The organism is Olleya marilimosa CAM030 (assembly GCF_000518485.1).
GTDB lineage: Bacteria > Bacteroidota > Bacteroidia > Flavobacteriales > Flavobacteriaceae > Olleya > Olleya marilimosa.
The window spans coordinates 1-57,671 of record NZ_JADR01000006.1; the positions used below are offsets into that span (position 1 = coordinate 1).

Consider the following 57,671-nt stretch of genomic DNA (forward strand, 5'->3'; position numbering starts at 1 on the left):
ACGCCTGTTTTTTATAAAGTTCAATATAAAATTTTCATGAATCATTTTTTCAATATGTTATTATATACGGTAAAGTAGTTAATACTACATACACCGAAAGATTTAAGGTGATTATAGCGATGGGGCTCACCTCTTACCATTCCGAACAGAGAAGTTAAGCCCATTTGCGCCGATGGTACTGCATTGTGGGAGAGTAGGTCGTCGCCTTTTTAGAGAACCCTTCATATTTATTTATGAAGGGTTTTTTTGTGCCTTAAAATGAAATTGATAGAAATTAGAAGGGTAGAGTCTAGAAGATAAAAAACAAAATTAATAGGCTGCCTTAACAGAAATTATAATGTAAGGTATTTGAAAGAGAAAAAGGGGAGTTATAACTATACTCAAGTAATTAAAAAGTTGTAGCTATAATGTAATTTATTATTCTGTTAGTTTAAGCTTTTGATTGTTCTGGTAGATATACTTATACTATTTAGTTTTATTGCTTTTGAAAAAACTATCTAAGATTGTATTTATACCTTTAAACGCAATAAATACTGCTAATGCACATATTAATATTGCAATTATTAATAGTGGAATGTAGAAATCTTTTTCTTTATTAGTTAATACCAGATATAGTAGTGTAGGACCAATAAACATTAGTAACATTGCTGCAGCCATTTGTTTTATTCCTTTTACAAGAACTTCTTTGTCTGTTGATTTAGTTTCCATAGTTATAATGATTTAAAGCTTTTCTAACGCCTTTATGTTTTTTTAGTAATCTTTCTGCTTCAATATAAGTAATGCTTAATTCTGACATTAACATTTTTATACCTCGATCAACTAACTTATCATTACTTAGTTGCATATCGACCATTTTGTTACCTTTTACTTTACCCAGTTTTATCATCATTGTGGTAGATATCATGTTTAAGACAAGTTTTTGCGCAGTTCCTGCTTTCATGCGTGAACTACCTGTAACAAATTCTGGCCCTACTATAACTTCTACTGGAAACTGTGCTACTTGACTTAATGGGCTATTGCTATTAGACGTAATACACCCTGTTAATATTCCTTCTGAATTACATTTTTTTAATGCTGCTATGACATATGGAGTTGTACCTGATGCAGCTATACCAATTACTACGTCTTTTTCTGTTATGTTATGTTGTGTTAAGTCAGTCCAACCTTGAGTTGTTGAATCCTCTGCAAATTCGACTGCTTCTCTAATTGCTTTATCACCTCCAGCTATGAGCCCTATTACACGGTTATATGATACACCAAAGGTTGGTGGGCACTCTGATGCATCTACAACACCTAAACGACCACTAGTACCTGCTCCCATATAAAAAAGTCTTCCACCTTGTTCCATTTTAATTACAATTTGCTGGACTAATGCTTCAATTTGAGGTATTGCTTTTTGTACCGCTTTTGGTACAGTGTTGTCTTCTATATTAATATTTTTAAGCAAGTCTGTTATTGACATTTTTTCTAAATTATTGTAATTTGAATCTTGCTCTGTTGTTTTTGTAAACTCCATAGTTTATAACTAGTACTGTTTTGCGTTAGTGATTGAGGCATTTGTTGAAGCTCCTCGGAGAGAGCGACTGCCGAAAGCGCGACCCTTGTGGTAACGCCTAATAATTATTCTACAATATAAGTAAATTGATAGGCTTGTGAAACTCTGAAATAACCTAAAGGGAAATTCTCTGGATTGGTTATATTAATACAGTTACCTCTAACGGTTGCTGGTTGTGTTTGAAATGGTCCACCTCCACCATCTGACGTTTGTTGTAGTAATAAATCCATAAATTGATAAAATTGTTGCGAAATTCCATAATTATTTATGGTAACTAAATTTCCTGCTTCTAAATCTTCTTCCGAGTAAAATGCGAAGATTTGATTGCCATCAGTAAATTCGTCATCATAAACTTCTAGTACTGGTATTTGAGGAATGTCCGAAATAAACTCGAAAAAATAGTAATTGTCTATGTTTGCAGGATCTGTGTAAAAGGCTTTTAGTTCTATATCTTCACCAGAAAAACCACCTTCGTTATTTTGCTCGATGTAATCAATTGGTGTTACCGTAGTTAGTACTTCAGTCCCGATATATGTTTGTTCTTGATAAATTATTGTTAGCGTATACTTTTGGTTTATTTGTGGTATAAAGGTGTTTGTTTTATATATCCCTGTGTTTTCTTCTTCTACAAATTCGAAAATATTATTGTTTGTATCTTCTACTAGGACTGTCGCATTGTTTGCAGGAGGAACTTCTTGGTCAAAGAAAGGAGCTGATAAAGTTAATTTTATTTGTTGCTCTGACCCATCTGTTCCTTCAAACCAATTTAAAGATGCTTCGATTACTAATTTTGGGTTTGATGTTGGTACTTTTAAATCTATAACATCTTCACAATTAAAAAGTATAAATGCAATTACTATATATAGTGCTTTTTTCATTTTATTAAAATTTAAAATTTAAAATTATAAGAAATAGAAGGAATAATTCCAAAAATAGACAGTCTTGTTGCTTCATTAGTTCCTGTCATTCTGTTTTCTCCAAAAGTAATTGATGCAGCGTTACGACGATTATAAACATTGTAAAGTCCAAATACCCAATAGCTTTGCCATTTTGATGTTTTATCTGCTTTTGGTGTGTAATTAGCTGATAAATCTAAACGATGGTAGGCAGGTAATCTGTCTTCATTTCTGTTACTATAACTAGGTATGTTTATTCCATTGTAGGTATATTGTCCGTTAGGATATGTAGTTGGTTGTCCTGTTTGAAATAGAAAATTTGCATTAAATTTCCATTTTTTATTCCAGTCATAGCTGGTAGTTAGGGATATATCATGTGTTTTATCATAAGCGGTATTATACCAATTACCATTGTTTATACCTGTTTCATTAGCTGTACGACCAGGTGTTTTTTGCTCCGACTTAGATAGTGTATAAGCTAACCAACCTTTAAAACGTCCTTCATTTTTTCTTAAAAGAATTTCTAGTCCATATGCTCTGGCTTCTCCATTTAAAATAACTTGTTCTATTGCATCATTTGCGATTAGGTCTGCACCATCTATATAATCTATTCTGTTTTGAATTTTTTTATAATATGTTTCGACCTCTAAACTATAATTATCGTCATTAAAACTTCTAAAGTATCCTAAAGCAACTTGATCTAATAGTTGTGGTTTTACATATTTACCACTTGGTGTCCATATATCTAAAGGTGTTGGTGATGATGTATTAGATAATAAATGTAAGTATTGAGTCATACGATTATAACTTGCTTTCACAGAAGAATTATCGTTTAGTTGGTAAGCCAAGGATGCTCTAGGCTCTAGGTTAGCAAAACTTTTAATTACATCTCTTTTGTTAAATGATTCTGAGCCTGTAGGATTTGCTTTTTGATAAATTTGAAAATCATTATTAAATACAACTGCTTGATCATCTTGGTAAGTATTTAATTGATTTTGTCCTAATCTTAAAAAAGAACTAATGCGTAGTCCATAACTTAAATTTAGTTTATCTGATAGTTTATGTTCGGCGTCAATATAAACTGCATTTTCAAAAGCGTATTTATCTGTTAATTTAAATGGGTTTATTCCAGAAGTTGGTGTGGATGGTTTTATATCTCCTGGATTAAATTTGTAGTAAATACTATTTAAACCATATTGAAGTTTGAAGCCATCTGTAACGTAATGTTTAAAATCGTATTTAAAATTAAAGTTTTGAATTCCTGAATTCCAATCAAATTCTACAAAATTAAGTTTTAAACCATAGTAATAATCTGAATAGATGACAGACATGTTAGAAAATAATTTGTCAGAGAATAAATGATTCCATCTAAAATTAACCACTGTATTACCATAAGTATTTTCAAAACTATCCGTAATACTAAAAACATCACGACCAAAATATCCAGAAAGATAAATACTATTATTATCGTTTATATCATAACTTAATTTTGTGTTTAAATCATAGAAATAAGCTTTATTATCTATATCAAAAAGCGGTAAAAATAAATGCGCATAACTACTACGACCTCCAAATAGAAAAGACCCTTTGTCTTTTTTTATTGGTCCCTCTGCAAGAATTCTGCTAGACACAATACCAATTCCACCATTCATATGAAACTCTTTACTGTTTCCTTCTTTTTGATAAATATCTAAAACCGAAGAGACACGTCCACCATAACGTGCAGGAATACCACCTTTATATAATTTAATATCTTTAATAGCATCTGGATTAAATACTGAAAAGAAACCAAATAAGTGCGATGAATTAAATACTGTAGCTTCGTCTAACAAAATAAGATTTTGATCCGCTGCTCCACCACGTACATTAAAACCAGAAGAACCTTCTCCTGCATTAGTAACACCTGGTAAAAGTGTTATTGCTTTTATGACATCTGCTTCGCCAAAAACAACTGGTATGTCTTTTATCGTTGCAGAACTTAGCGCATTAACACTCATTTGAGGTTTTTTAATGTTTAGCTTCTCTACATTTTCAGTAATAATAACTTCGTCTAAATTTTCAAAAGATTCTTCTAAGCTAAAATTTTTGGTAATATTACTGTCTAAAGTTATAGTTTCTGTAATGTCAGAAAATCCTAAATAGGAAACTACAATTTTATAAGTTCCTTTTGGAAGAGTGATAGAGTAGAAGCCATACTCATTAGTGACTGCTCCAGTATTTAATTCTGGAACAATTACATTTACACTTATTAAAGTTTCGTTACTAGCACTTTCAACTATTTTACCACTTAAAGTAAATTTATCTTGTGCAAAAATTAGTGTAGTACTAATTAAAAACAAGATTAAAAAACTGTTTTTTATATTATTCATTGGTTGATTTTGATTAGTAAAAATAACGAAAAGCAACTTTAGATATTCTGTTACATTGTGTTAAACTTTAACTAAATATGGTATTTACTTTTTTAGTACATGTTATACTGTATAAAAATTTAATGTTAATTCTCTAAAACTAAAAAAGCTCCCAAAAGGGAGCTTTTTATATAATTTAAATAATTATTTAGATACTTTTTAATAAGTCATTAAATAATTGAATTGGTCGCATAGCTTTAGCAGTTAACTCTTCATTTGGAGCGTAATAACCTTCAATATCTACAGCAACACCTTGTATATCACTTAATGCAGATACAATCACTTTTTCTTCGGCTTTAAAAGCTAAAGCAACTGGAGCAAATTGTGCTTTTAAAGCAGCATCTTTATCTTGGTTTGCTAATGCTTCTGCCCAATACATTGCTAAGTAAAAGTGGCTTCCTCTGTTATCAATCTCACCAGATTTTCTAGAAGGTCCTTTTTTATTTTCTAATAATTTTTCTGTAGCATCATCCAACGTATCACCTAAAACTTTAGCTTTAGGATTATTATTTACTTGGCTAAAATGCTCTAAAGATACTGCAAGAGCTAAAAATTCTCCTAAACTATCCCAACGTAAATGATTTTCTTCAACAAATTGTTGTACGTGTTTTGGAGCAGATCCACCTGCACCAGTTTCAAATAAACCTCCACCATTCATTAATGGTACAATAGATAACATTTTTGCAGATGTACCTAATTCTAAAATTGGGAATAAATCTGTTAAGTAATCACGTAAAACGTTTCCAGAAACAGAGATTGTATCTTCTCCAGCTTTTACGCGTTTTAAAGTAAACTGTGTTGCTTTAATTGGAGATAAGATATGAAGTTCTAAACCTTCAGTATCATGATCTTTTAAGTATGTATTTACTTTTTTGATTAATTCTGCATCATGCGCTCTGTTTTCGTCTAACCAGAAAACAGCAGGAGTTTGAGAGGCTCTAGCACGAGTAACTGCTAATTTAACCCAGTCTTGGATTGGTGCATCTTTAACTTGACACATTCTCCAGATATCTCCAGCTTCAACATTGTGAGATATTAATACATTTCCATCAGCATCAATAACGTCTACTTTACCGTCCGCATCAATTTCAAACGTTTTGTCATGAGATCCGTATTCTTCAGCTTTTTGAGCCATTAACCCTACGTTAGGAACTGTTCCCATTGTTGTTGGGTCAAACGCTCCGTGTTCTTTACAAAAATCTATAGTTGCGGTATATATTCCTGCATAACTACTATCAGGAATTACGGCTTTAGTATCTTGAGATTTACCATCTGCATTCCACATTTGACCAGAATTTCTGATCATTGCTGGCATTGAGGCATCAATAATTACATCACTTGGTACGTGTAAGTTTGTAATACCTTTATCACTATCCACCATTGCTAAAGCTGGATTAGCTTTGTAAGCAGCATCAATATCTGCAAGAATAGTATTACGTTCAGTTTCTGATAATTCGTTTAGATTGCTTAATAAGTTTCCAAAGCCATTATTAACATCAACACCAATTTTTTCAAAAGTAGCACTGTGTTTAGCAAATACGTCTTTAAAAAATACACGAACAGCGTGACCAAAAATAATAGGGTCAGAGACCTTCATCATGGTAGCTTTCATGTGTAAAGAGAACAGTACACCTTGGTCCTTAGCATCTTTAATTTGAGCTTCTAAAAATTTAAGTAAAGCTTTTTTACTTAATACTGTTCCATCAATAATTTCACCTTTTAATAACCCTAAGTTATCTTTTAAAATGGTTTCATTACCAGACTTATCTGTGTGTACTATTTTTACAGTTGTAGCATCATTTAATGTTACAGATTTCTCGTTATGTGCAAAATCACCTTCAGTCATAGTTGCGACATGTGATTTTGAATCTTTTGACCAAGCTCCCATTGAGTGTGGGTTTTTCTTAGCATAATTTTTTACAGCTTTTGGCGCACGTCTGTCAGAGTTACCTTCACGCAATACTGGATTTACTGCACTACCTTTAATTTTGTCGTAACGTTGTTTGGCATCTTTTTCTTTATCATTTGTTACTTCTTCTGGATAATCAGGTATAGCGTAACCTTTTGCTTGTAACTCTTTAATGGCTGCCTTAAGTTGTGGTACAGAAGCACTAATGTTTGGTAATTTAATAATATTTGCTTCTGGAGTTTTAGCTAACTCTCCTAAGTAAGCTAAATCATCAGATACACGTTGATCTTCTGTTAAAAAATCAGGAAATACTGCTAAAATACGTGCTGCTAATGATATGTCTTTAGTTTCTAATCCTATTCCAGAAGAAGCAGTAAATGCTTTAACGATTGGTAAAAATGAACGCGTTGCTAAAGCTGGAGCTTCATCTGTAATGGTATATATAATTTTTGGTGAATTTGACATAAATGTAAATGTGTATTAGTTTAATTTTAAGCGTCACGAAGATACAAAAAATAGGAGGTTTTTTAAAGCGAAAACGTTTACTTAACAACCCATTTAGTTGTAAAGTAAATTGAAGGTGAGTTTATTGCGGATTTAATAATATATGGATAAAATTTTAAGAAATATGAATTTTATAAGCATCTAATAACCCATGAATTTGGTCTTTTGAAAATTTTGCTCCTTTTATTTTGTTATTTCCAGGGTGAATCGTGTAGTTATAAGAGGTTAAAAAGTTTGCTTGCTCTAGGTTAGTATTAAAAAATACAGCATGACTAAAGTCACAATTGTCAAAAATGCATTTTGTTAAATTCGCTTCTGTAAATTCTGTTTTATCAAACTGGCAATTTGTAAATGTGGTACTAATTAATTTAACTTGATAAAAAGAAGCAAAATTAAGTTGACATTTATCAAAGGTTATTGACATTAATAATTGGTTACAATCATTAAATAAAACCCCTAATAGTTTACAGTTTTTAAAGATTACATCTTTATAAGTGGTGTCTGATGTTTTACTGTTACTTAGGTCACAATCTATAAATTGACAATCTAAAAAGGTTATACTGGATAAATAACAGGCATTAAAATTACAATTTATAAACGTGCAATTGTCGTATTCTGCTTTTTGCAAGTCAGTGACTGTATAATCTTGATTTTTGTATGTTTTATCTGCGATGTATGATGGGTTCATTTTTACTATTTGTAGTAAATATACTTTAAATGACAGTAAAACAAAAGCCATAACATAATAGACTTAACTATTGTTGCTATGGCTTTTTTGAGATAATATTTTGCCGACTTATCTAACTTTCACTAGATCAATCCAAAACTTTCGTTTTACATTTTTTCAGTTCAAGCTAATATTAAATCAATAGTACATTATAAGAGTAACTTTCAAAATGTATTGACCTGTTACTAAATGTACTTAGTAATTGTTTTTCTTGATGTTTACCTTTTAATTAGTTATTTAAAAACTAACTATGATTAATAAACATTGTTTTGTTCAAGTAGTTTTACTTTCGCTGTATTACTTTACTTAAAACTTTCAACTTTACTTTTTAAATCCTGTCAAACAAAACTTATAGGCTAAAGTATCATGATTTTTTAGTTGCACGACTACACCTGCAATTTTCAAAACCTCAAAAAACAAATAAAACTAAATCAAATTCAACATTTAATTGAAACCAATATTACTATTGTTATTAATTGTTTTACTAAATTAAATAATATCTATGGTTATAACAAGTAAATAAGGTATTAGATATCAACTAGTTATGAACCGTAGTTATTAACAAAAGTTAATAACAACAAAAGCCTAACTTAAATAAGTTAGGCTTTTTAATATAACTAAGGTTGAAGAAATTATTTTCTTCTTGCTTCTTTAATTCTAGCTTTCTTACCAGTAAGACCTCTAAAGTAAAAGATTCTAGCACGACGTACTTTACCTTTTTTATTGATTTCAATTTTTTGTAATGCAGGTAAGTTGATTGGGAAGATACGCTCTACACCAATAGTTCCTGACATTTTTCTAATTGTAAACGTCTCAGAAGATCCGCTACCTCTTTTTTGAATTACTACTCCTCTAAAAAACTGAGTACGTACTTTTTCTCCTTCTCTAATTTCATAGTACACAGTAATTGTGTCTCCAGCTGAAAATTCAGGAAAGTCCTTTGTTGTTACAAACTCGTCTTGAACAAATTTTATTAAAGATTCCATCTTTATTTAATTTTAAAATGATTGATTCAGAGCAACATTCACGTTTCTCGCCAGAGGTTAATCCGAAATTGGGTGCAAATATAGTTAAAAAGTAAAAAACAGAAAGTAAAAATGTAAAAAGTTTGTCTATTTTTTTGGATACTTAAAAAACACGTCGTCTATTTATCTAATAAATCTGGTCGTCTGTCTTTAGTACGTTGGTAGGCTTGGTCTTCTCTCCATCTTTCAATATTAGCAGCATGACCACTTAATAAAACTTCGGGTACTTCTAAACCTTTATAAATTCTTGGTTTAGTATAAATTGGTGGCGCTAATAAATTATCCTGAAAACTGTCTGTCAATGCCGAGGTTTCATTACCTAAAACACCAGGAATTAATCTTATTACTGCATCACATAAAACTGCTGCACCTAATTCTCCTCCAGATAGTACATAATCTCCTATAGATATTTCTTTAGTGATAAATAAATCTCTTACACGTTGGTCAACACCTTTATAATGTCCGCAAAGTATAATTATGTTTTCTTTTAAAGAAACTTGGTTAGCTATGCTTTGGTTTAAGGTTTCGCCATCAGGCGTCATATATATAACCTCGTCATAATTACGCGTTTCTTTTAATTTAGAAATGCATTTGTCTATAGGTTCAACCATCATGACCATACCAGCTCCACCACCAAATTGGGTGTCATCAATGGACTTGTAATTATCTGTGGTGTAGTCTCTTAAATTATGAAAATGTACTTCAACCAAATTAGCCTCAATCGCACGCTTTAAAATAGAAGCTTCAAATGGACTTTTAAGTAATTCTGGTAAGACAGTTATAATATCAATTCTCATGGTTTTGCTTTATTGAATGCAAAGATAGATGAAATTCTTTAACTTAAATCTTACTTGATTAACATGAATAAGGTGTTTTGTTATGGTTGTAGTTTTAGTAATTAAGCAATTCCTAACAAAAAACTATGATTATTAATTACAGACTAAGCCCTTTTTATATCAGGTGTTTTAAATAAAGATTGAATAATAAAGGCAATGACCATAACTATAGCACAACCAACAAAGTTTAACCATAAAAAAGGTAGATTAATTATTTCATATTCATTTAAAAAGAATAAACCAATCACTAAAACTTGTGTAATTAAAGCAGCTACAAAAACAGCATTAGCTTTAATTTGCTTAAAGAAAAACGCTAATAAAAATATACCAAGGACATTACCATAAAATATGGAGCCAATAATATTAACTAATTGTATTAGGTTTTCTGCTAGATTGGCGACGCAAGCGACACCAATTGCCATGATTCCCCAAAGTAGTGTAAAACCTCTTGAGGCCTTAACCATTTCTTGGTCAGTCTTAGGTCCAACTCTGTGTTTATATAAATCAATAGTTGTTGTGCTAGCTAGCGCATTAAGCTCTGATGCTGTACTAGACATGGCTGCACTTAAAATAACAGCTAACAATAATCCAATTAAGCCTTTTGGTAAATTATTAAGTATAAAATGTATAAAAACATAATCCTTGTCATTACTTTCAACTTTTAAACCTTCGGCTTCTCCAGCTTTTTTAATTAAATCTCTAGCATGCGCTCTTATGGTATCACTTTTAGCGTTATAACTTGCGATAAGGTCCTGATTAACTTTTCCATCGGTATTTGCTAACTCAGTAATTGTTGCTTTTTTTAGATCAAAAATTTCTTTCTGCTCTAATTGCAACTCAGCATATTGATCTGCAAATTTTGAATTTAATACAACTTCTGTTGCAGTAGGATTAAAATTTATAGGAGCGTCGTTAAATTGGTAAAACACAAATACCATTACACCTACCAACAATATAAAAAATTGCATTGGTACCTTTAGTAATCCGTTAAATATTAATCCTAAACGCATTTCTTTTACAGATTTACCAGACAAATAACGCTGCACTTGACTTTGGTCTGTACCAAAATACGATAGCATTAAAAACGTACCACCAATTAATCCACTCCAGACCGTATATCTATTATTTAAATCGAAAGAAAAATCTAACACCTCCATTTTACCGCTTGCTCCAGCAATATCTAGAGCTTTTTTAAAAGTGATATCATCAGGTAATTGGTTTAATATTAAAATGAAAGCAATAACCATTCCTGTAAAAATCACCACCATTTGGTGTTTTTGAGTCACATTAACTGCTTTTGTACCTCCAGAAACCGTGTAGATTATAACTAATACTCCTATAATAATATTTAGTAAAAGTAGATTCCATCCTAACACTGCAGATAAGATAATAGCAGGAGCAAAAATGGTTATTCCTGCTGCTAGACCACGTTGTATTAAAAATAATACAGCTGTAAGCGTACGTGTTTTACGGTCAAAACGGTTTTCTAAAAACTCGTAAGCAGTGTACACTTTTAGTCTGTGATATAAAGGTATAAAGACCATGCAGATTACAATCATGGCTATTGGTAATCCAAAATAAAACTGCACAAATCCCATTCCAGAGTGAAATGCTTGTCCAGGCGTACTTAAAAAGGTTATAGCACTAGCCTGTGTAGCCATAACAGATAATCCTATGGTCCACCATTTACTGGTACTACCACCTTTTAAATAATCCTGTACGTTTTTACTACCTCTGGTTTGATACGTTCCGTAAATAACAATGGTTAACAGTGTCCCAATTAAGACAATCCAATCTAAAGTTTGCATAATTTAAAACAGTTTAGTTATTAAGTAAAATGCAATAATGTATAGCGCATTTGCAACTAAAAGAATTGTATATAACGGTTTCCATTGGTATTTAGGTTGGTCTTGCATGATTTAGTTTTTTATTCCATTATCATTAGTAATATCTTGTTTACCTATACTTAGCATGTTTGCAAATAATCTGTAAGCACCAGAAACACCAACAGGAAATTCTCTAAAAAAGCTTAATCCAGTATAGATATAGTATCCTTTTCCATGTTTTGCGACTAAAAGACTTCCTGTTTTAGCAGTTTCGTCTTTATCATGCATGGATAGGATAGGAGTGAAGTCTGATGACCATTGGTCAGGAAAATACAATCCACGTTCTTGCGTCCAACCTTCAAAATCTTTAGTAGTTATTTTGTTAGGAAAATTAAGCACCTCGTGATTTGGAGCTAATAAGGTTACTTCTGCATTTTCATCTGTAACTCTATCTCGTGATAATTGTAAATCAAAAGGCGCAATATTATCTACTTTAATACCACGATTGGTATTGTATTGCACAACCATGTTTCCTCCTTTGTCTACAAAATCAAATAAGATCTCTTGTTTAAATTTAAGTGCTTCAACAATATTATAAGCTCTAATACCAACCACTACTGCATCAAAAGCACTTAGAAGTTCTGGTGTGATGTCTTCAGGTTTTAAAATCATAACGTTGTAGCCAATTTGTTGTAAGCTTTCTGGTACTACGTCTCCAGCTCCTTCAATATATGCTATATTTTCGCCACGTTTTTTAATATCTAATCGTACTATTTTACTTTCACTAGGAAGTAATACCGTTTGAAACGGAATATGCTCGTAGTTTATTTCAATTAATTCTTTGGTGTAAGTCTTGTCGCCAATGGTAACTATTGGACTAATTAAACCTTCGCTTTGGTTTTTAGGCGGAATGATTGTAAAAATAAAAGTTTGTTCTTGTCCTTTATTAGCTATAGTTATTTTTTGCTTTTCAGGAAAAACAGACCAACCATTAGGATGCGCAATGGTAATATAACCTTCTAAATTATCTTTTCCAGCTTGAACTGTTACGGGAATTTCTTTTTGTTGGTCATTTTCAAAAATGATAACCTTTTGATTGATTTTTGCCGAAGCTTCTGGAATAATTTCAAATGGTCTATACAATTCACCTTTATCAGGTTTTGAGTAACGATATACTAAATCTTTAGTGACCGTAAACGGAAATCCATTGATATTAAGATGAAAATCTATAGTAATAGCGCGTGGTGTTTCCGGTTTACCAATTAGATTTTTGTCTTCAACTTTATACATGCCTAAGCTACCTTTTTGGTTTAACCAATAAGGCGCAGTTGGTTGTAATGAGTTAGCAATTGTAATTTTTTCTTTTAGTACTTGTTTATCGTTTGCTTTTAATAATTTACCATAATTACTATTAATAGAATTGTTTGATATGGTGTAACTATCTAATTTAATAGTGGCATTGCTTCGGTTTAAGGCTTCAATATCTATATCAATAATTTGACCTGTTGATGCAGTTGGTGTGTTGGCTGAAGCTTCTAAATATAAACCAGCACAAGCTTCTATAATTTTATTAATTTCTTTAATTTTTTGATCTTTCCATTGTGGACTATCAATCGCTAAAATTAATTGTCTAGCTTGTAATAATTGATCTAAATGGGCTGCAGGATTTTCAAAATTAAAATTAGTTTCTACATTTTTTAGAATAGTTTCAATCTGTTCTCCACCTTTTACTCTTGTCCAAGTCGTATTGATACCATCAAAAATATTGGATTTGTCTTTAGGTAAATCGCCTTTTATTAATTCTATATATTCCGTTTGACTTCCTCTTTGGGATAAACGACCAAAACCTTGACATAAATGTTGGCTACTAGCAAGTGCAGCAATTTCGTTGTTAGATACACCTAAAGCAGGATAATAAACACCAATATCAAAGTTTAATAGATTGGTTTTGTCGGCTTCTTCAAATTTTTCTTCGCTACCATAAAACCACCAAGAGGTATTAAAAAACTCGCGTTTTGGTTGCCATGTTCCGTATTGTTTAACTTGTTCAGGATATGCATTTTTATCGTTAGCCAGATCAAAAGCTTCAACACTTAACATCGCAGAACTTGTGTGATGACCATGAGTTGTACCTGGACTTCTGTGGTCAAAACGGTTTATTATAATATCTGGTTTAAATTGTCTGATAGCTAAAACTACATCACTAAGGACTTCGTTTTTATTCCAAATCGCTAATGTTTCGTCTGGATGTTTAGAGTATCCAAAGTCATTAGCTCTTGTAAAACGTTGCTCGCCACCATCTGTACGTCTTGCAGCAAGTAACTCTTGCGTACGGATGACACCTAAAAGTTCTCTTAGCTCTGGACCAATTAAATTTTGTCCACCATCACCTCTAGTTAAAGATAGGTAGGCTGTACGTGCTTTTACATGGTTAGACATGTAAGAGATTAATCGTGTATTTTCATCATCTGGATGTGCAGCTAGATATAAAACTGACCCTAAAAAATTTAGTTTTTTTACTGCTTGATGAATTTCTGAAGCGTTTAATTTTTCTGGTTGTTGTGCTTGTGTAGAAAATGAAAAGCACAGTAAAAATAGGACCGAAGCCAATAATTTTTGCATGATTGTTTTGTCAAATTTGAAACTGTTTCAAATATAAACAAGTCATTAAGGGAATGCAGTATTTTTAGATTTCTTTAACTTTAATTAACAGTTACCACTTAAAGCCATTTTTTACGTTTAAAATAAATGAGCATTCCTATTAAAACAACTAGCATGACAATCCAAACCACATAATAACCATACTTGTATTGTAGTTCTGGCATGTTGGTAAAATTCATCCCGTAAATACCAGCTATAAAAGTTAATGGAATAAATATGGTCGCAATAATAGTTAGTACCTTCATGACTTCGTTCATTTTATTACTAATGGTAGTCATATACATGTCCATTAAACTCCAAATCATTTCGCGGTAAATGTCTATATTTTCTGTCACCTGAATAATATGGTCGTAAACATCCCTAAAGTAATGGGTAGTTTTTTCTTCAATTAAAGGATTGTCACTTTTTTCTACACGATTTATTATTTCGCGTAGCGGAAAAATAGCACGACGTAACTTTAATATTTCGCGTTTTAGATTTTGTATTTGTTGAGAAATTTGCTCTTGCGTCATACCAGTAAAAAGGTCGTCCTCCAAATCTTCTATCTTGTTACCCATTGTCTCTATAATAGCATAATAATGGTCAACAATTGCATCGATTAAAGCGTACATTAAATAGTCTGATCCTTCCTCGCGTACACGTCCTTTTTTTTGTCTTATACGATCCCTAAGACTATCAAAAACATCACCTTCTGCTTCCTGAAAGGTCAATACGTAGTTTTTTCCCATAACAATGCTGACTTGCTCTGAAACAAGTTTTTCGTCTGCATCGTAATACATCATTTTTAAGACTATAAAAAAGTAATCTTTGTACTCGTCAATTTTAGGACGTTGAGAGGTGTTAACTATATCTTCTAAAATTAAAGGATGTAACTTATAATGTTGACCAATTTTTTCAATTTGGTCAATAAAATTAAGTCCGTTAAGATTAAACCACGTTACGGTTTCAGAGTCTTTAAAATTAAAGGCTTCTTCGACTGTATTTAAGTCTGCTTCTTTAAAACTGTCTTCGCTATAATCAAAAGCGTATAAGTGGAGTATTTTATCTTCTTTAGAGCCTGTATAGACTAGTGCTCCAGGAATTTGACCTAAATGTTTTTTGTAATTTTGAGTACGTTTTTTTTGTCTTTTTTTAGCCATAGGTAACGATTAATGCATATCTCCAAAATCCTCGATTGCATCCTTTTGTACTAAAGTTACTGCTTTTTGTAGAATTAAGTTGTTTGGATAGGTAACTAAATCTCCATTATCTTGTCTTAAATGTAACTGAAAGGCTCTAATATCTTCTATTATAGCTTCAATTGGAGCGTCTTTATCATGAATCTTAATTTTGTCTCCAACTTTATATGGAAACGAAAAAAACATGATTATTCCAGAGGTAATATTACTTAGAATGGACCAAATGGCAAATAGCGCAATACCAATAACAGCAAATACAGATGAAAAAATGACTGCAAGATCTTTAAATTCTGCTCCAAAAATATAGGCAATAAATAGGATGAAAATTAAGAAAAGTGTTACTGTTGTATATCGAGAAATTAGTCCAATTCTAGCATCATTAATACCACTTTGTTGTCCTATTTTTTTTATAAAAATTTTAAGGACATATCTAATGATTAGAAATATGACTAATACTATAGATGAAGTGATTAACTCGGATTGTATATTGTCTAAAAACATAGGTGTGTTTAATTAATTGGTAAAGATAGTTTTTATTCTAACCCTAGTGTTTGTCTTAACTCTAAATCCGAGTTACTTTTTTTATTCCAATAGTCTGATTGTAGTGTTTTAATTTTTGTAGCTTTTGTAGTGTTTCCGTTTTGTGTTTCTTCCCAACTTTGAATGGTGTATGGAAAAGAAGGATTGTATTTTATAGTTAACTGACGGTCTAAGTCTTTAATTTTAAGCGTGTATTGTCCTGGCTTGTTTTCCGCGAAAGCGTTATAGGCTTTTAAAGGTTTGTGATTAAGTCTGGTATATTCTAAACTTGGTATAATTTTTATGTTTCCAACAGGTAGACTATTTGGGTCAATGCGCAATTGTGTCCAAATTTGATTTTCTAAAATGTTTTTTTCTAAATTGAAGTTTTGATCTGCTTCTCCCTGAAAATAGGAGTGAGAGGTTACTTGAAATTGCTCGCGATTATTAAGTTGAGTGTAGACATGACCACACCATTCTTGCACAGAAGCACTAACTTTTAAGGCGTGTTGATTATTTGCAACAGGATAAAATGTACTTTGCATAATGCTATAAGGATAAATACCTGTGTTAAATTTTTTGGTAGCATTTAGCTTTAAAACATTAATATTTGATGGGTTATTTTGGTCTGCTTTTACTTGATCGTTTTTTAAAAAAGGTTCGGTTACAAAAACAAGTACTGCTGTCCCTGTTCTGATTTCGCCATATCTAGATTGTTCTAATTGGTAAGATGTAATTTCGGCTTGTCCAGAGTACCAATAGTCATTAAACTGTTTGTTAGTTTTAAAGGCTGGTAATTTTGTTTTTTCTGTAACGGATTCAACTTGATTATAAGTTGTTTTTGTATCTGTTTTAAGTTGCTCTTTACAACTTAAAATTAATAAAGCACTAAATATAAATAAGGACGATTTTAAAAATTGCATAGCTAATTATTTAACTATAAAAATACGACTCTAAAATTCCTCTGCAATAATATTTAACGTTTCGTAAACAAGATGCGTTGGCATACCAACGACATTAAAAAATGAGCCTTCTATGCTTGTTACACCAATTTGACCAATCCATTCTTGGATACCATAGGCTCCAGCTTTGTCTAAGGGAGAATAGGTTTTAATGTAGTGCCAAAGCTCTTCATCTGTAAAGGCTTTAAAGGTTACTTTGGTTACAGCATTAACTGTTTTTTGGAATTTTTTTGTACGTATGCAAACTGAAGTAATAACCTCATGCGTCTCGTTACTTAATGAGCTAAGCATTTCAAATGCTTCGTCGCTAGATTTTGGTTTGCCTAACGCTTTGCTTTTGTGCCAAACAATGGTGTCACTGGTTACTAAAATCTCATGCGCTTTAAGTTCTTCCATAAAAGGAAGCGATTTTAGTTCGGCTAGATAATCGCTTATTTGATAATGCAATAAATGATGAGGATAGACTTCTTTGGTTTTTTTTAGACGTACTTCAAAGTCTAATCCCAAATCTCTGAAAAACTGTTGTCTTCTAGGAGAGCCTGAGGCTAGGATGATGTGTCTGTCTTTAAGTTTTTCCTTTAGCATAATTTATTTTAATATAAATAAGTAAACAATCATGGATAGCATTCCGCTAAGCATAACTAATTTAAGTAGGTTGCTTATTGATTTATATTGTGCTTTAGTTTCGGCAGAAAATAACTTAATGCTTATATAAACCAAAGGACCAATAACAGCGATAATAAAATAGGCAACAGCAACTTGCCTCATGTATAGATAATTAGCTAAATAGTAAATAAGTAATAGTATTAAAAATACAGTTAATCCAAATGCTATGTAACGTGCACGATTTTTACCTAAAACAATAGGTAAGGTTTTAAATTGCATTTTATAATCACCATCTACATCTTGGATATCTTTTACTATTTCTCTTGCTAACGATATTATAAATGCAAAAACAGCATAATCAAATACAACCTCAAACATAGAGGATTGTATAAATTGATTTTGTGTGTTTATGGCAGGAAGAAGCTCAAATATACCAACAATTACAAGGCTTAATCCAACTAACACACTAATTATAATGTTACCAACTAGAACTATTTGTTGTAAGAAGGTAGCATATATATATAGTAGTGCTGCAATAATTACAAAGATTGCAAAAAAGGTGTTTCGGTTAATGAGATTAGATAGGTAAAAGCCTAAAATAACACCAATAACTGTAAATACCATATAATATGTGTAAGCTTTATCTTCTGGTATGTGCTTGCCTATAATTAATTTGTTTGGTTTATTAATACGGTCTGCTTCGACATCATAAATATCATTTATAATGTAGCCACCAGCAGCTATAGTAAGCGTAGATATTACTAACAACGCAAACTGAAAAGCAGTTAAAGTGGTGTTAACGCCAAAAGCCGGAAACATAGCGTATTTAATTAATACTTGTACTAAAGCAATTAGTAGTAAATTTTTAAATCGAATAAGTTGAAGTAGTTTCAATGTGATAATTTTCAGATTGTTTAAGATAATAGTCCTCTTAGCATTGCAATTGCTAAAACAACAATCAAAATTAAGAAGAATGCAGTCAAAAAAGCAACAATTATATTTTTTTGTTTGGCTTGTTTTCTAATTTTATTTTTAATCTGTTGTTTCTCTGCTTTAGAAAGTAGCGATGCAGAAAAGTTAGTCTTAAATTGTTTATGACTTACTGTGTTTAATTGGTTTTTTATATTGGAAAACACAGCTTTTGGATTTTGATTAAATACGGATGCTTGGTTACCAGAACCAATATATCCAAAACCTGTGTTATGTCTTCTTTTAGTGCGCTTCAATAGGTGTTAAAAGGTTTGTGCGTCAAAATCACTATCCCATTTATTTTGTACTTTCATTACCTGCTCAATGACATCACGTACACAACCTTCGCCTCCTAATTTATGAGAGATATATTTTGATACACGTTTAACCTCAGGTACTGCGTCTTGAGGGCAACTTGGCATACCTACTAATTTTAAAACAGGTACATCCGGAATGTCGTCTCCCATGTATAACACGTTTTCTGCTTTTATCTGGTTGTCGTTTAAATACGCTTCAAATTGTACTATTTTTTGATGTGCACCTAAATACACATCCTTAATACCTAAATGATTTAATCGTGTACGTACACCTTCGTTAGTACCACCAGAAATAATACAAACATTATAACCATGATTTAAGGCTTGCTTCATGGCATAACCATCCTTAACATTCATGTGTCTAATCATTTCACCCGAAGTGGTAATGGTAATCATTCCATTAGTTAAGACACCATCTACATCAAAAATAAAGGTGGTGATTTGGTGTAAGTATTCTTTATAGCTTTTATCGTCCATGAGTTTTTTTTATAGATTCAGTCATTAATTTATAGATGTCCTCTTGATGTGGATTATCTAATAATTTTAAATGTCTTTTTATTGTTTTTTTATCGTTTCGTTTTGCTGGTCCTGTTTGTGCCATGTAAGGCGACACCTCTTGTACTTTTCTTGCAGTCTCTGTGATTAATGGTTTTAAAATGTCAAATTCGGCACCATGTTTTTCGGTAATTTCATGAGCAATTCTATAAATTTGATTTGTAAAATTATTTACAAACACAGCAGCTAAATGTAAAGCAGGTCGTTGTTTAGGATTAACTTTGTAGGTTGTACATCCTAAGCTTTGACCTAAGGTTTCTAATATTTTAAAATCTTTTTTTCTAAGTGTTTCAATGCATATTGGTACTGTAGTAAAATCCAAATCAACCCCTTTACTAAATGTTTGTAAAGGATAAAAAACACCTCTGTAATGCTTCATGTCAATGTCGTATAAACTAGCACTTCCGGAAGTGTGCACGACTAATCTTTTTTCAAATGGAAGCGAGGTGGTTAAAGCCTCAATAGCATCGTCACTAACGGCAATTAAATAGACGTCTGCATCTACTAAATCAGAGATGTTATCTGTAATATTTACATCGTTTTTATAAGCTTCAATTGCTTTTTTACTTCTGTTATACCATTGGACAACTTCAATGTTTGAAGTGTTTTTAAACCCTTTATACAGGTGTGTGGCTACATTTCCTGCGCCAAGCAAAACTATTTTAATCATACTGCTAAAATACTAAGAAAATACAGATAAGAAAGGACAAAAAGGTATCTTTGTTTATCATGAAACAAAAAGAAATTACTAACAGAGACGATGTTAAACTTTTAGTAGATCAATTTTATATAAAAGTCAGAGCAGATAGTGTTTTGGGACCAATTTTTAATACTATAATTAAAGATTGGGAGACACATTTAGACCATTTAACTACTTTCTGGGAAACCAGTCTGTTTATTGGTAAAAAGCTAGAGCATAAATATGTAGGCAACCCATTAATTGCGCATGAAAAAGTGGATGCTACTTTGGACCATACAATTACAGAAATGCATTTTGGTATTTGGTTAAATTTATGGTATGCAACGCTTGATCAATTTTTTGAAGGTGAAATTGCAGATAATGCAAAACGTCGTGCCAGAAAGATGGGTACATTTATGTATTTAAAAATTTTTGAAGCAAGACAAAACAAAAAAGATTAATTTTAACACAAGATTTAGATTTTTTTGAGGAATTAAAACCAACAAAAACGATTATCTTTGCACGAGCTAAAAAAGGCCTATTATTATGCAAAATAGAATCGCCAAAATCTTGTTTTCAACACGATTAACCTCTGTCTTATTTATTGTGTTTGCTGTCGCTATGGCAGTTGGTACTATACTAGACAGAAATATGGATACCTCTCCAACACCCTACACACGAAATTTAATCTATAACGCTTGGTGGTTTGAAGCTATTATGGTGTTTTTTATTATCAATTTTTTAGGTAATATTTTTAGATTTAGACTACTCCGTAAAGAAAAATGGGCAACCTTAATATTGCACTTGGCTTTTATCTTAATTATTTTAGGTGCTGGTATAACACGTTATTTTGGTTTTGAAGGTATGATTGCCATTAGAGAAGGAGAAACCGAAAGTGGTTTTTTATCTCAAAAAACATACATTACTGCATATATAGATGGTGATTACATGATTGATGGTGTGCCACAACGTTTACCAGTTGAGGCTGAGGTAGATTTTTCTGGAAGAATGGAAAATAGCTTTAATTATACTGCACACTATAATAATACACCTGTTGAATTTGAATTAACTAACTTTTTTTTAGGAGCTGAAGAGGATATAGTACCTAATGAAGCTGGTGAAAACTATCTAAAAATAGTAGAAGCTAGAGGTAATGGACCACATAACCACTTTTTAAAACAAGGAACAGTAGAAAACATCCATAATTTATTAGTCGCTTTAGACAAACCAACTGAAGGAGCAGTAAATATTACCACTACAGAAAATGGTTTAATGGTACACTCTCCATTTGAGGGAGAATACCTAACTATGGCAACTATGCAACAAGGTAAGCTTGTTAAAGATAGTTTACAACCATTAGTGCTGCGTTCTAGATATGTTATTGGAGATATGCAATTGGTGTTTCCTAAACCAGTTGTAAAAGGAACCTTTGACGTTGTAAAAAAAGCTAGTTTTTTAAAGCAAGATGAAAATGCAGTGGTATTAAATGTATCTGCTAATGGCGAAACTAAAGAGGTTAAATTGTTAGGTAGTCAATGGTCAAACAATAGGTTTAAACAAATAAAAGTTGGAGGTTTGGATATTGCTTTAAAATATGGTTCTAAAGTTTTAGAATTACCTTTTGAGGTCAAACTAAATGATTTTATTGCTGAAAAATATCCTGGAACAGAAAATAATTACTCGTCATACGAAAGTAAAGTAACAGTCATAGACAAGGAGCAAGGCGATTTTGACTTCCATATTTATATGAATAATATTTTAGACCACAGAGGGTATCGTTTTTTTCAAGCCGATTTTGATAAGGATTTAAAAGGAACAATACTATCTGTAAATCACGATTTTTGGGGTACTTGGGTTACTTATGTAGGATACTTTTTATTATATTTTGGTATGATGGCTATCTTATTTGCTAATCACACAAGATTTAGAGACTTGCAAAATGGATTAGAAAAAATTAAGAAGAAAAAAACTAAAATGCTTACCGTAGCACTTTTAAGTTTAAGCTTAATAGGATTTGCACAAGATCAAGAACATACTGAAAACGATGGACATGGTCACCAATCCAATACAATTACAGAAAAACAAAGACCTAGTAAGGCGCAGATAGATTCTATTTTAAAAGTAAATGTAGCTCCAGAAGCGCATGCTAAAAAATTTGGAAGACTAGTTATTCAGGATCTTGATGGTCGTATGATGCCTATCGATACGTATGCATCAGAGTTGGTTAGAAAACTAACTAAGCATGAAGGATATGAAGGTTTGTCATCAGATCAAGTCTTTTTAAGTATTTTAGAAAGTCCAATGTTGTGGTATAATGTACCAATTATATATTTAGCGCCTAAAAAAGCGGATTCTATTAGAGGGATTATTGGATTAGATAAAGATCAAAAGTATGCAGCATTGTTAGACTTTTTTGATGATAATTTTCAGTATAAATTAGATTCGTATTTAGAGGAAGCTTCTGCAGTAAAATCTCAAACAGGAGTACAAAAAGAGTTTATTGAAACCAATCAGCGTATTAACTTATTAAGTAATGCTATTGAAGGACGATCACTTAAAATTTTTCCTGTGCCAGATGACGAAAATAATACTTGGATTTCTCCTTTTGAATATAAAAATGAAGGATACAATCAAAAGATTAAAGATAGTACCTATGGTAGTTTTATAGGTTCTGGTTTTGATTGGTACTTATACACTTTAAATGAAGCTAAAAAAACAGGAGATTTTACTAAATCAGAAAAGCTTTTAGAAGCATTTAAAACTTCGCAACGTAAAGTCGGGACTAGCGTAATGTTAAGTGAGGATAAAATAAATGCAGAGATTTTGTATAATCAATATGATGTATTTAAAAAACTATTTAGTTGGTACATGTATGCTGGGACATTGTTATTTATTTTACTTATTTGGCAAATCTTTAAAAGTAATAATAAGTGGTTAGCCAAAAGTATTACAGTATTTAAGTTTATTATTTTAGGATTGTTTATAGTCCATACATTAGGCTTAATTGCTAGATGGTATATTTCTGGTCATGCTCCATGGAGTGATGCCTATGAGTCTATGATATATGTTGCATGGGCAACTATGTTTTTTGGATTAGCTTTTGGAAGAAAAAGTGATTTAACCTTGGCTTCTACAGCGTTTGTAACAGCAATGATTTTAATGATTGCACACTGGAATTGGATGGATCCAGCAATAGCAAACTTACAGCCAGTATTAAATAGTTACTGGTTAATGATTCACGTAGCTGTAATTGTTGCTAGTTATGGTCCTTTTACTTTAGGAATGATATTGGGTATTGTATCATTAGTCTTAATGTTATTGACTAATAAAGACAATAAAACAAAGATGGATTTAAATATTAAAGAGCTTACCATTATTAATGAAATGGCTTTAACTGTAGGTTTAGTCATGTTAACTATTGGAAATTTTCTTGGTGGACAATGGGCTAATGAGAGTTGGGGAAGATATTGGGGTTGGGACCCTAAAGAAACTTGGGCACTTATCAGTATTATGCTTTACGCATTTGTAATCCATATGCGCTTAGTGCCAGGATTACGTGGTAGATGGTTTTTTAACCTAATGTCTATATTGACTTTTGGAAGTATTTTAATGACCTATTTTGGAGTTAATTTTTACCTTTCAGGATTACATAGTTATGCAAGTGGAGACCAAATAGTAAGCTTTAAGTTTATTGGAATAGCACTTGTTGGAATAGCTGTTTTAGGCGCAGTTTCTTACAGGAAATATGCTAAGTATTATAAAAAGTAATTAAATTAAATTATAAAAAAAACTCACTAGATATAGTGAGTTTTTTTGTTTTAAATAATATGGTTTATTTAATTATATAGTTGTTAAAACTATTTGTTTAACAATAGTTTCTGTTTCTGTTTTAATATGGAGTATAAGATTTTTATCCAAAGTGTTTAAAGGTATATCTATTTTATTGTTGTTTATACTTTGTATAGATTGTACAGTATTTCCCTTGTAGTTGTATATTGTTATGCTTTTGATTGATGCTTCAGTATCAAAACTTAAATTTAATCGGTTACTATTTTCAAAGTAGCTTAGTTTTAATTTCTTTTTTGGTAACACAAGAGTTGGTGTGAAAATTTCATCATTAGTGCCTGAGGCATCAAAGCTGTCAATTGTAACATCAGTTACGTCGTCTGTGTCAATTACAACTTCAGGCTCCATAAAAGCTATGTAAAAACGATCTGTATAATCTCCTGCATCAATAGTACTAACAAAAGGTGTGTCGTTAATATTAGTATACGTGTTAAGTAAAGCGTCAAAGATGTACACATTAATTGTTGTATTAAAGTTTTCTAAACTAGATAAAGTTATAGAAGCTTCTCCAGACACTTCACTATATAGTCCAAAAAGGTATTGACTAGTATTTTGAAACTCGCCTACACCTTGGATTACATATCTATTGGAGTCTATTAACCAATTTAAGTCATTACTAAAAGGAGCGTATACTGCAGCATCGTATCCATAGTCGACACCATCTGTAGCAGCATTGTCTGAAGTAAAGGCTAACACTAGCTCTCTAGAAGCACCATTTGGAGCATTATAGTCTAATCTAATTATTTGTATTCCGCTATTGCTGTTATTTAATGTAGCTAAATTGGTATTAGCTAAAGTAACACTGGTAATTAATAGTAGGGTTATTAGGGTAACTTTTTTCATAATAAGGGATATTAATCAGTTAATAGGTTAAATTCTACGTCCAATATACTGATGCTATTAAAAAACAACTACAAAAAGCTTATTTTTTCGTTGAAATGTAATTTTAATAAATTTGAATGCAGTTTTTATCGATTAAATGCATGTTTATCTAGTTGAAATAACTTCTTTTAGTTTCGAGATTTAATGTTTGTTTTCATTTTAATAATTTATTAACTTGTTGAAAATTATAAATTATATTAATGAACTACATTAAAAACTTTGGCTTAAGTAATATTTTACTATTAATTTTATGTTTAGCAATAATTTTGATTGCCGAATATCTATTTTTAAAAGGTGATCAATTGCATGGTATTTTTATTGGTTTGTGGGCACCAACTCTTTTAGGTGTAATGATATATGTAAAGCTTATAAATAATGGAAGGAAATAGTATAGTAATTTGGTTTTCTGTTATTGTATTTTTTTGTGTCTTTGTATGGGCTTTATTTATGATCAAAGCTTATAATAAAACAACTAAGGATTAAATTAAAATTTACAAATGAAATTTTTAAGAGAGTTTAAGGAGTTTGCTGTAAAAGGCAATATGATGGATATGGCTATTGGTATAATTATAGGTGCATCCTTCAATAAAGTTATTGATGTTTTAGTAAAAAAGGTGTTTTTACCTCCATTGTCATTATTGACTGATGGTTTAAATTTTCAGGACAAACGTTATATTTTAAGAGATGAGATAGTAGATGCTGATGGAGTAATTACAAGCCAAGAAGTAGCAATTTATTATGGCGAGTTGTTTGAAGTTATGTTAGATTTTTTGATAGTAGGATTAACCGTTTTTATTGTTGTAAAGGCCATGAATAGGTTAAGAGATAAATCTCATGACACTAAAAATAAAACCGTTAAAACGCCTAAGGATATTGAGTTATTAGCTAAATTGTCAGACTTAATGGAAGAGCAGAATGCACTTTTAAAAGCTTCAAAAAAATAAATTATGCCTAAGCCTAAAGGTCAAAAAAACACAAAAAACAAAGCCAAACATTCTAAGTTAATGGCTAAAAAGATTAATAAAAAGAAAAAAGAAGAGGCTGCCAGAAAAGAAAGGCTTAAAGCTATTGTGCAAAATCAAATAAATAAAAAAGAATAAATAAAAAGAGCCATTTACTGTGGCTCTTTTTTATTATATTTTAATTAAAGATTTATCAATATTTAAATCATTTAAAATTTTGTTTGTAAAACTATAATGTCCTTTTGTGGTTATTATTTTAAAACGATGATCTTTCATTCTGGTAACCACATCTAATAATCTCCATTTTGTTTTTAATAGTTTAGGTTTTTCACTTTTTAAGCCTAATTCAAAAAAATATTTTTTAGTACGCTTATAAGCTGTAATGTCAGGTGTGATAACTAAGCTGTTTTTCTTTTTAATAAAAGATTTAGGCGATTCATATCCATCCAAATCCGCTTTAATATTTTCATATCCTAAAAACTTTAAATGATTAATAGATTGTTTTAAAATGTCTTCGTGTGCTTCTTTGTCTTGTGCTATCATAATCCATAAGATACAAAAAAAAAGATAGATTTTAGTTAAGGACTAGTTAAAGCTACTTATTTACTTTAATATTAATATGCCTAGTATTATATAGTCAATTATAAAATCAGTAATTTAGTAGTCTTAAAGTGTTAACAAAATGAAATTAGAAAATCAAGGTTTAAATACCATTTGTACACATGTTGGTGAAGTACCAGATGAGCAATTTAAAGGCGCAATATCTCCAATTTATTTATCATCTTCTTACCAATTTATGGATGTAGATGTAAAACGCTACCCAAGGTATTTTAATACTCCCAATCAGGAATATTTAGCAAAAAAAATAGCAGCTTTGGAGCATACTGAAACAGCTATGATATTTGGCTCTGGTATGGCAGCTATAAGCCATATGTTTTTGGCGTTTTTAAAATCAGGAGATCATATTGTGGTCCAAAACACTCTATATGGTGGAACTTCTAATTTTATTAGAGAAGAATTTCCTAAATTAAATATAGAGTTCACTTTTACAAATGGTTATAAAGTTGAAGACTTTGAAGCAGCAATACAGCCTAATACTAAGTTGATTCATATTGAAACACCTTCAAATCCACTGCTAACTATTACAGATATTAAAGCAATAGCCCATTTAGGTAAACAAAAAAATATAGTAACAAGTATAGATAATACATTTGCAAGTCCAGTAAATCAAAACCCAATAGATTTTGGTATTGATTTAGTAATGCACTCGGCAACCAAATATTTTGGAGGACATAGTGATATATGTGCTGGAGCAGTAGCAGGTAGTAAAGATCATTTAGATAAAATCTGGAATGTATCAAAAAATTATGGTGGTAGCCTAAGCGATTTTACGGTTTGGATGTTGGAGCGTAGCATGAAAACTATGGGTTTACGTGTAAAAGCACAAACTAAAAATGCTAATAAATTAGCAAAATGGTTAGATAATCAAGCATTTGTTAAACAGGTATATTATCCAGGCTTAAAAAGTCACCCAGAACATAAGTTAGCAAAATCCCAAATGAAAGGTTTTGGAGCGATGTTATCTTTTGAGTTGATAGATAGTATAAGTTCTGATCAATTCATGAAGCAGTTAAAACTTATTAAAGCATCTATGAGTCTAGCAGGTATAGAAAGTACAATGCTATCTCCAACGCAAACATCACACTCGCTATTAACCCCAGAGCAACGTTTAGAAATTGGTATATCAGACGGACTTATTCGTTTTTCTTTAGGAATAGAAGAAGCTAAAGATTTAAAAGCAGATATTAAGCAAGCAGTGAAAGCAGTACTAAAATAATTAACTAATAACATATTTCAATAATAATATTTTGCATAAAAAAAACAAACATACTGACGATTACGATTTTAATCAGCTATCATTAGTTCACACAGACTTAGAGTCATTTATTTTTACAAATGCTAACAACAAAAAAACTATTGATTTTGCTAACCCTAAAGCAGTAAAAGCTTTAAACACAGCCTTATTAAAATCACATTACGATGTAGCGTTTTGGGACTTTCCTGATCATTTTTTATGTCCTCCAATTCCTGGACGTGTAGATTATATTCATCATGTTTCAGATTTGTTAAACCGCTCTAAACTAACAGAAAATATTACTGTTTTAGACATTGGTACAGGTGCAAATTGTATTTACCCATTATTAGGAAATGCAGAATACAATTGGAGTTTTATTGGTGTGGATAGCAATGATGATGCCTTAAAAGAAGCTCAGAATATTATCGATAAAAACAACTTAAAGGACCAAATTAAACTTAAAAAACAAAATGATAACGCTCATGTATTATCTGGTGTTTTAAGTGAAACTGATAAAGTTACTGTTACCATGTGTAATCCTCCATTTTTTAAAAATGAAGAAGATGCATTAAAAGCAACAACAAGTAAATTAAAAGGACTTGGAAAGCCTACAGACCAAATGGTCCGAAACTTTGCTGGACAAGCACATGAATTATGGTATAAAGGTGGAGAAAAAGCGTTTTTGCATAATTATTTGTATGAAAGCTCTTTGTTAAAAACACAAAGCTATTGGTACACAAGTTTAGTATCAAATAAGGATAATGTAAAAACAATTAACCAATCACTTAAAAAGTTAGGAGCTACAGCTGTCTTAACAATAGGAATGAATATTGGAAATAAAAAAAGTAGAATTGTTGCATGGACATTTTTAGATGAACAACAAAAAGAAGATTGGAATAAAAATTAAGTTATAATGAAAGTAGATATACTAGCATTTGGTGCGCATCCTGATGATGTAGAGTTAGGAGCAGGAGCTACAATAGCAAAAGAAGTAGCTAATGGTAAAACTGTAGCAATTGTAGATTTAACAAAAGGAGAATTAGGCACGCGTGGTACCGAGTTGACCAGAAAGGAAGAAGCGGAAGAGGCTAAAAATATATTAGGAGTTGCTTACAGAGAAAATCTAGGTTTTGCGGATGGTTTTTTTGTTAACGACAAACAACACCAGCTAGAAATTATAAAAATGATACGTAAGTATCAACCAGAAATTATATTGTGTAATGCAATAGATGATAGACACATTGATCACGGAAAAGGGAGTAAGTTAGTTAGTGACGCTTGTTTTTTAAGTGGCTTGATTAAAATCGAAACTAAGCTTGATGGTGTTTCTCAAAAACAATGGAGACCCAAACAAGTGTACCATTATATACAATGGAAAAATATAGAGCCAGATTTTGTGGTAGATGTCTCGGATTACATGGATATTAAAATGAAAAGTGTTTTAGCCTACAAAACACAGTTTTTTGATCCTAATAGTAAGGAGCCGGAAACACCTATATCTAGCAAAAACTTTACAGATAGTATAAAATATAGAGCCAATGATTTAGGTAGGCTAATAAATGTTGAATATGCAGAAGGCTATAATGTAGAACGTTACGTGGCTGTAGAAAGTTTATTTGATTTAAAGTAAAAAAAAATAAAAAAAACGTTTGGAATAACTAGTAAATAATTTACCTTTGCACACGCATTATTAAAAGTGCACAAATGGTGGTTGTAGCTCAGCTGGTTAGAGCGTCGGTTTGTGGTACCGAAAGTCGCCGGTTCGAACCCGGTCTTCCACCCAAAAGCAAAAAGCTTCTCTATTTTTAGAGAAGCTTTTTTTGTGCTTTTTATTTAAGTAATACTTTATGTGTTTAATCTTTATTACTTCTAATTACTTAGGTATTTAATAAAAAAAAGTCCTGTAATTTTACAGGACTTTTTTTAGTTTCTTATTCAGCTTTATCAACGATAATTCTAGATGCTCTATTAGCTAGTTCCCATGCTGTGTAAAACACTAAACGGGTTCTGTTTTCTAATAGGTCGTATTCAATTTTATCTGGTGTATCACTAGGTCTGTGATAGTCATCATGTGTTCCGTTAAAATAAAATATTACAGGAATATTATTTTTTGCAAAATTATAATGATCAGATCTATAGTAAAATCTGTTAGGGTCATTATCGTCATTATATGTATAGTCTAATTCTACTTTAGCATATTTAGTATTAACCTCTTCAGAGATGTTATGTAATTCAGTGCTTAATTTATCACTTCCAATTAAATAAATGTAGTTACGGTCTCCTGTTTTACGCTTAGGATCAACACGACCAATCATATCTATATTTAAGTTAGCTACTGTATTAGCTAATGGAAAAATTGGGTCATTATCTGTATAATGTTGACTTCCTAATAATCCTTTTTCTTCACCTGTTACATTTAAAAATACTATAGATCGTTTTGGACCATGTCCATCATTTTTAGCTTTAGCAAATGCTTCTGCAATTTCTAAGACAGCTACTGTACCAGAACCATCATCATCTGCACCATTATAAACTTCTCCGTCTTTTACACCTTCATGGTCTAAGTGCGCAGAAACGACAATGTACTCATCTGGTTTTTCTGTTCCTCTAATAATAGCAGCAACGTTTTCTGATGATAAATCTTTAGAGTTATTAGTAAAGTCTAAATCAAAATTAGCTTTAACTGTCTTGTTATTAAAAGTTTTGTCAAATTCTTTTACATCTTCGTTAAAAATAGCTTTAACTGTTTCAGTGTTTACTAAAAAGTAAAACATACCGTTATCATTACCAGCTAAAGTCATTCTTCCAGTTGAAGCACCAAACCGCAATGCAGCCATAGCAAATACTTCTGGATTGTAATATAAGACAGCTTTAGCTCCTTTTTTTTCAGCTAAATCACGCTTTAAAGCAAATTCTTGTCTAAAGTTAGACCAGTTTGAAGACTCTTTAGTTCCTGAGATTACATAAGTACCATCACTATTTTTAGGTTCTCCGCTTACAAAAAACACAACTTTGTCCTTAATGTCTACATTGTCGTAGTTAGTATACTTATCGTCTTCTATCCCATAGCCTAAATTTACAATTTCAGTAGCTTTTAACTTGCTTGTTTCCATTGGGTTAATAGAAACAAAGTCTTCTAGGTTTTTTAATGATTTTTCATTGATTGTTAAAGCAACATCTGGTTTTGATTGAATCTTTAAAGGTACTTCTTGAAAATAGTTTCCATCGCTTTTTGCAGCAGGAACACCGTATTTAATGTAATGTTCTTTTAAAAAGTTGACTGCTTTTTTTTGTCCTTCAGCACCAGTTTCTCTACCTTCAAACTCATCTGACGCAAATTGATACAGTGATGTTTTTAGATCTTCTTGGGTGATAGTTTGTCCATAGATACTTGGATCTACAATTTTAGTGCTTGTTTTGCTGCCTTTTTGAGAGCTTCCACAGGCTACAAATAATAAACTTAATGTAGCGATTGAAAATAGTGATTTCATTAAAAATAAATGATTTAAGTAGTTATACTTTCAAAAATACAAGAAAAATTAACTTATTATTAAGTTTACTTTGATTTTAAGATATAATTAGGAAACTGTAAATTGTTACATTTTATAAAAATCGATTTGATTTCTTATATAAATGTTAGGTTTAATAAGTAATCAATGATTTTGGCTTTTAAGATAATAGGGAAAGCTGTTTGTTTTGTGGTATAATATTAATGTAAAAGGATTAAAATTATTTTTTTACACTAAACTGAATAAAGGCTAATAATTAAGTAGTATTAACTTAATTATTAGCCTTTATATTGACTTGTTATAAACTAATTAAAACACATAAAACCAAATAGTTTTGATCTTATGTGTTGACTTAATCAATGATGATTAAATCTTCTAATTCTTCCTTAGCTTCTTCTTGTCTTTGTTGTTCAAGTTGCTTTAACTCTTTAGTATCACCGACTTCTTTAACACTAAAAATAGATTTATAGGTTGCTAGTGCCAAAGCAATTATTGTTATTAAAAAAACAACTTGAATTACATGAGTCGGTTCTTGATTTTTCTTTGATTTTAAAAAGGCTAATAGTCCAAAAGCAAGTGCTAGTATAGCTGGAATAAATGATAATTTATATAATGGCAATACTGAAAGTATTACAGCTAATACAGCAAAAATTAATCCTAAAATTATACTTATTTTTCTCATGTTATTAGTTTTTTAATCCAGTAGCAGATTTTATTTTTAACTCACCACTTCCAACTGCTATTTTAAATTTAGCATAAACTGGTATTTTATTGTCGTCAGCAGTTAACCATAATAGGTTTGCATTGTTTCCTTTTAAAAAGTTATTACCTGCAACGCTAATTGCTAGTTTATAACATTCTTTTTTACCAATTGCTGTATTAATAGTTTCTTTAGCAAGTAAAGTAAAACTAATCTTAGTCATTTTATTGTCAAATAATACAGTAAATGAATCAGAAGCTCCTATTGGTGCTTTGTTAATATCTAAGGTTCTAATTTTATAAATAGTAGAAACAATATCTCTAGTGTTTCCGTTAATTTTTACATTATTATTTTGATCCCAAAAGCCTGTTTTAGTTTTATTAGTCTTTTTTCTAATTAAGCTTTCTACAAGATTTGCTTTATGATTGTATTTGTATTTTACAAACTTGTAGTATCCACCTTCATTAATTTCTCTATTATATAAATATGGTGTAACCGTTCTAGGATTTACATAGCTTTCATATAAATCTCTAATCTTAAAATAACTATCAAAGTCACTATATGTAGTTGCAGTACATTTTAAATGTAATAATGTAGCGCTACTAGTCTTCATTTCGCTAGTTTCCATTTTAACTTCTGCAATATCAGTTAATATTCCAGACATGTTATATGATGCAGCAAATGTTAATTTTTCTCCAGCTTTAAATGCCTTATTATCTTGTGCTTGAGAAAAACTAAAGGCTACAAGTGCTACTATTAATGTTAATTTAAATTTCATAAAATTGTTATTTATTTTTCAAAGATATAACTTAACATTAATTGTGCCGAAATTATTGTACTAATTTAATTTAGTTGTTAAACCTTTTTTAAATCATGCTTCTGTATTGTGCAATTTTGTACTTTTGTATCGTGATAAAAAACGTTTTACATAAATTAGTATCTATTTTAATGGCATTTGTAGTGTTGTTGTCAACACTATCCTTTACTGTTGAAAGTCATTATTGTGGAGAACATTTAGTTGATACAGCAGTTTTTACCAAAGCTAAAAAATGCGGTACAACTGTTGATGCTGACAAAAGTGTAGTTGTAAAAAAATCATGTTGTAAGGATGTTGTAGAAATTATTAAAGGGCAAGACAAACTAAAATTAAATAATTTTAATGATTTAGATGTCGCTAATCAATTCTTGATTACCTCTTTTGTTTATACCTACTTTCAGTTATTTGAGAGTCTTCCAAAACAAATTATTCCTCATAAAAATTATTCTCCACCCAACTTGGTTATAGATTACCAAGTGCTTCACGATGTATATATTATTTGATAAAAGGCTTTAATTATTTCGCTTAAGCGGAAATTTTATTAAAGTTAATTTTATTAAATCATATTATAATGACACACGTTTATACAGTTACAGGTATGACCTGTAGTGGTTGTAAAGCTTCTGTTGAAAAAGCAATACAATCTATAGATTCGGTAACAGATGTTTCAGTTAATTTAGAGCAATCTGAGGCTGTAGTTAGCATGACCGATCATATTTCAATTAAAAAATTACAAGACGCATTATCAGATAAGTTTCAAATTTTTGAAACTAATACGTCTAAAAATCTATTTGATACTATTGATATTCCAGAAAATAATAGTAGTCAATTTAGACAATTATTTCCTTTATTTTTAATATTTGGATACATTACTACAATAGCAATATTACTTAATATTAGAGCTTGGGAAACGTCTAATTTTATGTTAGACTTTATGGGCTTATTTTATTTTGTATTTAGCTTTTTTAAGTTTTTAGACTTAAAAGGATTTTCTGAAAGTTTTAAAATGTACGATCCGTTAGCTAAGGTAGTTCCTATGTATGGTGTCGTTTATCCCTTTATTGAGCTTGGTTTAGGGTTATTGTTTATTACTAGGGTTCAAATTCCGTTAGCTTTAATTATTACTATAATTATATTAGGAATAACAACGTTTGGTGTCACTAAAACATTACTGGACAAAAAGTCTATACAATGTGCTTGTTTAGGGACGACACTAAAATTACCAATGACCAAAGCGACTTTTATAGAAAACACCATTATGATTATAATGGCAGTTTGGATGTTAATTAAAATCTATAATTAATTATGAAAAAATTATTGATATTATTTAGCCTCTTTCCGTTACTATTATTAGGACAAGAAAACTTAAACGGAACCATTTACGACTCCAGTCAGGATAATATTAAACAACCATTATTTGGAGCTAATTTAATTTGGTTGGGTACCAGTATTGGGACTTCAACAGACATAGATGGTAATTTTAGTTTACCATTTGTAGATAGTACTAATAACTTGATAATAAGTTATGTTGGTTTTAAATCAGATACAGTAGTTATAACATCTGCTACACCAATTAAACACGTTTTAACACCAACTAATAATCTGGATGAGGTTGTGGTGCAATCCAGAAAAGTAGCCACATCAAGATCATATTTAAAAGCCCAAAACACATTGTTAGTAAGTAGTGACGAACTTTTAAAGGCAGCTTGTTGTAATTTATCAGAAAGTTTTGAAACTAATCCATCTATTGATGTCAATTTTAGTGATGCTGTAACTGGTACTAAACAAATTAAAATGCTTGGTCTTTCTAGTCCATACATATTAATTGCTACAGAAAATATTCCTGCAATTAGAGGCGCTTCTCAAGCATTTGGGCTAAGTTTTATTCCAGGTACTTGGGTAGAAAGCATTCAGATTACTAAAGGTGCAGGTAGTGTTGTAAATGGATTTGAAAGTATTGCAGGTCAGATTAACGCAGAGCTTGTAAAGCCATCAACAGATAATAAGTTTTTTGTAAATCTTTATGGTGCAAGTAGCACGCGCTTGGAGTTAAACACGCATTTTAATACTAAGATTAATGATAAAATTAGCACAGGCTTGTATTTACATGGAAATACACACCAAGAAAAGCATGATGTAAATAACGATGGCTTTTTAGATATGCCTTTATATAATCAGGTAAATGTCATGAATCGTTGGCAGTATACCAATCCAGAAAAAGGATTAGTTACGTTTGTTAATTTAAGATATTTAGATGATGAAAAACAATCTGGTCAACTAAACTTTAATCCTGATACAGATAGACTAACCACTAATGCTTGGGGAAGCGAGATAGATACCAGGCGTTATGAGGTTTCAGCTAAATTAGGTTATGTAAACCCAGAAATACCTTGGCAAAGTTTAGGTGTTCAATTTGCGTTTAGTAATCATAAACAGGACTCTTATTTTGGTTTAAATGAATATAATATTGAACATACTAGTATATATTCTAACATTATATACAACTCCATAATTGATGACTCTAGGCATAAAATTAAAACTGGTATAAACTATACCTATGATGCTTATAATGAGTTTGCTATTCAGCAAGATTTTGAAAGAACAGAACGCTCTTTTGGTGGGTTTTTTGAATATTCGTTTGATGATTTAGAATACTTTACCATGACTGCAGGTCTGCGTGTAGATACACATAATTTGTTAGGTGAGTTTATTACACCTAGATTACACATGAGGTATTCACCTTGGGGTAAATCAGCTATTAGAGCTTCCGTTGGAAGAGGTAAGCGTAGTGCTAATATTTTTACCGAAAATCAAAATTTATTTGCCTCGTCACGAAATTTTTCAATATTAAATACAAACGGAACTATTTACGGATTAGATCCAGAAATAGCTTGGAATTATGGTGTGTCTTACCTTCAAGGTTTTAATCTATTTGGTAGACCAGCAGATGTAACTTTGGATTTTTATCGTACAGATTTTCAAAATCAAGTGGTCGTAGATTTAGAAAATGCACAAGAGGTTAATTTTTATAATTTAGAAGGAGGCAGCTATGCTAATAGTTTTCAGGCAGAGTTTAACTATAATGTATTTGCGCACTTTAACCTTAGGACTGCTTACAAGTTTTATGACGTTAAAACTCAGTATAAGTCAGGTAAGTTAATAAAACCATTAACACCTAAACATAGATTGTTTGCTAATACATCTTATGAAACCGAAATAAAAAATAACAGTAATTGGAAGTTTGATGCAACATATAACTGGTTAAGTCAACAAAGGTTTCCTTCAACAATAAATAACCCTACACAATATCGCTTAGATGATTATTCTAAATCTGTAGGGACTTTAAACGCACAAATAACAAGAGTTTTTTCTCCAAAATTTGAAGTATATTTAGGAGGAGAAAACATTACAAATGTTAGACAAGATAACCCTATAGTTAGTGCAGACAACCCGTTTGGAACAAGTTTTGATACAAATTATGTATATGGACCAATTTTTGGTAGTATGTATTATGCAGGATTAAGATATAAATTAAAATAAAACCTATATAAAAATGAAAAAACTAGTATTAGTATTAATAATGATTGCATCAACGGTATCTTTTGCACAAGACAAAAACAAAAGAGAAAGTTTAGAAGTTGATGGTGTTTGTATGATGTGTAAATCAAGAATAGAAAAAGCATGTTTTAAAACAAAAGGCGTAAAAAGTGCTGTTTGGAATGTGGATACACATGAGTTAAAATTAATTTTTGACGAAAACAAAACAAACCTTAAAACTATAGAGCAAAACATTTTAGCTGTTGGTCATGATACAAAAACGTTAAAAGCAACAGATGAAGCTTATAATACAGTACATCCTTGTTGTAAATACAGAGATGAAGAGGTTAAAGATGATCACAAAAATGATTAATATTAATTAATTGAAATAAAAAAAACGCCTGCAATTGCAGGCGTTTTTTTATTACTTATTTAGTATAGTATTACTTATTAATTAAACCAAGTAACTCAGTTTCCATCATGACATCAAACATATTAGCTTTAGGATTTACAATCACAGCATTTTTATCAACTATAAAAACTTTATTGACAGGTTTTAAGGATAATAGCTCTATAGCCTTTTCAACGTTTTCAAAATGATATTCATTATTTAAATTAAAGTTGTTACGTTGTAATATTTCAGCTTGCTCGCGACTGCTTAAGGCATTTATAGAAATTGCTATTATATCAAATTCAGGATATTTTTTTTGCAGGTCTTTAGCACGCTCATGCGATACTTTTAAATGGTATCTGTCCATGGTATCCCAAAAATAAATAATAGTAGGTTTATTAATAATATCTTTTAAGTGCTTTGCATCTTCATTTTTGTCAATAACCATTAAATCAGGAATAATCTGACCAGGTTTTAAAAGTTTATAAGAGTTTACTAGTTTAGTAGCTTTAAACTTTTGTTCATTATTTGTGCTTTTGGCTTGAAACGATTTTAGTAACGTATCATAATCATCAACACTTTTTGAAGCATTTATAAACTTAATCATGTTATAATATAACAATCTGTTTTTTATAAAAGTGTCAGACACCTTTTGCTCAATCAACGTTAATTTATCCAAATTATAATCCAAAGATTGGTTGTTATAAGTGTCGTCTTTAGAATGTTTAAAGTGCTCTTGTAAAGCTATATTATTAAAATGAAACCTTAAAAAAGAAACATAAGGTCTATAATCTTTTAGTGTTTCATTGTTGTAATCAATCTCAGATCTAAAGTCAAAAAAGTCACTTGGTAATTTATTAAAAATAGCTTCTTCATTTTCACTGTAATTAATAAATGGATAGGCTTCTTTACTATAATAATAGTTGTAATTTATGTTAGCTTTAGCATAGGTGTTAAAAAGCTTAGTAGTTTTATGTTTTCTATTAAATTTAGATAGTTTTTCAAGTTTAGCATCTCTTATTTTAGAAAGTTTAGTTTCAAATTCCTTTGGCTCTAATTGACTAATTTTTAAAATTTCCTGCTCTTGTTTTTCTGTTTCCAAAAACAAATCCATCAAGTAGTTATTTTCTTTTTCTCCTATACCATTAAAAACTAAAGACTCGTCAAATTCCACAGTATTCACTCTTACCATGATGCTATCTTGTGGTTGTATTAAAAAGGACTGAGACTCTTTACCATCATAAAAACTAAATAAGCCTGGTTCAAAGTCATTAAATGTGTATTTAAAACGATTATTACTATCTAAATAAACCGTATCAATAATCTCTGAAGATTTAAAAATGATAATGTAATTGGTACTTGGATTAATTATTTCGCCACCAAAAAACGCAGTATGGTCCTCTAATGTCTTTTTATCTTTTTTACAAGAAAACATGACGCTAGAGCAAATTAAAAGATATAAAAAGAGTCTTGTATACATATATTAATTAATAAGGGCAAAAAATTTTTACAAACAAAAATATGTTTTGCGAAAGAGTTCTCGTGTTAAGGCGTTGTTAAAACTTATTAAAGACTGAATGTATGTGGCTATTTGATGTTAATTTTCTACTTTTGCACAAAATTAAAATTCAAGATATGTTATCAGTATCAAATTTATCAGTTCAATTCGGTAAGCGTGTGCTTTTTGATGAAGTTAGTACTACTTTTAATAATGGAAATTGTTATGGTATAATAGGAGCCAATGGAGCTGGAAAATCTACATTTTTAAAAATTATTTCTGGACAGATAGAGCCTACTTCAGGTCAAGTACATTTGGAAGCAGGAAAGCGTATGTCGGTTTTAACACAAGACCACAATAAGCATGACGAGGATACAGTGTTAGAAACTATTTTAAAAGGAAATAAAGCGCTTTATAAAATTAAGACAGAAATTGATGCCTTGTACGCTGACTATACAGATGAAAATGCTGAAAGAATAGGAGAGCTGCAAGTCCAATTTGAAGAAATGAATGGTTGGAACGCAGATAGCGATGCTGCAGCAATGCTTTCTAACTTAGGTATTAAAGAAGAGTTTCATTATACATTAATGGGTGACTTAGACGGTAAACAAAAAGTACGTGTGTTATTAGCACAAGCGCTTTTTGGAAATCCTGATGTACTTATTATGGATGAGCCTACCAACGATTTGGATTACGAAACGATTGCTTGGTTAGAAAACTTTTTAGCTAACTATGACAATTGCGTCATAGTTGTATCTCACGATAGACACTTTTTAGATGCTGTTTGTACACATATTAGCGATATTGACTTTGGAAAAATTAATCATTTTTCTGGAAACTATACATTCTGGTATGAGTCGTCACAATTAGCAGCAAGACAACACGCACAGCAAAACAAAAAAGCTGAAGAGAAGAAGAAAGAATTAGAAGATTTTATCCGTCGTTTTTCTGCCAACGTAGCAAAAAGTAAACAAGCTACAAGTAGAAAGAAAATGATTGATAAGCTTAATATAGATGAAATTAGAAGAACCAGTCGTCGTTATCCTGCCATAATTTTTGACAGAGATAGAGAAGCTGGAGATCAAATTTTAAATGTCGAAGGGTTAGCTGCCTCTATCGATGGTGATGTTTTATTTAAAAACGTAGATTTAAATCTTCAAAAAGGAGATAAAGTAGTTGTGTTTTCTAGAGACTCTAGAGCAACAACAGCTTTTTACGAAATTTTAAATAATAACCTAAAAGCTGATGCAGGTAAATTTGATTGGGGAGTTACAACAACACAATCTTACCTTCCATTAGATAATAGTAAGTTTTTTGAAAGCACAGACATGACCTTAGTCGATTGGTTAAGACAATGGGCTCAAACAGAAGAAGAACGTGAAGAGGTACACATTAGAGGTTTTTTAGGGAAAATGATTTTTAGTGGAGAAGAAGCCTTAAAAAAATGTAATGTACTGTCAGGAGGAGAAAAAGTGCGTTGTATGTTATCTAGAATGATGATGACTAGAGCAAACGTTTTACAATTAGACGAACCAACAAACCACTTAGACCTAGAAAGTATTACAGCGTTTAACAATTCGCTTAAAAACTTTAAAGGGACTGTTTTGTTTACAACACATGACCATGAGTTTGCGCAAACAGTTGCTAATAGAGTAGTGGAGTTAACACCAAACGGAGTAATTGATAGATATTCTACGTTTGACGATTATATGCAAGACAAAAAAATAAAAGAACTAAGAGATCAAATGTACGCTCAGTAGTTTTAAAATTTATTTTCATATTTAAAAAGCCTTCAGGATCTCTGAAGGCTTTTTTTATAAGTGTTTATCTGTTTTTTTTGCTTTCTAATTTTAGTTAATCATGTGTTAAATACACAATTTTAAAAACCGACTTTTTAATTCTCTCGTAAATAGACCGAACTTAAAAACCAAAACAATAAAATTATGAAAACAGTAAAATTATCAAAAATCGTATTAGGACTTAGTGTAATGCTTGTAGCTAACTTAGGTTTGGCACAAGATAAAAAAATGATGAAAGAAGACACTAAAATGGTTGGAGGTGCAGCGATGTATCCATCAAAAAACATTGTAGAAAATGCAGTAAATTCTAAAGATCACACAACATTAGTTGCAGCAGTTAAGGCAGCAGAATTAGTTGATGTTTTACAAAGTGAAGGACCTTTTACGGTTTTTGCACCAACAAATGCAGCTTTTGATAAGTTACCAATGGGAACTGTAGATACCTTGTTAAAACCAGAAAACAAAGAACAATTACAAACGGTATTAAAATATCACGTTGTAGCTGGAAAGTGGAACGCTAAAGAAATTTTAACACTAATTGAAAAAGGAGATGGTAAAGCAGTAATTAACACAGTTTCTGGAGGTACGCTAACAGCATGGAAAAAAGGAAAAGACGTTTATGTAACTGATGAAAACGGAAACTCTGCTAAAGTAACTATTGCAGACGTAAATCAATCCAATGGAGTTATACACGTAATTGACACAGTATTATTACCAAAAGCCTAAGTTTATATACTTATTTGAATAGTCTAAAAAAACCTCTTCATTCTTTACAGAATAGAAGAGGTTTTTTTTATGCATTTGTTTCTGCTTTTACAGCTTCAACAATGGATAGTGCTTTACTAAGTTCAGATTCATGAACAAAGACTTCAGGTACTCTTGGTATATCGTGTACAAAACCACCTAGACGACCAGATTCATTTTCGTCTTTAATAATGGGATGTATTCCAATATCCTCTAATCTGGTTTTTATTAATTGTACAATTATAAAGTTGCCTTCAAATACTTTTATATAGTCTGTCATAATTTTGAATTTAAGTTGTTACTTAAATATACAAAAAAATAAGGGAAGTCTAAAGGTGTGTAAAGTTTATAGTTTTGTTAAATTATTTTAAGTTTTTAAATTTAAAATACTTGTATATACTGTAGCCTCCAGATCCAATAAAAGCTATGGCTATTATTAATCTAATAGTGTTAGGGGTTAGATTTTCATTTAAATGCTGGTAAATTCTAAAGACACCATAGGCAATAAACACTATACCTAAAATTAAATTCAAAATATTATTCTTTGGTTGCTCTTGCATAGTTAAATGGTAATAATATTAGACCTGCTTTTTTAATTGAGTGTAGTTATATAATGCATAAATACCATAACCTATAGCAAATACAGCAATAGCTACTCTAAACGTGCTTAATGTTGGGTTGGCATTAAAATGTTGGTATAGTCTAAAGCATCCAAAACCTATTAGTAATAGTCCAGTAAATAAATTATAAAGTTTATTATTTTTTAATGATTCCATATATAGGTTTGTTTATACTTATTTTTCTTTTATGCTGTTTATATATGTGTAAATCGCATATCCACCATAACCAAAAAATACTAATGCAATAATTAGTCTGACTGGGTTAAAAGAAGCTTCATTAAAAAATTGATATAGTCTATAAAATGCATAAGCTAAAAAAACTAGTCCTGATATTAGATAAGATATTTTCTTTTTAAAAATAGACGACATAATTATCTTAATTCTGCACCAAGTTGTTTTTCAAAATTATTTTGCAGTTTATTCATTATCTTATCTACTACTTTATCCGTAAGTGTTTGTCTGTCGTCCATAAATGTAAAACTAACAGCATAGCTCTTTTTACCTTGCGGTAAGTTTTTGCCTTGATATACATCAAACAAATTAACATTTTTAAGTAATTGTTTTTCTGTTTTTTTAGCAATGGCTTGTAAACTGTCAAAGGTTACGTTTTCATCTAATAATAAAGCAAAATCACGTCTTACTTCTGGATATTTAGGTATTGCAGTAAATTTAATTTTATTACGTTTTGCAACTTCTATAATAGTATCCCAATTAAAATCAGCATAAAACACATCTTGTGTGATATCAAAATGCTTAGCTATTTTAGACTTTAATACGCCAAAGTTTACTAATGTGTCACGTCCTATGCTAAGCTGCAAACCTTCGGAAAACACATCATTTGTCGTAGCGTTTTCTTGGTAGCGTGTAATTCCTAAACGTTCTAAAATACTGGCAATAATTCCTTTAAGGTAAAAGAAATTAGTTTTTGCTTGTGGCGCAATTGACCAGCTTTCTTCAGTCTTAAATCCAGTTACAAGTAAGGACAAGTGTTTATACTCTTCTCTTGTACCATTATAATCGTGATAGGTTTTACCAAATTCAAAAAACTTTAAATTGGTTTGACGTCTATTAATATTGTGGCTTAAAGCTTCTAATCCAGAGAATAGTAATGTTTGACGCATAACACCTAAGTCTTGACTTAAAGGATTTAGCATCTCTACATTATGCTCTGTTTTTAAATGGTCTGTTAACTTTAAGTAGTTAGCACTGGTTAATGAGTTTGCCATAATCTCAAACCAACCTTGAGCTGCTAATTGATTACCAATAACGTTTTGTAGTTTATAATCTTCAAACCTAGAGGCATTAGATATTGAGGCATTTAATTTAGAGCTAGTCTCAATATTATTGTAACCGTAGACTCTTAAAATCTCTTCAATAACATCAGCTTCACGTGTTACATCGTTTCTAAAAGCAGGAATAGTTAGACCTAAACCAGTTTCGGTAACACTATTAATTTTGATATCTAGAGAGGTTAGTATGGATTTTATAGTTTCGGTAGGTATTTCTTGACCAATTAGTTTAGTTGCTTTTTCAAAACTTAATCTAACCTGAAAATCTTCAATTTTATTAGGATATATGTCTGCAATATCACTAGTAATTTCTCCTCCAGCAATCTCTTGGATTAGTAATGCAGCACGTTTTAAAGCATATTCGGTAATTTTTGGATCAATACCACGTTCAAATCTAAACGATGCATCGGTGTTTAATCCATGACGTTTTGCAGTTTTACGGACACTTACAGGATTAAAGTAAGCACTTTCTAAAAAGATGTTTGTTGTATGTTCTGTAACTCCACTATCTATACCACCAAAAACACCAGCAATACACATAGGTTTTTCGGTATTACAAATCATTAAATCATCTTCATGTAATTCACGCTCTACACCATCTAAAGTAGTAAATTTGGTACCTGTTGGTAATGTTTTAACTTCCACTTTATTTCCGGTAATTTTACTAGCATCAAAAGCGTGCAAAGGTTGACCTAAATCGTGCAATACGTAGTTTGTAATATCTACTACATTATTAATTGGTGACAAACCAATAGCTTTTAATCTGTTTTGTAACCATTCAGGAGAGGCTTCTATCTTTATACCAGAAATAGTTACACCACAATATCTTGGTGCTAACTCTTTATTTAAGACGTCCACATCAATTTTAAGTGTTCTGCTATCTACATGATATGCACTAACACTAGGTGTAATTAATTCGACATTTATTCCTTTTTGTTGTAATCCAGCTTTTAAGTCACGAGCAGTACCAAAGTGACTCATAGCGTCTGCACGATTAGGTGTTAATCCAATTTCAAAAACCTGATCATTTTCTACATCAAACAAGTCAGCACAAGGTGTACCAACCACAGTGTCTTCAGGTAAAACTAAAATTCCGTCATGGGATTTTCCTAGACCTAATTCATCTTCAGCACAAATCATTCCGTGACTTTCCTCACCTCTAATTTTACCTTTTTTAATGGTCCAAGCTTCTCCATCTTCAGTATATAAAGTGGTTCCGATAGTTGCAACAGGTACTTTTTGTCCAGCAGCAACGTTTGGTGCGCCACATACAATTTGTACTGGCTGGTCTTGTCCTATGTTTACAGTGGTTACTTTTAGTTTGTCAGCATTACTATGTTGCACGCAAGTTAAAACCTCACCAACAACAACCCCTTCTAATCCTCCTTTTACACTTTGGTATAGGTCTAAGCCTTCAACTTCTAGACCTAAATCTGTAAGTAATTCGCTAGTTTGTTCAGGAGTCCAATCAATTTTTATAAATTGTTTAATCCAGTTGTAAGAAATCTTCATTTGTATACTAATTAAGTGCACAAATATAACAATACTTAGTAGTTTTAAGGATTTAAAAAACAGCTTTTATTTCAATTTTAAAGCAATTTTTTCGGACCTTTTGTTGATTAAGATAAATGTTAGGGTTTTAGAACGAAAAACACTGCATTTTATCCATGATTTATATAAAACTGATAAAATTAAAAATCTAATTAAGCTTTAATTAACGTATATTAGATTGATATTAATCATTAAAACCAAAAAAAATGAAGACTATTTTTAAAATAGCATTACTTATCGTGTTATTTTCTGTTACTTCTTGCAGAGACTCTAAAAAAGATGACGCAGCAGTTAAAGCTACTGAGCAAATTGAAACTATTGAAGTTGAAACAGATAGCTTAGTAAACGACTTAGAGCTTGAGGCAAACGAATTAGAAAAGGAATTAAATGAACTTGAAAACCTATAATAGCATGAAACATTTAAAGATTATATTAGTTTGTACAGGATTATTTTTACTAAGTAATCAACAAACTTTGACAGCACAAGTAAATAGTGAAACTGAGCTAGCAAAAAAGGCTGGACAGAGAAAAGCTGAAATGAAAGCTGAAAAAGAGCAAATGAAAGCGCAAATGAAAGACAAAAAAGAAGCGCTTAAGGATAATATGAAGGAAAAGCAAAGCGAGCTTAAAGAGATGCAGGCTAAAAAAGGCGAAATGAATGCAGAAATGCAGGAGGAAAGAGCTGAAATGAAAGCTAAAATGCAAAATGCAACTAGTGATGAAAAAGTGGCATTAAAAGCACAAATGAAAGAAAAAATGAGTGCTAAACGTATGGATATGGCACAAAAACGTGAAGAGCTTAAGGCTAAACGTGAAGCGTTTAAAGGTGATAAAGAAGCTTATAAAACTGAGCGTATCGAAGCTGTTAAGTCAAGACTGACGTCTTATGACAGTAAAATAGATGCTAGTGACCAATTAGTAACTAAAGGTCAGGACAGATTAGCAGCTGCTAAAGCGCAATTAGAGAAGCAAAAAGCAGAAGGAACTATTACAGATGAGGAAATTAGCAAACGTGAAATGACATTTAAAAGAATAGAGGAAAAGCTAAAAAAGCATGAAATTGCTATTGAAAGAACTAAAACTAGAATTCAAAATAATAAAGAAAAGTTAGTCGAACTTGAAAAAGTGGAAACTGCTGAAGAGTAAAAAATAGATAATTTTATATTTTAAAAAGACATTGTTAACGCAATGTCTTTTTAATTGTAAGTATTTTGTTGTTATTTCGAATAATATAATAAATAAACCATCAAATTATGCGTCAACTTTTAGTTATACTGATACTTTTTAGTGTATTATCATGTCAAAACAACGATACCGAATTTTTAACCTTTGGGAATTATCGTGGCGAATTAAAAGTTAGCGACACTCAAAAGTTACCTTTTGCATTTAATGTCAAGGATGCAAATACGTTAGAAATTTATAATGCAGACGAGGTAATTACTGTGGATGAGATAACGTATAAAAACGACTCAGTTTACATTAAATTGCCAGTGTTTGAAGGATTGTTAATTGCAAAAATTAAAGACCAAACCCTAAATGGTCGTTTTGTGGTGGAAGAAAAAGGTCGTGAGCAAGCTTTTACTGCTTACAAAAGCCAAACTAGGTTTGACAATACCGCAAAAGCAGAAAAGAATATAACAGGTGAATGGGAAACCGTTTTTAGTCCAAATTCCGAAGCTGATAAGTATGTTGCTAAAGGAATTTTTAAACAAAAAGAGAATATAGTAACAGGAACCTTTCTAACCGAAACTGGTGATTATCGCTATTTAGAAGGAGTAATTAATGGTGATCAATTACAATTATCAACCTTTGATGGTGCGCATGCCTTTTTGTTTACAGGAACTGTTACAGATAGTACAATTAGTGGTCAGTTTTACTCTGGTAACCACTGGAAAGAGCCATTTTTTGCTAAACGTAATGCTAATTACCAATTAGCAAGTGCTAATAATTTAACCTATTTAAAAGATGGTTATGATACTTTGGCATTTAGTTTTCCAGATGCAGATGGTAAATTAGTATCATTAACAGATGATCGTTTTAAAAATAAAGTTGTAGTAGTGCAAATCATGGGTACATGGTGTCCTAATTGTTTAGACGAAAGTAAATTTTATACTCAATATTATAATGCAAATAAAGATAAGGATGTTCAATTTGTAGCTTTAGCATTTGAGTATGCTAAGACTGAAGCTAAAGCCTTTAGTTTTATAAATAGATTAAAGGATAGACTTGATATTACTTATCCAATACTATTAGCTCAAACTGGATCTACTAGTAAGTCAGAAGCTAACCAAAAACTGCCCATGTTAAATCACGTGTTGAGTTATCCAACCTCTATATTTATTGATAAAACTGGTAAAGTGCGTAAAATACACACAGGATTTAATGGTCCTGCAACAGGCGAAAAATACACCGAGTTTGAAACTGAGTTTAACGCTTTTATGACCATGTTATTGTCAGAATAGAAAGGATGCTTTAAAATTTGGTTAAGTAATAGAATCAAGCGTTAATCTGCCTTCTTAAGTCTGTTAATAAAACCAATAGCCCAATCATTAATTCTGGGTCCAAAGCACTCTAAAATAGCATCGACGCCAACCACACTGCCTTTAGCTAGTCTGCCTAAAATAGCAATATGTAATGCTTTAGATTTAGAAACAACTATTCCATTGGTATTAGTATCTATACCTAAATCGGTATGTATAGGCTTTATAATGTTATCTTTTAATAGATTGACTACTAATGGTGTTGTGACTTTTAAAAGTTCTGGACTGTCCAACACAGAGTTTATCATAATATCTACGTCTTGTTCCTGATGGTCTTTGCGTAAGGTCCATCCGTTTGAATTTGTAATGATATCAGGATTATTAACGTAGTTTAAATCCAAAGTTCCTGCTAAGCTTAAAGCTAATAATTGTTGTATGCTCTCTATTGGTGGACCAAAAGCATAACGTTTCATGCGTTCGTCTAAATTTATTACAGCCTTTACATTTGGACTTGATAATTTGCAATGAGACATAACTTTATAAAGTATAGGCTCGCAGTGTCTCCAAACTTGTCCTAAGCAATAGTCTAGGCTTATTGGTTTTTGGGCTGTAGCCATATCTATAAAAGCTTGTAATAGGATTTCTGGAGCATTTTTATTAGACAGAATTAATTGATGTTCAAAATTATCATCTTGCAAATACGCTGTAATTATTTGTTTTAATGTAGTTACATCATAAGTATGTGGATAGGCTTTATTTTGTAATGCAATAAATTGATTGGCAGTAATTGTAGCCATAGCTTCAATGACAAATAGATTGCCTTGAGTGTAATCAGGTGTTTTTGCAATGCTACTTATTTCGGATTCAAATGCTAAAAGTTGAGCGTCATTAGGTGTGAATAATTGGTCTACTTTAGGGTTTAACGGTTTTGGTGCCATAGGTAACCCATCTAGTGAAAAAGGAATGATTACTAATGGTGTACTACCTTTTGTATAACGCATACTATGCGTTTTATTATCTATTACAGTAAAATAACCACCATTAGCTTCGCATAATGCTCTAGTTGCATCTATCATTGCTAAACCAAAACCTCTAATGCCTACTTGATGAGCCTTATGTTTAAAATCGGTTTTTAAAAGGTTATTAATAGGATAGGTATTGGTGTGTAAAACAATATTTTCATTGTTTTTGGCATGCGTTTTCCAATCTTGTAGTTGGTCAGATAATTTAGTGTCCTGATGTCCAATGGTTAAAAGGACCTCATTAGCGTTGTATATTTTATTATTAGATGTAGTTATGTAGAAATGTGATTTGTCGTATGTTACTTTGTAAACGGTTTCGTTGACTACTGTTAGCCAAAGATTTTTTATTAATGGGTTGGCAATGGATTGATAACGTTGACTAAGGTATTGACCCATTTTTGAGCGTTTAGGAAACACCTCGTGGTTGCTATTTTTAATATCACTTATACTTTTGCCAATCCAGTCATGATAGGATTTAAACCCAGGAATAGTAACATTACCAATGGTTATCTCAGGACGCGCACTTATAGTCAAAGCACGTTCTGATATGTTTAACCAATTAGTGTCAGGCTGATTGGTATTATATATTTGACCAGAGCCTAAGGTTTTAGCTTGTTCAAAAATTATAATTGTTGGAGGTGTGTCTATGTTTGCTTTAAAAAGATTAACATAAAGGTGTTCTAAAGCAGAAAGACCTCTGGGACCACAACCAATAATTGCAAGATTTTTGTTTGTTTTGTGCAACATAAATGATTAGTTTTTAAATAGTAAAATCTTGGAATTAATGGTTTGAAAAAAAGCTAAGTTATACTAGGTTTAGCCATGTATACTTTCGCTTTTTCCGTAGCTTTTTATAAGTTCGCCTTCAAACTCAACTAATTCTTTCCAACGTTGATCAACATCAATATCTTGACCATACTTTCTAGCAAATGTGATAAATGTTGTGTAATGACCAGCTTCACTAACCATTAAATCATAGTAAAATTTAGATAGCTCTTTGTCGTTTATGCGTTCTGACAATAGTTTAAAACGCTCGCAACTACGTGCTTCAATCATTGCAGAAAATAATAAACGATCAACCATAGATTGTAATCTACTTCCGCCTTTGTTCATAAACTTGTACAGCTCGTTAACATAATGGTCTTTACGCTCGCGACCTAAAGTGTAACCACGTTTTTTAATGATTTCGTGTACCATTTGGAAGTGTTCTAATTCTTCTTTTGCCAATTCTAAAAGCTCTGTTACTAAATCAACTTTTTCAGAGTTATGTGTTATAATGGTAATGGCATTGGTAGCAGCTTTTTGCTCACACCAAGCGTGATCTGTTAGGATTTCTTCTATGTTAGACTCTGCAATTGTAACCCAACGTGGATCGGTTTCAAGTTTTAGGTGAAGCATGATTATGGCTAATTTTTCGGTTTTTACTTATCTTATTTTAAGTTTAACAAAGATAATTATAATTTATACTTTTAAGGTAATGTCACTTAAGTTGATTAGTGTTGTGTAGGTTTGGTTGTGTCTTAGTTGCTTAGAGTGATTTGTGAAACATGAGCAAATTGTATCAAAAAGTATTTAATATTAATTAATTTCCGCTTTAAGCGAATTAAAAACATGCATTGCGCTTGTAACAGCAGCTTCCATTTTACCTGAAAACAAAGGGCTTGTTTCCGCTCCAGCGATAAAAAGTTTTTTGTTTAAATAAGGCGTTTTGTATACAGGATGACCATTATTTTGTTGAGGCATTACAAAGTTGTCAGTAGTATTTGTGGTGTGCTTTTGGTTTTTCCAAACGCATTCTTCATAACTTAAATATTCTAATGCGATGTCGCCATAATAACTTGTTAATTGTTCTAAAGCTAATTGTTTACGCTTTGCTTGGTCTAAATCTGCCATATTAGCACTCATAAAACCACTTAAAGCGTACAAGGAATGCTTGGCATTAGAATGGTCGTAAAACTCTTGTATTGATCCAGAATTAGCATAAATCGTTCCGCTGCTTTGAGGATGTTTCCAGAAGGGTGTTTTGTAAGTAAAACCAACTCTAATGGAGTTGTGCATCCAAGTATGTGTTTTAGATAAGACGTCGGTAATTACACTAGGTAATTTTGGAGTAACACTAATGTTTTGATTAAACAAAGCAGGAGGTAAGGTTGATACAACATATTTTGAATAGAAGGTTTGCTTATTAGTTTGTACTTCTAGATTTTCAGCTTTAAGCTGAATAGAGACAGCGTTTGTATTGGTTTGAATAGTTGTGTGGTCTAATTGATTTTTTAGTGTTTCAATTAGCGTTTGTGTTCCGTTTTTAATGCGATAACTAACCGAATCATTATTTGGTAAAGACACCAGTTGAGGTTGTTTGGTGGGATTTGGTTGGTAAATTGCGGTCTTTCCGTAATACTGTTCAAAAACCTCAATATTCAACGCTTTTAGTAGGTTTAGAACATTAGTTTGTTGAGGTACAAGCCATGTAGCACCAAGATCTACAGGAGCTTCGTTAGTATTGCGTCTAGTAATAATACGTCCACCAATGCGGTTATTGGCTTCAATAATAGTGGTCTTTATATTTAAGTCTTTAAGTAAATAGGCTAGTGTTAAGCCAGTTAATCCAGCTCCAATAATAAGTACGTCTGTGTTTTGGGTGGTCATAGCTTAGCTAATGTAGTTCCAGATGTTTTTGTATTTACTCATTTGTCGGTAAGTCTCAAGTATTATGGCATTATCTGGGCTGCTTAGGCTTGGGTCTTTGGTTAAAAGGTCTTTTGCCCAATAACGTGCGTGTTGCAAAATGTTGTTATCTTTTACAATATCTGCAATGCGTAAATTTAATATTCCACTTTGTTGGGTTCCCATAATATCTCCAGGTCCACGTAATCGTAAATCTACTTCTGCAATCTCAAAACCATCATTTGTGCTGGTCATGGTTTGTATGCGTGTTTTGCTATTTTCTGACAATTTATGACTGGTCATTAGGATGCAATAACTTTGCTCTGCACCACGTCCAACACGACCTCTAAGTTGGTGTAATTGTGCTAGGCCAAAACGCTCTGCACTTTCAATTACCATGACGGAAGCATTAGGTACATTTACACCAACTTCTATAACCGTTGTTGCGACCATAATTTGAGTTTCTCCTTTAACAAATCGTTGCATTTCAAACTCCTTATCTGCAGGTTTCATTTTACCATGAACGATGGAAATTTGATACTCTGGCATCGGGAAATCTCGCACCAAACTTTCGTACCCATCCATTAAATCTTTGTAGTCCATTTGAGCGCTTTCTTGGATCAAAGGATAGACAATATAAACCTGTCTTTTTTTTGCAATTTCGTCACGAATAAAACGGAAAACTTTTAGTCGATTTGAGTCGTATCTGTGGACCGTTTTTATGGGTTGTCTTCCTGGTGGTAATTCGTCAATTATGGAGATGTCTAAATCGCCATAAACAGACATCGCTAATGTCCTTGGAATTGGAGTTGCAGTCATGACCAAAACGTGAGGAGGAAGGGTGTTTTTTTTCCAAAGTTTAGAACGTTGCTTAACTCCAAAACGATGTTGCTCGTCAATAATTGCAAGTCCTAAATTTTTAAATTTAACCTTGTCTTCTAATACAGCATGTGTGCCAATTAGGATGTCTAATTCGCCACTTTCTAGCATTTTATGTATCTCTCTACGTTCTGAAGTTTTACTTGAACCTGTAAGCAGTTTTATGCTGATTTCTAAACCATTAAATAGCTCTAATAAACCATTATAGTGTTGTACTGACAAAATTTCAGTAGGCGCCATTAAACAAGCTTGAAAACCGTTGTCAAGTGCCATTAACATTGACATTAGCGCAACTATTGTTTTTCCGGAACCAACATCACCTTGTAAAAGACGATTCATTTGGGCATTACTACCTAAATCTGACCTAATTTCTTTAAGCACTCGTTTTTGGGCATTGGTTAATTCAAACGGTAAATGGTTTTTGAAAAACGTATTAAAATGTGTTCCGACGGTTGTAAATGGAAACCCTTTTATTTTAGTTTTATGAATTAAATTTTTTAGAATTAATTGTAATTGTATGTAAAATAATTCTTCAAATTTTAGTCTAAATTCTGCCTTAGAAAGTGCTTCTTGATCCTTCGGAAAATGAACATTTAAAAGCGCTTCAGATTTTGAAATTAATTTGTTTTCTGAGAGTAATTTTTTGGACAAAGTTTCAGCAAATCTTCCCTTAGTTTCAAGGAACAAATTTTGCATGATTTTTGTCATCACACGATTTGTAATTCCTTTGTTGGATAACTTCTCTGTGGAAGGATAAATGGCTTGCATCGCACTGCGTAAATTTGCCTGATGTTCGGTCAACAATTCGATGTCTGGATGAGGCATATTATACTTGTTTGCAAACAAGTTTGTTTTTCCAAAAATGACGTAAGGTGTATTTAGTTTTAAACCTTCTTTAATCCATTTTTGACCTCTAAACCAAACCAATTCCATAGTGCCAGTTTCGTCCTTAAAAGTGGCAACTAGTCGCTTGCCTCTTTTCTGGGCAATCTCTTCAAATTTTGTGATTTTACCAATAATTTGTACCTCTGCAGCGTTTGGTAATAATTGGTTGATTTTGTAATATTTTGTACGATCTAAATATCTGTTTGGAAACAGATTTATTAAATCTTGATAGGTATGAATACCCAACTCCTTGCGCAACAAATCTGCTCGATTTGGTCCGACGCCTTTTAGGTAATCTATTGGAGTTTGTAAATTAGTACTCATAAACAACGAAATTAATGTATTTTGATTTAAAGTGAAAGTTAATTTGATTTGCTTTGCGTGTTATAGTTATTGCGTATCGTCACTATGAGTGATTTGTGAGGTACGAGCAAATAGTATCGAGAAGCGCCAAGAGTAGGGTTTGGTTCTCGATACACTTCTCCTGAGGTAGAAGCACTCGAACTGACGAGATGTGCTTAATGTTATGTGTATTTAACTACGCTTCGTCACTATGAGTGATTTGTGAGGAACGAGCTAATTGTATCGATAAGCGTTAAGAGTAGGGTTTGGTTTTCGATACACTTCTCATTTCGTTAAGACACTCGAACTGATGATATTTTAAAAAAAAAAGGCAACATCAACAACTAATGCTATTATCACTAAGCAGCTCTCATCTTTTTGTAAAGCGAATAATGAATTTTGTTTTCCCTGTAAAGGAAATCAAAAGAAAGAGGAGTTAACACATCACAAAAAATTGTATTTTGGTCTAATCCTTGTTTAAATCTATTTATGAGATACTTTTTAGTACTATTTATTACGTTTTTAAGTCTTTCCGCGAAAGCGCAACAAACTGAAATTGTCGATTTTACTTCAGTTTATGCCGAATTAGATTTACGTACAAATCAATCGCATCAAGTTGTTGCTTCTGTTGATTATACATTTGATATTTTAAAATCAACAGACTCTATTTATTTGGACGCCAAAGGTGTTATGGTGGATTATTCGTCATTAAACTCTAAAACAATCAAAGTTTATAATGATGGCAACAAGCTTTGGATTAAAAGCGAGTTTAAACCATCCAAAAACAATAAGCTAAAATTACAATATAAAGTTAACCCAAAAAAGGCTATGTACTTTGTGGATAAAGCTACTTCATATCAAATTTGGACACAAGGTCAAGGAAAATACACAAGTCATTGGTTGCCTAGTATTGATGATATGAATGATAAGATTGTATTTGATTTATCTATAGCAGCAGATAAAGATTATCAGGTTATTGCTAATGGTGTTCATAATGCTGAGTTATCACAAAAGGAGGCTAATTTATGGTTTTATAAAATGCAAAAACCTATGTCAAGTTATCTTGTGGCATTAGCAATAGGGAAATATGATAAACGGGTTTTCACTTCTAAAAGCGGAATACCAATCGAACTATATTACTATCCTGAAGACTCGCTTAAGGTAGAGCCAACCTACCGTTACACAAAACAATTATTTGATTTTTTAGAAGACGAAATTGGTGTGCCTTATCCTTGGCAGAATTATAAACAAGTACCTGTTAAGGACTTTTTGTATTCTGGCATGGAAAATACCAGTTGTACCATTTTTAGTGATGACTTTATGGTCGATGACATTAGTTTTGTCGATAAAAATTATGTTAATGTTAATGCACATGAGTTAGCACACCAATGGTTTGGAGATTTAGTTACAGAAACCTCTGGAACTCACCATTGGTTACAAGAGGGATTTGCGACGTATTACGCACTTTTAGCAGAGCGTGATGTGTTTGGAGACGATTATTACTATTGGAGGCTTTATGAGTACGCACAAGAGCTTATTACGCAAGAAAATGCAGGAGAAGGAACAAAGTTATTAGATCCTAAATCTAGTAGTACCACGTTTTATAAAAAAGGAGCTTGGGTTTTGCATATGTTAAAAGAACAAGTAGGAGAGCAGGCTTTTAAAAAAGCGATTAAAAACTACCTAGAGGCTTTTGCATTTAAAAATGTGGAAACTAATAATTTTATTAATGAAGTTGAAAAAGCTTCAGGTAAGGACTTAACAGTGTTTGTAAATACATGGTTATTATCCAAGACGTTGCCTTATGATGCTATGATAAGGCATTTAAAATCGGAGTCGGATGCTGTTAATGGATGTTTACAAATTGATTGTGAGGTGTATGCTTCTAAATGTTCAGAGTATTTAACATCTTATTTGTTTGATAACTCTAAAATTAAGGTGGTTAGTCAAATGCCAAATAAAATTCAGGCTAAGGATTTTGAAAATTCTGTAAAAGTTAGGCAGGCTATCGCACAACATGTTCGCAAAATTCCGTTGGCATTACAATCTGAATACGAATCTTTGTTACAAGATGAATCCTATACAACTATTGAAGCTGCACTGTATAATCTTTGGGCAAATTTTCCGCGAAAGCGAAACTTGTATTTAGAGCAAACTAAAACTGTTTATGGGTTTAATAATTATAACGTTAGGATACTTTGGTTAGTGTTGGCAATGGTTACGCCAGATTATAAGCCAAACAATACCGAAGCATTTTATAACGAATTAGTGCAATACACAGATTACAAAAACAGTTTTACATTAAGGCAAAATGCATTTGAAGCTTTAGCTAGTTTAAATCTGTTTAATGAAAAAGCATTGGTTAATTTAATAGAAGCATCAACTCATCATAATTGGAGATTTAAAAGTTTTGCTAAACAACTTTTAGAATTGTTATCTGAAAATGAAAAATATAAATCTATAATTAGTAATTTGCAGGATAACCAAAAACAATAATTTGAAAGCATTAGTTATATCTGGAGGAGGAAGTAAAGGTGCATTTGCAGGTGGCGTTGCACAACATTTGATAGAACAAGAAGGTAAAAAGTACGATATGTTTTTGGGTACATCTACTGGAAGTTTACTAATTCCGCATTTAGCAACCGGAAACATTGGAAAGCTATATGATATTTACACGCATGTTAATCAGAATTCTATTTTTAGTATTAATCCCTTTGTAATTAAGAAAAAAGGAGACAGAGAGTATGTGTCGATTAATTATTTTAATACTGCTTTACAATTTATTAAAAGAAAACGAACCTTTGGCGAAAGTAAAAACCTAAAAAAACATATCAAGGAGCATTTTACTAAAGCAGAGTATGATTTAATTAAAGCTACTAAAGAAGACGTTGTGGTCACTGTAACAAACCTATCTAAAAATAGAGTAGAGTATAAGTCTATTAACGATTATAGTTATGAAGAGTTTTGCGAGTGGGTTTGGATATCGTGTAATTATATACCATTTATGTCTTTGGCTATAAAAGATGGTTTTGAATATGCAGATGGAGGTTTGGGTTGTGTAATCCCTATTAGGGAAGCTATTTTACGAGGTGCTACAGAAGTTGATGCTATTGTTTTAGAAAGTGAAAACCTAGAATACAATAAGGTTTTGGGTAAAAACCCGTTCTCGTTAATGATAAATCTTTTTGGTCACTTATTAGATCAAGTTGAAAAAGGAGATATAGCAATTGGTAAATTAGCAGCAAAACACAGAAATGTAAAGTTAAACCTATACTACACACCAACTAAGTTGACTGAAAATTCATTGATTTTTAATAAAAAATTAATGGAAGAGTGGTGGTTACAAGGGTATTTGTATGCTCAGGATAAATACGATAATCATGACGAGTATAGCTCTACAGTACCAATACCATAATTTAAAAAATAAAAAATTAATATTAAGCATAAAAAAAAGCCTTATCGATTGATAAGGCTTTTTTAAGTTTTTAAAAGTGGTTACCACATTTCTCCAACTTCCTTTTTAATATAATGCAGTCCAGCATTGCTTGGTGCAGGTTTGTCAATCATTTCGCTTAAAATGGTTTCTCTAAGCTTATTAGCAGAGTCTATTTTTTCGCTCATTCCTGCTTTTCTAATTAATTGTATGGTTGCACTTTTTGAAGCATTAACAATGGTCCAACAATCATTGCTTAAGTAAATTTGCTGTGATAGGTTATGTTCAAATTCTTGTTCAATGTTTTTTATAAGTAAATCTTCATAAGCTTGTTTGTCTGAAGATAATGGAGCAACACGTAATAGAAGTTTATTTGGAGAGATACGTTCTAAAAATAGTGCGATACGCTCATAAGCCTGTAATCTAACAGGAAGTGACTCTTTATTTAAAGTTTTAACAATATCAAATTTACGACGCTCCTCTTCGTTTTGCATGTGCTCTCTAAAAAACAGATAGGCAATTGCACCTGTAATTATTGAAGGGACTGTATACATTAGTAAGTTTAAAAGCTGTTCTTCCATGGGATAAATTTTAGTTAAGTAACAAACTTAATATGTTTTAAATTATTGTACAAGTAAACTGATGTTGTTATGGTAAGATGTGTAATGTTTTAATTGTAGAGGTTTAAATAGTAATAAAAAAGAGGTTTCGATTGAAACCTCTTTGTAGCATTTTAAGCTTTTCCGCCTAAATATTGACAATCTTTTAAGTTTTGAATTCCGTTAAACGGAACCACAGTTTTTTCGTAACCATACGTATTATTTAACTCTTTAGATAAATTGTGATCATCAACGTTAACTTCAATGTCTGTCATTTTAAATTGGCATGGATGCTCATAACCTGCAGCATGAGTGATTTCGATAAATTCTTTTCTAAAGGTTTTAAAATATTGCGCTAATCGCTCTGATTTTAAAGTTGGATCAATACCATTTTGCAACCATTTATTTTGTGTTGCAACACCACTTGGACAGGTATTAGTGTGGCAAACTTGTGCTTGGATACATCCAATACTCATCATGGCTTCTCTAGCAACATTAATACAATCGGCTCCCATTGCAAAAGCCATAGCAGCTTTAGCAGGAAATCCTAATTTACCACTACCAATAAAAACAATACGCTCGCTTAATCCCTTGCTTTGAAACAATTTATATAAATCTCCAAAACCGTAAACCCAAGGTAAACTAACATGGTCAGCAAAACTTGGTGGAGCAGCACCTGTACCACCTTCGCCACCATCAACAGTGATAAAATCTGGACCTTTACCAGTTTTAACCATTATATCTGCCAATTCTTCCCATTGTTCCAGTTTACCAATTGCAGCTTTAATACCTACAGGTAATCCTGTTTTGTCAGCAATAGCTTCTATAAAATCTACTAATTCTGGAACGTTACTAAAGGCTTTGTGATTTGGTGGAGATAGCACGTCTTTACCTACTTCTACACCTCTAATTTCTGCAATTTGAGGCGTAATTTTAGCACCTGGTAAAACACCACCTTTTCCAGGTTTTGCACCTTGCGATAGTTTTACTTCAATTGCTCTAATAAAAGGATTGTTTTCTACTAATTGTACCATTTTGTCCATTGAAAAACCACCATCTGCAGCACGTACGCCAAAATATCCAGTTCCAAAGTGAAACACAACATCTCCACCATAACTGTGATAAGGAGACAAACCTCCTTCACCTGTATTATGGTAGGCTCCAGCTATTTTAACTCCTTTGTTTAAGGATTCAACCGCTTTCGCGGAAAGCGAGCCAAAACTCATTGCAGA

At 31.5% G+C, this 57,671-nt stretch carries 53 protein-coding genes, 1 tRNA gene and 1 rRNA gene (1 of these 55 running past the window's edge); 21 read left to right on the forward strand and 34 right to left on the reverse strand.

The window, feature by feature from the left end; genetic code table 11:
* The first annotated feature begins 103 nt into the window (after nt 1–103).
* A 5S ribosomal RNA gene (gene rrf / locus M890_RS0107395) occupies nt 104–210 on the forward strand.
* 255 nt (nt 211–465) lie between these two features.
* On the opposite strand, the gene M890_RS0107400 is transcribed toward rrf, so the two are convergent.
* The 18 genes from M890_RS0107400 to M890_RS0107485 form a co-directional block, all read right to left on the reverse strand.
* Nucleotides 466–708: a DUF6095 family protein gene (locus M890_RS0107400; RefSeq protein WP_028282924.1), complete on the reverse strand. Its 243-nt coding sequence runs from the start codon at nt 706–708 to the stop codon at nt 466–468.
* Nucleotides 698–1,516 (reverse strand): N-acetylmuramic acid 6-phosphate etherase, encoded by an 819-nt coding sequence (murQ, locus tag M890_RS0107405; protein WP_028282925.1) that lies wholly within the window; start codon nt 1,514–1,516, stop codon nt 698–700. The genes M890_RS0107400 and murQ overlap by 11 nt, the downstream gene beginning before the upstream one ends.
* 104 nt (nt 1,517–1,620) lie before the next feature.
* On the reverse strand, nt 1,621–2,433 hold the full coding sequence (locus M890_RS0107410) for a DUF4249 domain-containing protein (RefSeq protein WP_028282926.1): 813 nt from the start codon (nt 2,431–2,433) through the stop codon (nt 1,621–1,623).
* A gap of 11 nt (nt 2,434–2,444) precedes the next feature.
* Nucleotides 2,445–4,820, reverse strand: a complete 2,376-nt coding sequence (locus M890_RS0107415; protein WP_036597304.1) for a TonB-dependent receptor — start codon at nt 4,818–4,820, stop codon at nt 2,445–2,447.
* 187 nt (nt 4,821–5,007) lie between these two features.
* Nucleotides 5,008–7,233, reverse strand: coding sequence for an NADP-dependent isocitrate dehydrogenase (locus M890_RS0107420; RefSeq protein WP_028282928.1), 2,226 nt, complete (start codon nt 7,231–7,233; stop codon nt 5,008–5,010).
* A 154-nt stretch (nt 7,234–7,387) separates the two neighbouring features.
* Entirely contained in the window at nt 7,388–7,960 is a 573-nt protein-coding gene (locus M890_RS0107425; protein WP_028282929.1) for a pentapeptide repeat-containing protein, read from the reverse strand.
* 671 nt (nt 7,961–8,631) lie between these two features.
* A complete protein-coding gene (gene rplS, locus M890_RS0107430) occupies nt 8,632–8,985 on the reverse strand; it encodes a 50S ribosomal protein L19 (RefSeq protein ID WP_028282930.1) in 354 nt (117 codons plus the stop codon).
* A gap of 158 nt (nt 8,986–9,143) precedes the next feature.
* A complete protein-coding gene (gene trmD, locus M890_RS0107435) occupies nt 9,144–9,821 on the reverse strand; it encodes a tRNA (guanosine(37)-N1)-methyltransferase TrmD (protein ID WP_028282931.1) in 678 nt (225 codons plus the stop codon).
* A 143-nt stretch (nt 9,822–9,964) separates the two neighbouring features.
* Nucleotides 9,965–11,668, reverse strand: a complete 1,704-nt coding sequence (locus M890_RS0107440) for a sodium:solute symporter family protein (protein WP_028282932.1) — start codon at nt 11,666–11,668, stop codon at nt 9,965–9,967.
* A gap of 111 nt (nt 11,669–11,779) precedes the next feature.
* A complete protein-coding gene (locus tag M890_RS0107445) occupies nt 11,780–14,308 on the reverse strand; it encodes a PIG-L family deacetylase (RefSeq protein ID WP_028282933.1) in 2,529 nt (842 codons plus the stop codon).
* Between the two features lie 98 nt (nt 14,309–14,406).
* Nucleotides 14,407–15,486 (reverse strand): magnesium/cobalt transporter CorA, encoded by a 1,080-nt coding sequence (corA, locus tag M890_RS0107450; RefSeq protein ID WP_028282934.1) that lies wholly within the window; start codon nt 15,484–15,486, stop codon nt 14,407–14,409.
* 9 nt (nt 15,487–15,495) lie between these two features.
* Nucleotides 15,496–16,026: a mechanosensitive ion channel domain-containing protein gene (locus M890_RS0107455; RefSeq protein WP_028282935.1), complete on the reverse strand. Its 531-nt coding sequence runs from the start codon at nt 16,024–16,026 to the stop codon at nt 15,496–15,498.
* A gap of 32 nt (nt 16,027–16,058) precedes the next feature.
* Entirely contained in the window at nt 16,059–16,967 is a 909-nt protein-coding gene (locus M890_RS0107460; protein WP_028282936.1) for a hypothetical protein, read from the reverse strand.
* Nucleotides 16,968–16,997: 30 nt separating this feature from the next.
* On the reverse strand, nt 16,998–17,591 hold the full coding sequence (locus M890_RS0107465; protein WP_028282937.1) for a Maf family protein: 594 nt from the start codon (nt 17,589–17,591) through the stop codon (nt 16,998–17,000).
* 3 nt (nt 17,592–17,594) lie between these two features.
* On the reverse strand, nt 17,595–18,506 hold the full coding sequence (locus M890_RS0107470; protein WP_051437477.1) for a geranylgeranylglycerol-phosphate geranylgeranyltransferase: 912 nt from the start codon (nt 18,504–18,506) through the stop codon (nt 17,595–17,597).
* 20 nt (nt 18,507–18,526) lie between these two features.
* Complete coding sequence (locus M890_RS0107475) at nt 18,527–18,838, reverse strand: hypothetical protein (protein ID WP_028282939.1); 312 nt, start codon at nt 18,836–18,838, stop codon at nt 18,527–18,529.
* Nucleotides 18,839–18,844: 6 nt separating this feature from the next.
* Nucleotides 18,845–19,375, reverse strand: coding sequence for a KdsC family phosphatase (locus tag M890_RS0107480; protein ID WP_028282940.1), 531 nt, complete (start codon nt 19,373–19,375; stop codon nt 18,845–18,847).
* Nucleotides 19,365–20,123 (reverse strand): Rossmann-like and DUF2520 domain-containing protein, encoded by a 759-nt coding sequence (locus tag M890_RS0107485; protein ID WP_028282941.1) that lies wholly within the window; start codon nt 20,121–20,123, stop codon nt 19,365–19,367. The genes M890_RS0107480 and M890_RS0107485 overlap by 11 nt, the downstream gene beginning before the upstream one ends.
* Before the next feature lie 59 nt (nt 20,124–20,182).
* Between M890_RS0107485 and M890_RS0107490 the strand changes: the two genes are divergently transcribed.
* Together M890_RS0107490 and ccsA are read left to right on the forward strand one after the other, a co-directional pair.
* Complete coding sequence (locus M890_RS0107490) at nt 20,183–20,593, forward strand: group III truncated hemoglobin (protein ID WP_028282942.1); 411 nt, start codon at nt 20,183–20,185, stop codon at nt 20,591–20,593.
* 85 nt (nt 20,594–20,678) lie between these two features.
* The gene (ccsA, locus tag M890_RS0107495; protein ID WP_028282943.1) at nt 20,679–23,900 is read left to right on the forward strand and encodes a cytochrome c biogenesis protein CcsA; all 3,222 of its coding nucleotides are present in this window, start codon (nt 20,679–20,681) and stop codon (nt 23,898–23,900) included.
* A 72-nt stretch (nt 23,901–23,972) separates the two neighbouring features.
* On the opposite strand, the gene M890_RS0107500 is transcribed toward ccsA, so the two are convergent.
* A complete protein-coding gene (locus M890_RS0107500; protein WP_028282944.1) occupies nt 23,973–24,821 on the reverse strand; it encodes a DUF8693 domain-containing protein in 849 nt (282 codons plus the stop codon).
* 239 nt (nt 24,822–25,060) lie between these two features.
* On the opposite strand from M890_RS0107500, the gene M890_RS16845 reads away from it, so the two are divergent.
* From M890_RS16845 to M890_RS16850, 3 genes are all read left to right on the forward strand, one after another.
* The gene (locus M890_RS16845; protein WP_036597305.1) at nt 25,061–25,249 is read left to right on the forward strand and encodes a hypothetical protein; all 189 of its coding nucleotides are present in this window, start codon (nt 25,061–25,063) and stop codon (nt 25,247–25,249) included.
* A gap of 108 nt (nt 25,250–25,357) precedes the next feature.
* A complete protein-coding gene (gene mscL / locus M890_RS0107510; protein ID WP_028282946.1) occupies nt 25,358–25,804 on the forward strand; it encodes a large conductance mechanosensitive channel protein MscL in 447 nt (148 codons plus the stop codon).
* Between the two features lie 3 nt (nt 25,805–25,807).
* Nucleotides 25,808–25,960 carry a hypothetical protein gene (locus tag M890_RS16850; RefSeq protein ID WP_191099716.1) on the forward strand — a complete coding sequence of 51 codons (153 nt, stop codon included), beginning with the start codon at nt 25,808–25,810 and terminating at the stop codon, nt 25,958–25,960.
* Between the two features lie 33 nt (nt 25,961–25,993).
* Here the strand turns inward: M890_RS16850 and M890_RS0107520 are convergent, their stop codons facing one another.
* Entirely contained in the window at nt 25,994–26,365 is a 372-nt protein-coding gene (locus M890_RS0107520; RefSeq protein ID WP_028282947.1) for a hypothetical protein, read from the reverse strand.
* 139 nt (nt 26,366–26,504) lie between these two features.
* On the opposite strand from M890_RS0107520, the gene M890_RS0107525 reads away from it, so the two are divergent.
* From M890_RS0107525 to M890_RS0107540, 4 genes are all read left to right on the forward strand, one after another.
* Entirely contained in the window at nt 26,505–27,659 is a 1,155-nt protein-coding gene (locus M890_RS0107525) for a trans-sulfuration enzyme family protein (RefSeq protein ID WP_028282948.1), read from the forward strand.
* A 31-nt stretch (nt 27,660–27,690) separates the two neighbouring features.
* Nucleotides 27,691–28,584, forward strand: a complete 894-nt coding sequence (gene rlmF / locus M890_RS15895; RefSeq protein ID WP_051437478.1) for a 23S rRNA (adenine(1618)-N(6))-methyltransferase RlmF — start codon at nt 27,691–27,693, stop codon at nt 28,582–28,584.
* Between the two features lie 6 nt (nt 28,585–28,590).
* Nucleotides 28,591–29,307, forward strand: a complete 717-nt coding sequence (bshB1, locus tag M890_RS0107535; protein WP_028282949.1) for a bacillithiol biosynthesis deacetylase BshB1 — start codon at nt 28,591–28,593, stop codon at nt 29,305–29,307.
* A 76-nt stretch (nt 29,308–29,383) separates the two neighbouring features.
* A tRNA-His gene (locus M890_RS0107540) sits at nt 29,384–29,459 on the forward strand.
* A 149-nt stretch (nt 29,460–29,608) separates the two neighbouring features.
* Here the strand turns inward: M890_RS0107540 and M890_RS0107545 are convergent.
* The 3 genes from M890_RS0107545 to M890_RS0107555 form a co-directional block, all read right to left on the reverse strand.
* Entirely contained in the window at nt 29,609–31,168 is a 1,560-nt protein-coding gene (locus M890_RS0107545; RefSeq protein ID WP_028282950.1) for a M28 family peptidase, read from the reverse strand.
* Between the two features lie 370 nt (nt 31,169–31,538).
* Nucleotides 31,539–31,868: a hypothetical protein gene (locus M890_RS0107550; protein WP_028282951.1), complete on the reverse strand. Its 330-nt coding sequence runs from the start codon at nt 31,866–31,868 to the stop codon at nt 31,539–31,541.
* A 4-nt stretch (nt 31,869–31,872) separates the two neighbouring features.
* Nucleotides 31,873–32,664 (reverse strand): DUF3108 domain-containing protein, encoded by a 792-nt coding sequence (locus M890_RS0107555; RefSeq protein WP_028282952.1) that lies wholly within the window; start codon nt 32,662–32,664, stop codon nt 31,873–31,875.
* Nucleotides 32,665–32,795: 131 nt separating this feature from the next.
* Here M890_RS0107555 and M890_RS0107560 point away from each other — a divergent pair, with 131 nt between their 5' ends.
* The 4 genes from M890_RS0107560 (at nt 32,796) to M890_RS0107575 (ending at nt 36,613) form a co-directional block, all read left to right on the forward strand.
* The gene (locus M890_RS0107560) at nt 32,796–33,206 is read left to right on the forward strand and encodes an HYC_CC_PP family protein (RefSeq protein ID WP_232219141.1); all 411 of its coding nucleotides are present in this window, start codon (nt 32,796–32,798) and stop codon (nt 33,204–33,206) included.
* Nucleotides 33,207–33,274: 68 nt separating this feature from the next.
* Nucleotides 33,275–34,006 carry a heavy-metal-associated domain-containing protein gene (locus M890_RS0107565; RefSeq protein WP_028282954.1) on the forward strand — a complete coding sequence of 244 codons (732 nt, stop codon included), beginning with the start codon at nt 33,275–33,277 and terminating at the stop codon, nt 34,004–34,006.
* A gap of 2 nt (nt 34,007–34,008) precedes the next feature.
* Entirely contained in the window at nt 34,009–36,243 is a 2,235-nt protein-coding gene (locus tag M890_RS0107570; protein ID WP_028282955.1) for a TonB-dependent receptor, read from the forward strand.
* Between the two features lie 13 nt (nt 36,244–36,256).
* Nucleotides 36,257–36,613 carry a heavy-metal-associated domain-containing protein gene (locus M890_RS0107575; RefSeq protein WP_028282956.1) on the forward strand — a complete coding sequence of 119 codons (357 nt, stop codon included), beginning with the start codon at nt 36,257–36,259 and terminating at the stop codon, nt 36,611–36,613.
* A gap of 70 nt (nt 36,614–36,683) precedes the next feature.
* Here M890_RS0107575 and M890_RS0107580 read toward each other — a convergent pair whose 3' ends face one another.
* On the reverse strand, nt 36,684–38,111 hold the full coding sequence (locus M890_RS0107580) for a thioredoxin family protein (protein WP_028282957.1): 1,428 nt from the start codon (nt 38,109–38,111) through the stop codon (nt 36,684–36,686).
* A 155-nt stretch (nt 38,112–38,266) separates the two neighbouring features.
* Here M890_RS0107580 and M890_RS0107585 point away from each other — a divergent pair, with 155 nt between their 5' ends.
* Both M890_RS0107585 and M890_RS0107590 read left to right on the forward strand, forming a co-directional pair.
* On the forward strand, nt 38,267–39,889 hold the full coding sequence (locus M890_RS0107585) for an ABC-F family ATP-binding cassette domain-containing protein (protein ID WP_028282958.1): 1,623 nt from the start codon (nt 38,267–38,269) through the stop codon (nt 39,887–39,889).
* Between the two features lie 183 nt (nt 39,890–40,072).
* Entirely contained in the window at nt 40,073–40,654 is a 582-nt protein-coding gene (locus tag M890_RS0107590; RefSeq protein ID WP_028282959.1) for a fasciclin domain-containing protein, read from the forward strand.
* A 67-nt stretch (nt 40,655–40,721) separates the two neighbouring features.
* On the opposite strand, the gene M890_RS0107595 is transcribed toward M890_RS0107590, so the two are convergent.
* The 4 genes from M890_RS0107595 to pheT all read right to left on the reverse strand — a co-directional run bounded on the left by M890_RS0107595 (nt 40,722) and on the right by pheT (nt 44,093).
* Nucleotides 40,722–40,952 carry a putative signal transducing protein gene (locus M890_RS0107595; RefSeq protein WP_036597309.1) on the reverse strand — a complete coding sequence of 77 codons (231 nt, stop codon included), beginning with the start codon at nt 40,950–40,952 and terminating at the stop codon, nt 40,722–40,724.
* 82 nt (nt 40,953–41,034) lie between these two features.
* Nucleotides 41,035–41,232 carry a hypothetical protein gene (locus M890_RS0107600; protein WP_028282961.1) on the reverse strand — a complete coding sequence of 66 codons (198 nt, stop codon included), beginning with the start codon at nt 41,230–41,232 and terminating at the stop codon, nt 41,035–41,037.
* 18 nt (nt 41,233–41,250) lie between these two features.
* Nucleotides 41,251–41,448: a hypothetical protein gene (locus tag M890_RS0107605; RefSeq protein ID WP_028282962.1), complete on the reverse strand. Its 198-nt coding sequence runs from the start codon at nt 41,446–41,448 to the stop codon at nt 41,251–41,253.
* Nucleotides 41,449–41,663: 215 nt separating this feature from the next.
* Nucleotides 41,664–44,093, reverse strand: coding sequence for a phenylalanine--tRNA ligase subunit beta (gene pheT, locus M890_RS0107615; protein ID WP_028282964.1), 2,430 nt, complete (start codon nt 44,091–44,093; stop codon nt 41,664–41,666).
* A gap of 245 nt (nt 44,094–44,338) precedes the next feature.
* Here pheT and M890_RS0107620 point away from each other — a divergent pair, with 245 nt between their 5' ends.
* From M890_RS0107620 to M890_RS0107630, 3 genes are all read left to right on the forward strand, one after another.
* Complete coding sequence (locus M890_RS0107620) at nt 44,339–44,539, forward strand: hypothetical protein (RefSeq protein WP_028282965.1); 201 nt, start codon at nt 44,339–44,341, stop codon at nt 44,537–44,539.
* Nucleotides 44,540–44,543: 4 nt separating this feature from the next.
* Entirely contained in the window at nt 44,544–45,278 is a 735-nt protein-coding gene (locus M890_RS0107625; RefSeq protein ID WP_157243266.1) for a hypothetical protein, read from the forward strand.
* Between the two features lie 107 nt (nt 45,279–45,385).
* Nucleotides 45,386–46,594, forward strand: a complete 1,209-nt coding sequence (locus tag M890_RS0107630; RefSeq protein WP_028282967.1) for a peroxiredoxin family protein — start codon at nt 45,386–45,388, stop codon at nt 46,592–46,594.
* A gap of 41 nt (nt 46,595–46,635) precedes the next feature.
* Here the strand turns inward: M890_RS0107630 and M890_RS0107635 are convergent, their stop codons facing one another.
* From M890_RS0107635 to recG, 4 genes are all read right to left on the reverse strand, one after another.
* Nucleotides 46,636–48,381, reverse strand: a complete 1,746-nt coding sequence (locus M890_RS0107635) for an FAD/NAD(P)-binding protein (RefSeq protein WP_028282968.1) — start codon at nt 48,379–48,381, stop codon at nt 46,636–46,638.
* A 69-nt stretch (nt 48,382–48,450) separates the two neighbouring features.
* Nucleotides 48,451–49,032, reverse strand: a complete 582-nt coding sequence (gene miaE / locus M890_RS0107640; protein ID WP_028282969.1) for a MiaE family protein — start codon at nt 49,030–49,032, stop codon at nt 48,451–48,453.
* Nucleotides 49,033–49,212: 180 nt separating this feature from the next.
* Nucleotides 49,213–50,283, reverse strand: a complete 1,071-nt coding sequence (locus tag M890_RS15900; RefSeq protein WP_051437481.1) for a flavin monoamine oxidase family protein — start codon at nt 50,281–50,283, stop codon at nt 49,213–49,215.
* Between the two features lie 3 nt (nt 50,284–50,286).
* Complete coding sequence (gene recG, locus M890_RS0107650; RefSeq protein WP_028282970.1) at nt 50,287–52,389, reverse strand: ATP-dependent DNA helicase RecG; 2,103 nt, start codon at nt 52,387–52,389, stop codon at nt 50,287–50,289.
* A gap of 507 nt (nt 52,390–52,896) precedes the next feature.
* Here recG and M890_RS0107655 point away from each other — a divergent pair.
* Complete coding sequence (locus tag M890_RS0107655) at nt 52,897–54,903, forward strand: M1 family metallopeptidase (protein ID WP_028282971.1); 2,007 nt, start codon at nt 52,897–52,899, stop codon at nt 54,901–54,903.
* 1 nt (nt 54,904) lies between these two features.
* Nucleotides 54,905–55,822, forward strand: coding sequence for a patatin-like phospholipase family protein (locus M890_RS0107660; protein WP_028282972.1), 918 nt, complete (start codon nt 54,905–54,907; stop codon nt 55,820–55,822).
* Nucleotides 55,823–55,902: 80 nt separating this feature from the next.
* On the opposite strand, the gene M890_RS0107665 is transcribed toward M890_RS0107660, so the two are convergent.
* Nucleotides 55,903–56,421 carry a DUF7935 family protein gene (locus M890_RS0107665; protein ID WP_028282973.1) on the reverse strand — a complete coding sequence of 173 codons (519 nt, stop codon included), beginning with the start codon at nt 56,419–56,421 and terminating at the stop codon, nt 55,903–55,905.
* Between the two features lie 152 nt (nt 56,422–56,573).
* Nucleotides 56,574–57,671: the 3' portion of an FMN-binding glutamate synthase family protein gene (locus M890_RS0107670; protein WP_028282974.1), read on the reverse strand. Its footprint extends 456 nt past the window's final position; 1,098 of the gene's 1,554 nt are visible here — the last part of the coding sequence; the start codon falls outside the window, past its right edge; it ends in the stop codon at nt 56,574–56,576.

What these genes read in the sequence shown, in the direction of transcription:
- M890_RS0107400 (WP_028282924.1), bottom strand. Translation starts at nt 708, where the DNA reads ATGGAAACTAAATCAACAGACAAAGAAGTTCTTGTAAAAGGAATAAAA.
- murQ (WP_028282925.1), bottom strand. Translation starts at nt 1,516, where the DNA reads ATGGAGTTTACAAAAACAACAGAGCAAGATTCAAATTACAATAATTTA.
- M890_RS0107410 (WP_028282926.1), bottom strand. Translation starts at nt 2,433, where the DNA reads ATGAAAAAAGCACTATATATAGTAATTGCATTTATACTTTTTAATTGT.
- M890_RS0107415 (WP_036597304.1), bottom strand. Translation starts at nt 4,820, where the DNA reads ATGAATAATATAAAAAACAGTTTTTTAATCTTGTTTTTAATTAGTACT.
- M890_RS0107420 (WP_028282928.1), bottom strand. Translation starts at nt 7,233, where the DNA reads ATGTCAAATTCACCAAAAATTATATATACCATTACAGATGAAGCTCCA.
- M890_RS0107425 (WP_028282929.1), bottom strand. Translation starts at nt 7,960, where the DNA reads ATGAACCCATCATACATCGCAGATAAAACATACAAAAATCAAGATTAT.
- rplS (WP_028282930.1), bottom strand. Translation starts at nt 8,985, where the DNA reads ATGGAATCTTTAATAAAATTTGTTCAAGACGAGTTTGTAACAACAAAG.
- trmD (WP_028282931.1), bottom strand. Translation starts at nt 9,821, where the DNA reads ATGAGAATTGATATTATAACTGTCTTACCAGAATTACTTAAAAGTCCA.
- M890_RS0107440 (WP_028282932.1), bottom strand. Translation starts at nt 11,668, where the DNA reads ATGCAAACTTTAGATTGGATTGTCTTAATTGGGACACTGTTAACCATT.
- M890_RS0107445 (WP_028282933.1), bottom strand. Translation starts at nt 14,308, where the DNA reads ATGCAAAAATTATTGGCTTCGGTCCTATTTTTACTGTGCTTTTCATTT.
- corA (WP_028282934.1), bottom strand. Translation starts at nt 15,486, where the DNA reads ATGGCTAAAAAAAGACAAAAAAAACGTACTCAAAATTACAAAAAACAT.
- M890_RS0107455 (WP_028282935.1), bottom strand. Translation starts at nt 16,026, where the DNA reads ATGTTTTTAGACAATATACAATCCGAGTTAATCACTTCATCTATAGTA.
- M890_RS0107460 (WP_028282936.1), bottom strand. Translation starts at nt 16,967, where the DNA reads ATGCAATTTTTAAAATCGTCCTTATTTATATTTAGTGCTTTATTAATT.
- M890_RS0107465 (WP_028282937.1), bottom strand. Translation starts at nt 17,591, where the DNA reads ATGCTAAAGGAAAAACTTAAAGACAGACACATCATCCTAGCCTCAGGC.
- M890_RS0107480 (WP_028282940.1), bottom strand. Translation starts at nt 19,375, where the DNA reads ATGGACGATAAAAGCTATAAAGAATACTTACACCAAATCACCACCTTT.
- M890_RS0107485 (WP_028282941.1), bottom strand. Translation starts at nt 20,123, where the DNA reads ATGATTAAAATAGTTTTGCTTGGCGCAGGAAATGTAGCCACACACCTG.
- M890_RS0107490 (WP_028282942.1), top strand. Translation starts at nt 20,183, where the DNA reads ATGAAACAAAAAGAAATTACTAACAGAGACGATGTTAAACTTTTAGTA.
- ccsA (WP_028282943.1), top strand. Translation starts at nt 20,679, where the DNA reads ATGCAAAATAGAATCGCCAAAATCTTGTTTTCAACACGATTAACCTCT.
- M890_RS0107500 (WP_028282944.1), bottom strand. Translation starts at nt 24,821, where the DNA reads ATGAAAAAAGTTACCCTAATAACCCTACTATTAATTACCAGTGTTACT.
- M890_RS16845 (WP_036597305.1), top strand. Translation starts at nt 25,061, where the DNA reads ATGAACTACATTAAAAACTTTGGCTTAAGTAATATTTTACTATTAATT.
- mscL (WP_028282946.1), top strand. Translation starts at nt 25,358, where the DNA reads ATGAAATTTTTAAGAGAGTTTAAGGAGTTTGCTGTAAAAGGCAATATG.
- M890_RS16850 (WP_191099716.1), top strand. Translation starts at nt 25,808, where the DNA reads ATGCCTAAGCCTAAAGGTCAAAAAAACACAAAAAACAAAGCCAAACAT.
- M890_RS0107520 (WP_028282947.1), bottom strand. Translation starts at nt 26,365, where the DNA reads ATGATAGCACAAGACAAAGAAGCACACGAAGACATTTTAAAACAATCT.
- M890_RS0107525 (WP_028282948.1), top strand. Translation starts at nt 26,505, where the DNA reads ATGAAATTAGAAAATCAAGGTTTAAATACCATTTGTACACATGTTGGT.
- bshB1 (WP_028282949.1), top strand. Translation starts at nt 28,591, where the DNA reads ATGAAAGTAGATATACTAGCATTTGGTGCGCATCCTGATGATGTAGAG.
- M890_RS0107545 (WP_028282950.1), bottom strand. Translation starts at nt 31,168, where the DNA reads ATGAAATCACTATTTTCAATCGCTACATTAAGTTTATTATTTGTAGCC.
- M890_RS0107550 (WP_028282951.1), bottom strand. Translation starts at nt 31,868, where the DNA reads ATGAGAAAAATAAGTATAATTTTAGGATTAATTTTTGCTGTATTAGCT.
- M890_RS0107555 (WP_028282952.1), bottom strand. Translation starts at nt 32,664, where the DNA reads ATGAAATTTAAATTAACATTAATAGTAGCACTTGTAGCCTTTAGTTTT.
- M890_RS0107565 (WP_028282954.1), top strand. Translation starts at nt 33,275, where the DNA reads ATGACACACGTTTATACAGTTACAGGTATGACCTGTAGTGGTTGTAAA.
- M890_RS0107570 (WP_028282955.1), top strand. Translation starts at nt 34,009, where the DNA reads ATGAAAAAATTATTGATATTATTTAGCCTCTTTCCGTTACTATTATTA.
- M890_RS0107575 (WP_028282956.1), top strand. Translation starts at nt 36,257, where the DNA reads ATGAAAAAACTAGTATTAGTATTAATAATGATTGCATCAACGGTATCT.
- M890_RS0107580 (WP_028282957.1), bottom strand. Translation starts at nt 38,111, where the DNA reads ATGTATACAAGACTCTTTTTATATCTTTTAATTTGCTCTAGCGTCATG.
- M890_RS0107585 (WP_028282958.1), top strand. Translation starts at nt 38,267, where the DNA reads ATGTTATCAGTATCAAATTTATCAGTTCAATTCGGTAAGCGTGTGCTT.
- M890_RS0107590 (WP_028282959.1), top strand. Translation starts at nt 40,073, where the DNA reads ATGAAAACAGTAAAATTATCAAAAATCGTATTAGGACTTAGTGTAATG.
- M890_RS0107595 (WP_036597309.1), bottom strand. Translation starts at nt 40,952, where the DNA reads ATGACAGACTATATAAAAGTATTTGAAGGCAACTTTATAATTGTACAA.
- M890_RS0107600 (WP_028282961.1), bottom strand. Translation starts at nt 41,232, where the DNA reads ATGCAAGAGCAACCAAAGAATAATATTTTGAATTTAATTTTAGGTATA.
- M890_RS0107605 (WP_028282962.1), bottom strand. Translation starts at nt 41,448, where the DNA reads ATGGAATCATTAAAAAATAATAAACTTTATAATTTATTTACTGGACTA.
- pheT (WP_028282964.1), bottom strand. Translation starts at nt 44,093, where the DNA reads ATGAAGATTTCTTACAACTGGATTAAACAATTTATAAAAATTGATTGG.
- M890_RS0107620 (WP_028282965.1), top strand. Translation starts at nt 44,339, where the DNA reads ATGAAGACTATTTTTAAAATAGCATTACTTATCGTGTTATTTTCTGTT.
- M890_RS0107625 (WP_157243266.1), top strand. Translation starts at nt 44,544, where the DNA reads ATGAAACATTTAAAGATTATATTAGTTTGTACAGGATTATTTTTACTA.
- M890_RS0107630 (WP_028282967.1), top strand. Translation starts at nt 45,386, where the DNA reads ATGCGTCAACTTTTAGTTATACTGATACTTTTTAGTGTATTATCATGT.
- M890_RS0107635 (WP_028282968.1), bottom strand. Translation starts at nt 48,381, where the DNA reads ATGTTGCACAAAACAAACAAAAATCTTGCAATTATTGGTTGTGGTCCC.
- miaE (WP_028282969.1), bottom strand. Translation starts at nt 49,032, where the DNA reads ATGCTTCACCTAAAACTTGAAACCGATCCACGTTGGGTTACAATTGCA.
- M890_RS15900 (WP_051437481.1), bottom strand. Translation starts at nt 50,283, where the DNA reads ATGACCACCCAAAACACAGACGTACTTATTATTGGAGCTGGATTAACT.
- recG (WP_028282970.1), bottom strand. Translation starts at nt 52,389, where the DNA reads ATGAGTACTAATTTACAAACTCCAATAGATTACCTAAAAGGCGTCGGA.
- M890_RS0107655 (WP_028282971.1), top strand. Translation starts at nt 52,897, where the DNA reads ATGAGATACTTTTTAGTACTATTTATTACGTTTTTAAGTCTTTCCGCG.
- M890_RS0107665 (WP_028282973.1), bottom strand. Translation starts at nt 56,421, where the DNA reads ATGGAAGAACAGCTTTTAAACTTACTAATGTATACAGTCCCTTCAATA.